The organism is Kocuria sp. CH-021 (assembly GCF_049716185.1).
In the GTDB taxonomy this organism is placed as follows: domain Bacteria; phylum Actinomycetota; class Actinomycetes; order Actinomycetales; family Micrococcaceae; genus Kocuria; species Kocuria cellulosilytica.
Genome location: NZ_JBNAFK010000023.1, coordinates 1 through 56,580, shown reverse-complemented (window position 1 = coordinate 56,580; position 56,580 = coordinate 1). Strand labels below are relative to the sequence as shown.

The following is a 56,580-nucleotide window of genomic DNA, read 5'->3' as shown; positions in this document are numbered from 1 at the left end:
CTGACCGGGGTGGACGCTCTCGGTGTCGACGAGCACGTCTGGCGCCACGTGGGCCCGCCCGGCACCGGGCTGGTCACCGGGATCGTGGACCACTCCCGCGGTAAGGACGGCCGCCCCCGGGCAAGGCTGCTGGACCTGGTCAAGGGCCGCACCGGGGCCGCCTACGGCGACTGGCTCACCGAGCAGGGGCCGACCTTCACGGCCGGGATCCGCACCGCGACCCTGGACCCGTTCCACGGCTACGCCAACGCCATCCGCGACGAGCTCCCGGAGGCCATCACGGTGCTCGACGCCTTCCACGTCGTCAAGCCCGGCGGACAGGTCGTCGACGAGGTGCGCCGCCGCGTGCAGCAGGACACCCTGAGCTACCGCGGGCGGGCTGGAGACCCGCTCTACGGCATCCGCCGCACCCTGCAGATCGGCGCCGAACACCTCACCACCAAGCAAGTCACCCGCCTGAACGCGAAGCTCGAAGCCGGGGACCCGCACCACGAGGTCACCCTGGCCTGGCACTGCTACCAGAAGCTGCGCGCCGTCTACCACGCCCGCCCCGAGCAAGGACGCCGGCTCGTCGCCGAAATCCTCGCATCCTTCCCGTCATGCCCGATCGCGGAGATCGCCCGGCTCGGCAGGACCCTGCGGCGGTGGCGGTCGGCGATCCTGGCCTACTTCGACACCGCCGGCGCCTCGAACGGCCCTACGGAGGCGATCAACGGCGTGATCGAGACGATGCGCAGGGTCGCCCGGGGCTTCCGCAACTTCGACAACTACCGCCTACGAGCCCTGCTCGCCGCCGGCGGTCACCGGCCGTGGAGAAAGACGCCTACCCATGCTCATCTGTGAAGGGCCCTTTTAAAGGGGGCCGGTCCTCGATCCGAGGTCGCCCACCCGGTCCTCTGGACGGTAGCTGAGGAAAAATCAGCGGGGGTGATCAGCTCCCACAGATGGTCATCGACCATTCACGACTGCGTCCGCGTCTTCATGCAGGCACTGTGAAGCACCCAGAAGAGAACCGGCAACGAGAAATCACGCTTTGAGACCAAGTTCTCGTCCACGCAATGCCGTTTTCGGTCACGAACAGGATCCCCTCCGACACCTCCCGGTCGTCGACCCGTGCTTGTCCTGTCGGCCCGTTTCTATCCACCCTCGTGATAGGAGTAGCGCTTCCAAGAACTCCCACAACTGCTCGCTGACCATCCGCTGGGGTACTCTTTGCCTCATCGTGGCAGCCATGAACGCCACCGACCTGCGGGTCCTCTCTCCCCGCGCCGCGACCACTACAGCCACGTCTGAGTCGACTCGGAGCCGGCATTGGTAGGCGATCGGCCGATTGCGCGCCGACAGACGTTGGCCGCCTCGTCCATGTAGTCCGGGTTCCCATACGCTAGCGCCGACCCATCAAACACTGATCTGACGGATGCGCTCCTGCCTCGCGAGTTTGAAGCCAGGAACGCCGATGGACGAAAGCAAAGCTACAATCAGTGCGCTGATCAGTCCAGGAAATGCTCCAATTCTCGAGCCAAGGGTTCCCGTAGTGTTTCGCTAAATGTGGCTGTTAGGTGATGCGCGTCCCTATAGACCAGCTCGTTGCCGATGATTGGCGGACATGCATGCCGATTGCAGAGGTAGGGCGATAAATCCCAGTACCGGCCGCCGACAGCCTCAACAGCCGCCTTCTCACTTGCCAGCAGCTTTATGTTGAGCGCAGCCGCCAGTGGTCGAGAGCATCGCTGAGCGTCCTCGAGATGGGCGGAAAGGCAGATCGAGGGGCTCTGCCCCATGTCGGGGACGTCGGCGATGACAGCAACATTCGACTCCTCCGACAAGGTTTTAATCGTCTCGGTCAACCCATTCGCCCAAGCACTTTCAGAGTCGACCATGCCAGAGCGCAGATAATGGTTTCCGTAGTTGGTGAGCAACACAACTTCCGGTTCCGTGCTGCGGAGCCGGTCCAAAACACCGCTTCGCCATTCCATGCATGCGCCATACGGGGCACCGTTAAGTTGTGTGGGGAGGCTTGCTGAATGGCAAGCGCTTTTTGTGTAGATCTCAAGCTGGAGAAACCCCTCCTCCGCCATAGCGTGCAGGCTTGGAAACCATGACGCCGCGTGCGAGTCGCCAAAGAGGGCCACCACTGGCGCGTTGGTATTAGCTCCATAATGGCAGGGGTCAGTATCGGTAGATCCATAGTCCTTATGACACCCATCGCCGTAAATTTTCGGTATATCTTCCGAGGCCGTTCGTAGCGTCGGGGTCAAGTTGGCCGGTACAAAGTTCGTGCCCTCAGGGCCCTCTGACTGTGAGGCTGGAGCTGCTTCCCGATTCGTATGGAGCGGCATACGGTCCGCGACGACCATGGACATTCCAACTATCACCACAATTAGTCCGCTTGTCCCAGCAACTCCCAGCAGGGATTTGTGCGGGCCAGTGCCAATTAGTGACTTCGCCTTACGAGCGGGGTCCTCCACAAGTCGATAGAGGAGGTAGGCCAGCGGAACGCTCAAAGTGGCCAGTCCGAGCGTGGCAGAGAGAGGCAGCGGGTTGTTCGTGCCTACGGCGGCTTGAGGAACCACGAGGAGCGGCCAGTGCACCAGGTAGAGCGAGTAGGAGATCAGGCCGATGAATTGCATAGGTCGAGCGCTGAGCAACCGAGCGGGGCCAATACGCCCCACGCCACCAACGATGACGAGTGCAGTAGCCAGTACGGGGGCCGCAGCGAAGTAACTGGGAAACGGGGTGGTCGAGTCGTAGGTAACCGCCACAACCACCAGTCCGGCGAGGCCGAGCCAGGCAAATACGCCCGAGAAGGAGGATGCCAACTGATCAGTGTGGGAGCGCATGACGAAAGCTACGAGTGCCCCTACGCCGAGTTCCCATGCACGGGTCGGAAGCGAAAAAAAGGCCCAGGGTTGTGACACGGACATGGACACCAGACATAACAAAAACGACGCAACGACAAATCCTCCAACTGCCCAGAAGATGCGCCGTTCGGACTTAAGGACCCGGAATAACAGTAGGAGGACAAGTGGCCAGATCAGGTAGAACTGTTCTTCGATGCCAAGGGACCAATAGTGCTGGAACACAGACGGCGTAGTTTCGGCGAGGTAGTTGGTGCCCTCCTGGGCAAAAAGCATATTGGGCACGTATAAAGCGGTCGCGATAGCGCCCTTGAAAACCGCATCAAGCTGCAATGGAGGCATCCATATTACGGCTGCGGCGACGGTCAGGATGAGCACAGTAAAAGCGGCTGGCAAGATGCGCCGCGCACGTTTCGCGTAAAACGCACCCAGCTGGATGCTGCCGTGCTTATCCAGCGACTCCAATAAGTGGGTGGTGATCAAAAATCCGGAAATTACAAAGAATACGTCCACACCAACGTATCCACCCGAGAACGTTGTGACACCCGCGTGATAGATGACGACGAGAAGCACGGCCACTGCACGAAGGCCTTGAATGTCGGTGCGGAAACCGCTTTTGTGAAGTCCTGCGGAGGCAGGCGCTGATGGCGTGAGGGTGACCATGGGAGTCCTCAGTGTGGGGGGAGGGTATTACAAACCATGGACTACGATACCTGGGCGAGCCTCGCTCAGGTCTGCGTGACTAGGTGTTGTGGGGCATGAAGTTCTTGCCACGGGTGTGCCGTCGAGATGAGGAACGGACGGTGGCCGGAGCGTAGTTGAACCACTGCAATTACTATCGAGTCCATACCGCCTGTGGCGTTCAGTCCCCAGCCTCACCGACCCTCGCCCCCGTCAACATCGTCATGACCTCTTGCTAGGGCATGTCTCCCAATAGTTCCTTGAGCCAGATGGTGATGGCGCGCAGCACGGCTCCGCCGCGGTAGGTGATGGCCAGCTTGTCGTAGCGCGTGGCGAGGCCTCGCCACTGCTTGAAGACGTTGAAGGAACGCTCGACGACGTTGCGGGCCTTGTGGTCCTCGGCGTCGACGGACGGCGGCCGCCCACCGCGGGAACCACGGCGGGCCCGGTGGGCGGCCTGGTCGTCCTTCTGGCGGGATTACCGCGGTGATGCCACGGGACCGCAGATGCGCCCGGATCGCTTTCGAGGAGTACGCCTTGTCCGCCCGCAGCCGTTCCGGTCGGGTCCGAGGGCGGCCCGGTCCGTGGCGGGCCACCCGCAGATGGTTCATCAGGTGGCCGACCATCGGGGCGTCGCCGGCCTGGCCGGGCCCGGCCAGCACCACCAGGGGGCGCCCGGCCCCGTCGACCAGGAAATGGATCTTCGTGGCGAGCCCGCCACGGCAACGCCCCACGGCGTGGTCAGCCGGCTCCTCGAGCAGATTCGTGTAGTTCGATCCCGCCCCCTGTGTCGCGGGCGAAGTTCGTGGCGTGCTGATGAGCCCGGTTGATCGTGGAGTCCACCGACACCGCCCAGTCGACCAGCTGGACCTTCTGCGCGTCGATCAGCAGCGCGGCCAGGATCTTGTCCCAGGTCCCGTCACCGCTGTAGCGGCGGTGCCGCTTCCACACCGTCTGCCACGGGCCGAACTGCTCCGGGACATCACGCCAGGCGATCCCGCACCGATAGCGGTCGAGAATGCCCTCCACCACGGGGCGGTCATCGCGGAACGGCCGGCCCCTCTTGCCCTCGGAGGACGGCAAGAGAGGGTGGATCCGTTCCCACTGGTCATCGGTCAGCACAGCCGTACGGGACATGCTCCCGGCGTCGCAGAACCATTCACGCGATTAAAGAGACATGCCTTAGTAGCTGCATGCAGGGGTGCGGAGTTGCCGTTCAAAGCACTGCTCCTGGTCGGTGGGGCATAAGGCCTCCAAAAAGAAGGGCCACCGCCGTAGGGTGACTCATAGTCGTGTCACGTGGGTCGATCAGGGGACATCTGCCGGTAGCCTTGCGATATGCAAAGCACCCCCCGCTGGCGCCATCTCGACGCTGCCTTCGTCTACTACGCACTAGCGGCCGGTTTGGTGATATGGCTTACGCTTACCTTCCCGGCAACAGCACTGGTCGTTACATCATGGGGCGCGCTGGTCGTGGCTGCGCGGGTGCTAGGGCCCACGGCAATCTCGCCAGCCTTGATCGTCAGCGTAGGGTTGGCCGTCGTTGCGGTCACTGGGTGGGTTTTTTACCCTCTGGTCGTGGACGCCCCGTATGCCTCGGGCATCCTGCTCCCCGCTGACCCAGACCTGATTTGGACTGGATTTAAAGGCCTGACCATTGCAAGCCTTGGAGCCAGCATGGGAGCCATCGCGGCTGGACTGGGCGCGAAGAATCCTCCGCGGTTGACCCACCTGCGGCCGTTGCAGATGTCTCGTCGGCTTCAGTCGTTTCTTGTCCTGGCCACTATCGTCCCCACTCTTTTGCTGGTGATGCTGCGCGGAGTTGGATCCCTTCTAAACCGGTCGACGTACCTGTCCGAACAGAGTTCTGGTGGACTTGGGGGAGTGCTGGCCCTCGCTGGTGTCGTGTCCATGGTGGTCTGCGGCTATCTTCTGCGAACCCAACGGCGGTTCGGGCAGTTTTTGGTCCTGAGCAACGTGGTGGTATTTACCCTGTTCATCGCCTCCACCGGCTCCAGGCGCTTAGCAGCAATCCCTGTCCTGTTAGCAATCGGTTACTACGTGGCTCGGCCCAGTAAGAGCGCCCGGCGGTTGCTAGTGTTGAGCATTGTCGTTTCCCTACTCTTGCTCCCCTTGCCGCTGTACTGGCGCACTCTGGGCGCACACGGGCTTATCCCCTACTGGCACTCCCTTGGCGGGTACCTCGGCTCTGACCTGGGTCTCGGTACCGCGTTGAAGACCATCCTGATTAGCGTGCCGATCATCGGAGCTACCGTGCGAGCAAGGCTCCCCGAGGGAGCATTGACAACGGCGGTCGATCCTCGAGGTGGCCAAGTGTCTGGCTGGTACGAAATCGCTGGGCAGATGCGCCTTAACCCTTATGCCCCCACAGCCGGGGTCGGAGAACTCCTTTACCAAGGAGCGCTCACCCTCTCTGTGTTTTTCCTCGTGGTTGGCCTTTACCTGGGCCTCCTAGACCGTCATGTGCGCAGCCTCATCGCCTGCGGTCATCAGATAGTGGCCTTTGCCCACGTAGGCTTAGCATCCTTGTTCCTCGTGTATGTCATCCAATACAACCTCCGCTCGAGCATGCGGATGCTCTATTACTCCCTTGCACTCTGGATCGCCTACGCGATGTGGCAATGGGCGTTCCGGCCTAAGTTAGCAGTAGCTCGATCAAGCCATGGCCAGGTTTATCCGTCTTATTCAATTAAGGCGTGAGTCGTGGATTATTTCCGGTCGACTATAGAAACTTTTCCATTAGGCGAATGAAACACAGTCTTCGGCCTAGCCATACTGAAACTGCCCCGGGTTTCCTTGGCACGTTGACCTGCCCTGTGGCTTAATATATGGCCTTTCAGATTTGAGCATGGGCGGGGGCCTGTCGCCATGGCTGGTATCTTTTTGCGACGAGCAGAGCGCGTAGCCGGTAGTCTGCGGAGTTTCGGAGACCGTGGAGGATGCGGCGCATCGTCTGGATGACGCCGATAGTCGCTTCCGGGGGGCCGTTCGAGGTGTCGGCGGTGTCGAAGTAGGCCAGGAGCGCGGATTCCCAGCGGCGCAGGGTACGTCCGAGCCCTGATGGCGCTCAGGTGAAACTCCCCAGACCTGCTCACTGAAATTCCCCACCCGTGTGGCTCCGCCAATGACGGCGGTGCCCCCTCGATGATGGCGGTCTCTGACCACCAGCCATCCATTCGAGGGAGCCCCGCTGACCATGCTCACACGGGAGGAAGACATCGACGCGCACGCCTTGGCCCGTCAGGGCTGGACGATCTCCGCGATCGCCCGGCACCTGGGCCGTGACCGCAAGACCATCCGCGCCTACCTGGCCGGGAACCGCGCCCCCGGGGCCCGCCAACGCAGCACCCCGGATCCGTTTGCCCCGTTCGCCGACTACTGCCGGGCCCGCCTGGGCGAGGACCCGCACCTGTGGGCCACCACGCTCTACGACGAGGTCACCGGTCTCGGGTACCCCGGGGCGTACCAGACCTTCACCCGCCAGCTGCGGCAACGCCAGCTGCGCCCGGTGTGCCAGGACTGCCGGCCCACCGCCGGGCGGGCCGTGGCGGTGATCGAGCACCCGCCCGGGCAGCTCGACCCAGTGGGACTGGGTCGAGCTGCCCGACCCACCGGCGGCCTGGGGCGCTGGCGCGAATGCGCACCTGCTCGTCGGGGCGCTGGCGCACTCGGGGGCCTGGCGCGGGCTCCTGTGCGAGTCCGAGGACCAGGCGCACCTGATCGCCGGCATCGACCACATCACCCGCGCCCTGGGCGGGGTCACCAAGGTGTGGCGCTTCGACCGGATGGCCACCGTCTGCCACCCGCCCACCGGCAAGGTCACCGCGACCTTCGCCGCGGTGGCCAAGCACTACGGGGTGCAGGTGGCGATCTGCCCACCGCGACGCGGTAACCGCAAGGGCGTGGTGGAGAAGGCCGTGCACTCGGCCGCCCAACGCGTCTGGCGCACCTTGCCCGATGACGCCACGGTCGAATCCGCACAAGCCGCACTGGATCGGTGGTGCGCCACCCGCGGCGACGCCCGCCGCCGCACCACGAGCGAGGGCACCACGACGGTGGGCGCCCTGGCCTGCACCGAGCCGCTGGGGGCGCTGCCCCCGGTCCCGTTCCCGGCGGTCACCACGGTGACCCGGAAGGTCTTGGCCCAGGCGCTGGTGGCCTACCGCGGCAACTCCTACTCCGTGGCCCCGGAACTGGCCCACGCCACGGTCACCGTGATCGCCCGCCTGGGCGAGCCCCACCTCGACATCGCCACCAGCAGCGGCGCCGTCATCGCCCGGCACCGGGCCGCCGCCCCCGGTGCCGGGGTGATGGTCCGCGACCACGGCCACGTCACCGCGCTGAACACCGAGGCGATGAAGGCCGCCACCTCGGCGGTGCCGCACCGCAACAAGGTCCGCATCCCACCGGGGCCTGACGCCTTGGCTGCAGCCGCGGCCCTGCGCGGCAACAGCGATCCCGCCACCGTGACTGGCGCGGTCGAGGACCGCGCCGTGGTCATCGACTTGTCTCGCTACGCGGCCGCTGCCGCTGGAAGGAACACCCTCACATGAGCACCCCCACCACCGAGCCGATGAGCGCCTCCCAGGCCAGCCAGTACCAGCAACTGCGCTCCCACCTGGCCGAGCTCAAGCTCACCACCGCCGCCGAGCACCTGCCGGGCGTGCTCGAGCAGGCCGCCGCCGAGGGCCTGTCGACGACCGCCACCCTGGAAAGACTGCTGGGACTGGAAGTCGAGGCCACCGAGGCCCGCCGGTTGGCCGGGCGGCTGCGGTTCGCCTCGCTGCCCTCCCCGGCGACCCTGGAGGGCTTCGACCTCGAGGCCGCCCCGGGACTGGACCCAGCCCTGGTCAACGAGCTGGCGTCCTGCCGCTACCTCGAGACTGCGACCAACGTGCTGCTGATCGGCCCGCCCGGCGTCGGCAAGACCCACATGGCCGTCGGGTTGGCGCGCAAGGCCGCCGAGGCCGGCTACCGCACCTACTTCACCACCGCCGTCGACCTGGCCGCCCGCTGCCACAAGGCCGCGATCGAGGGCCGCTGGGCCACCACCATGCGCTTCTACGCCGGGCCCACTCTGCTGGTCATCGACGAGCTCGGCTACCTGCCGCTGCCGGCCGAGGCCGCCTCGGCACTGTTCCAGGTCGTCTCCCAGCGCTACCTCAAGACCTCGATCATCCTCACCACCAACCGTGGGGTCGGCTCCTGGGGCGAGGTTCTCGGCGACACCACCGTCGCCGCAGCCCTGCTCGACCGGCTCCTGCACCGCTCCGTGGTCCTCAACCTCGACGGCGACTCCTACCGGCTGCGCGTTCACCAGGCCCGCGCCGACACGCTGCGTCGGACGACCACCGGGACCCCACGACCGCTACAGTGACCACAAACACCGGGTGGGGAAAATCGACGAGCATCCCCGGGGACTTTCACAGAGCGCCATCAGCCCGGCGATCTCCGGGAACGGGCAGGCTGGGAAGGCGGCGAGGACCTTGCTGACGAGCCAACGGTCGGCCTCAGGACGGACGTGGTAAACCGCTGGGCGGCGGAGGGTGCCAGCGTGCAGATCTCCCTAAATGCTGAACACGTTAGCTGCAATTTTGAGCCGTTTGCGCTTTTAAAGCCCGACCTCGAACTCACCGAACGGATCAAACCGTGTACACCGAGAATCTGAGGTTCTGCGGGGCGCAAAGTCCACGCAACGCATAAATGCGGGTATTTGCCGAAACGCGGTGCACCGTGGAGCGGCTAATGTCTGCGGGTGATATGCGCGGTCTTCCCGACGAGAAGACTCACGAGACCGCTGACGGTCAAGGGTGATGGAAGTTCTTGCCCGGGTGATCCAGTGGAGCGGTAATTTGTAGCCCAGGGTCCGAACTAGGCGTTCGCTATGAAGATCTACGTTAACTTGCGGGTGAGGCTGCTGGCTCGCACTCGTCATGGACCGTTATAGCGCTTAGTAGGCCCCCTCTTTCGCGATGACGGCCTTGAAGGTCCGGCCAAGGATCAGCGTGTCCAGCAACGGCGACCAGTTCTCCACGTAGTACAGGTCCAGGCGGACCGACTGCTCCACGTCGAGGTTGTTCCGGCCGGAGACCTGCCACAGGCCGGTGATGCCGGGCTTCACGCGCAGCCGGCGGTGCATGTACTTGTCGTACTCGTCCACCTCGGCCTGGATCTGGGGGCGGGGACCCACCAGGGACATGTCGCCCCGGAGGACGTTCACGAACTGGGGGAGCTCGTCGAGGCTGAAGCGGCGCAGCCAGTGGCCCGGCTTGGTAATGCGGGGGTCGTTCTTCACCTTGAACAGCAGGGCCTTGCCGCCGGATTCTGCGAGGAGCTGCGGCAGCATCTGCGCGGCGTCGGTGCGCATGGTGCGGAACTTCAGCACCTTGAAGCGCTTGCCGTCCACGCCGATGCGCTCGTGGGAGTAGAAGACCGGTCCGCCGTCGTGCTTTTTGATGATGAGGGCAAGAACGGCGATCACGGGAGAAAGGACCGCCAGGGCCGCGGCGGAGCCGAGGACGTCCATGGAGCGCTTGATCAGGGCCGCGCCTCGGCTCATCCGCGGGGTCGCCACGTGGATGAGGGGCAGGCCGGCCACCTGCTGCATGTGGATGCGGGGGCCGGCGATGTCGGTGAGGCCGGTGTCCATGACCAGGCGGATGCGCTCGTCGGTGAGCAGCCAGCTCAACTGGCGGATCTCCCGCGTGCTGAGGGGGACGTTGGAGGACAGCACGACCGTCTGGACGCCGTGCTCGCGGCAGGCGTCGATGATGCCCTCCACGGAGGGCCGCTCGCCCCGGGGCAGCGCGTTGGGGGGCAGCTGCACGCGCTGCACCTCGGCCGGCAGGGGCTTGAGGGTCGACGGCGTGTAGACCACCGCGGTGTCGAAGCCGCTGGCCGGGTTCTTCCGCAGGGACGTCACGAGCTCGGACACGCTGACGATGCGGCCGACCACCATGGTCCGGGAGACGGACTCGCCGCGCACCCGGTCCTTGATGAGGCGGTCCCGGACGATGAAGCGGCCCAGGATGAGGAGGCCGATGCCCAAGGGCAGAGCGATCAGGACGTAGCTGCGGGCGGTGGGGATGTTGAAGGCGAAGGAGACGATGGCCACGGCGCTGAACAGCACCAGGGTGGTGTTGACGACCTGGCGGGTCTCCTCGAGGCCGTAGCCGATGAGCCGGACGTCGCGGGCGCCGCGCAGGCCCAGGTGGATCCACCAGACCACGGCGAGGAGCCCGCCGACGATCCAGTAGGGGACCGAGTAGCCGTCGGCGAGCGGCAGGCCGGCGTTCTCCAGCTGGAAGCGGACCAGTTGCGTGCCGCCCACGGCGATCAGCAGTGCGAGCGCGTCCGACCACCGCATGCGGACGAGGTACTTCCCGCGCCAGTCGTCGCGGGATGCCAGCGTGCGGGTGGTGTCCGGGCGCGGTCGCTGCGCGACGTCCGCCCGGTTCATCTCATCGACTTTGAGCACAGTTGTTCCCTCCCCGATCGTCGCGGCGCCACCTGGGGTGTCCGCTCCCAGCCCGTGGGAGGAACGGTGGTCGTCGCGGTACAACACACTTGGGGACAAGTTTAGGGCCGCAAATGGATGTAAGTGCCTATATGACTTCGGATGTTTGCGTCTGCACCTGCCGTCCCGGCTTTCCGCGGAACGGCGTCGTGCCTAGTGGTGGGCTGCATCACACTGCGGCTGGCGCGTGGTGTGGCGTCCGGACGGAGTCCCCGCTCGCGTCCTCTGGTCGGGGGACGAGGGCCATGTGCTCGGCTTCGCTCAGGCCGCCCGTGCCTCCGGCGCGGTCAGCCCGGCGGTGCGCAGGTGCTCGGCCTTGAGGCGGCGGAGGCTCAGCGCCAGGCAGTCCGGGGTGTAGGCCGGGCGGAACACGACGGGCGTGCCGTCGTAGCCGTGGGTGGCGAGGATCTGCCCGAGAGCGGCCTCGTGGCGCTCCAGGAGGAGGTGGCCGAAGTAGTGCTCGTTGAAGAGGTACGCCAGTTCCAGGGCGTAGGCCCAGGTGGGGGTGCCGGCCTCCATGGACGCCTTCGGGCAGTCCCAGTCGTTCGGGGCGCCGGTGATGCGCAGCTGGTTGCGCAGCACCTGGTCGAGGGTCTCGGGGGTGAAGGCCAGGGTGAGCTCGGCGACGTCCTCGACGATGGCGAGGTCCAGGAGGGTGAGGCCTGCGGGGGAGCAGGACTCGAGGTAGCGCTGGACGTCGGTGGCAAGGGGGGTGGTGTGCATCGGATTCTCGCTTGTCCGTCGAGGGGTACGGATTCTTGGGGTGCTCCGAGCGTATCCGGGCGACGGCCCTAGTGGGGGCGGTTTTCTGTCCCCACATGGTCCCCATCGGACCGGACAAAAGTCTATTGTCAGTGCCTTGCTCCTATGCCGGAAGTGCTTTCCTGTGCACCATTGTCCAAATCCTGTTGCAGGCATGTGTCGGGGAGCACACGGTCGACGCACGGCACAGTGTTTCACCGCCCCAGGTTGATGACGGCGGACACCGTGGAGCCCTGTCCCGGCTCGAGCACGGCCCCGGCGCGTCGAAGTGCGGCCAGCGCGGGCAGGTTGCCTGCCGCCATGAGCTGGTCGCCGCCCTCCGCGCCGGGCGGCACCGTTGGTGGAAGTCGCGCAACCAGGCGACTCGGGCCGGACCCCAGCCTTCTTTCAGGGGTGGGGTCACGTCGTCCGGGTCGGCGTCGGCGATCGCGACGGCGACCAGGGCCTCCAGGATGTCCTCGTCGACGGGCACGAGCTCGATCCGCGGGGCAGCCGGATCGCCGGATGGATTCATGATCGGAGATCGTACCTCCGGCCCGGCGCGGAAGCGTGTGACGGAAAGGCAGTGGGGGACTGGCACGCAGAAGTCGTGCTGAGCCATGTCCCGGCTCCTGCGGACGCCGCCACTGCCTGTGAGGCGCCGTGCCGGGGCCGAGAGGCCGGCTCGTCAGTGCGCGCCCTCCTTGGCGACCACGGCCTTGACCGTGCGCAGCAGGATCACGAAGTCCTGGACCGGGGACCAGTTCTCCACGTAGTAGAGGTCCAGGCGCACGGCCTGCTCCCAGTCCAGGTCGTCGCGACCCGAGACCTGCCACAGCCCCGTGATGCCGGGCTTGACCCGCAGCCGGCGGTGGACGTGCTCCTCATATTGGGCGACCTCGGAGGGCAGCGGCGGGCGCGGGCCCACCAGGGACATCTCGCCCTTGAGGACGTTGAGGAACTGCGGGAGCTCGTCGAGGCTGTACTTGCGCATCCAGCGGCCCGGGGTGGTGACCCGCGGGTCGTCGGCCATGAAGAACAGCACCCCGCCCTTGGCGTCGTTGGCGGCCATCAGCTCGGCCTTGCGCTCCTCGGCGTCGGTGTACATCGAGCGGAACTTCAGCATCTTGAAGCTGGAGCCGTCCAGGCCGGTCCGCTCCTGGGCGAAGAGCACAGGCCCGCCGTCGTGCGCCTTGACGATCGCCGCGAGCACGAGCATCACGGGGGAGAGGACCACCAGGGCGGTGAGTGCGCCGGCGAGGTCGACCAGGCGCTTGAGCAGCAGCCGTGACCGACTCATCCGCGGCGTGGAGACGTGGATCAGCGGCAGCCCGGCCAGCTGCTGGGTGTGGATGCGGGGGCCGGCGATGTCGGTGAGCCCGGTGTCGAGGACCAGGCGGATGCGCTCGTCGGCCAGGTACCAGGACAGGTGCCGGACCTCCTCCGAGCTCAGCGGCGCGGACGCGGCCATCACCAGGGTCTCGATCCGGTGGGCGCGGCACGCGGCCACGATCCCCTCCACGGACGGCGCCTCCCCGGCCGGGAGCATGTTCTCGGGCATCGGCACCCGGGCCAGGTGGTGGGGCAGGGCCCTCGACGACGACGGGGCGTAGACCGCCACCGGGTCGAAGCCCGCCGCAGGGTGTTGCTGCAGCGACTTGAGCATCTCCACGACCCCCGGCACACGCCCGACCACCAGGGTCCGGGACATCGCCTCGCCGGTCAGCCGGCGGCGGGTCAGCCCCCGCCGGACCAGGCCGCGCCCGGCCAGCAGCAGGAGCGTGCCCAGCGGCAGGGCGATCACCACGTAGCTGCGAGCCATCGGCACGTTGAGCACGTAGGACAGGATCGCCAGGGCGCCGAAGAGCACCAGCGTGGCGGAGACCACCTGCCGGTTCTCCTCCACGCCGTAGCCGATCAGGCGCACGTCGCGGGCGCCCCGCAGTTCCAGCCAGCCCCACCAGGCCGCACCCAGCAGGGCGCCCACCAGCCAATACGGCATGGTCAGCTCACCCAGCCTGAGCGCCTCCTGCTCGAAGCCGAAGCGCAGCAGCTGCGTCAGGATCAGCGTGGCGGCCAGTGCGGCCGCGTCCACGCGCCGCAGGCTGCTGATGTGGGTGTCCCGCCAAGCGGCAGGCCGCACGGACATGTTCTTCTTGAGCACGTTGGTCACTCCCCCCGAGTGTGATGGGGGCCGGAACACTCCTCCTACGCCCCCCGGCGTGGTTCCGGCCCCCATCGATGACTTTACAAGTGCACATCTATGCAAACAGGCCCTTAACTGGGGACAGTTCTGCCAGCGTGATGCGGCCATTGCTTTGCTAGCGTAAATGCAGGCGCATGATCCCGGACACCAGGGCTGGTGGACACGGGACCTGCGCTCCAGGGGGTGCCGGTGTGCTGGCGGAGATCCGGGGGGATCCCGCCGCGCCACGGACGGTGCTCCCTGCCGAAGCCGCCAGCCCGGTCACCGGGTACCGGCGGGGGAGCAAGGCGCCGCCGAGGCGCAGCACAGGGGGAGTTCGCATGTTGAAGCACCAGAGCCGTGCCCAGAGCACGGGCCCGATCGAGATCCCGGTCAGCGGTGTCCGGGTGACGCCCATGGACGCCGAGGAGCTGCACCGCTGGATCTCGGCGACGTGGCAGGAGCGGCGCAAGGCCGCCGTCCTCGCCCACAACCTGCACAGTCTGTACACGTGGGAGGTCAACGCCACGTTCCGTGCGTTCTACGAGAAGGCCGACGTGGTGCTGACCGACGGGTTCCCCGTCCTGAAGCTGGCCAAGTGGCGGTCCGGGCGCGACCTCAGCGCCAAGCGGCACCGTCTCGGCACCCTGGACTGGCTGCCCGGCCTGATGGGACGCACCCCGGTGCGGCGCGTCGCCGTCGTCGGCGCGACCGCCGCGGGCAACGCCCGCACGGTGGACATGCTCCGGCGGGACGCAGCCGGCGGTCAGGTCGAGGGCTGGCCGGGGGAGGGCTGGAACCCCGTGCTCGAGGACCACATCGTCCGCGAGCTCCAGGAGTTCCGGCCGGACTTCGTCATCGTGGGCCTGGGCATGCCGCTGCAGGAGGAGTTCCTCAGCCGGCGCTGGGAGGAGCTGCCCACGGCGATCTACGCGGCCGTCGGCGGCGGGATCGACGAGTACGCGGGCATTCAGAAGCCGCCGCCGCGGTGGCTCGGGCCCATCGGGCTGGAGTGGGCCTACCGGCTGGTCACGCAACCGCGGCGGCTGGGCCACCGGTACGTCGTCGAGCCCTGGATCCTCGCCTATCTGCTGGTGACCAAGACCCTTCGGCGGGATGCAGGTACCGCTGCGGGCAGCTGAGCTGACCCAGCACGGTGGGCCCGGAGAGCGCGTACCGGGAAGCCGTCAGCCGGGAGCGTGGGAGATGCCCCTGGCCAATAATAAATGGATATGTGCTTCGTTCGGTCTCGGCGCATCCCGCACGGTCAGTACGCGCCGTCACGGGCGAGCACGGCCTTGACGGTGCGCAGGAGGATGACCAGGTCTTGAACCGGGGACCAGTTCTCCACGTAGTAGAGGTCGAGGCGCACGGCCTGATCCCAGTCCAGGTTGGATCGGCCGGACACCTGCCACAGGCCCGTGATCCCCGGCTTGACGCGCAGGCGCCGGTGGACATGGTCCTCGTACTTCTCGACCTCGCTTGCCAGTGGCGGTCGCGGACCCACGAGCGACATCTGCCCGGCCAGCACGTTTACCAACTGCGGCAGCTCATCGAGGCTGTACTTGCGCATCCAGCGGCCGGGGGTGGTGACTCGCGGATCGTTCTTCATCTTGAAGAGCACCCCGCCTGCTCCTTCGTTCGCCGCAAGAAGGGCGTTTCTGCGCTCTTCCGCGTCCACGTACATGGATCGAAACTTGAGCATCCGGAACCGGGAGCCATCCAGTCCGATGCGCTCCTGGGTGAAGAAGGCTGGCCCGCCGTCATGGGCCTTGACGATGAGAGCCAGAGCCAACATGACGGGAGAAAGGGCCAATAGTGCTCCACCAGCGCCGACGACATCGACTGTTCGTTTGAGCAGCAGCCGGGCGCTATTCATCTTCGGTGTGGATACGTGGATCAGCGGCAAGCCGGCCATGAGTTGCGTGTGTATCCGCGGCCCCGCGATGTCTGTCAGGCCGGTGTCGAGAACAAGGCGGATCCTTTCGTCGGCCAGGTACCAGCTCAGGTGCCGGATCTCCTCGGGACTGAACGGTGCGCTGGCGCACAGCACGAGCACCTCGATCTGCCGGTCACGGCAGGCTTCCAGCAAGCCCGGCACTTCCGGAAAGTGGCCGTCAGGCAGGAGGTTCGGTGGCTGGTCCATTGAGGCCAATGAAGGGTCCAATGGCCTCAAAGACATTGGTGCGTAGACGGCCACGGGGTCGAAGCCGGCCCCAGGGTGCTTCCGCAGCGATCTGACGGTTTCGAGGACACCTGGCGGGCAGCCCACGACCATCGCTCGAGACGTCCCGACGCCGGCCTGCCGCCGATAGACCAGTTGCCGTCGGATCCTGCCCCGGCCGAGGAGCAACAGACCCATGCCCAGAGGCAACGCCACAATGACGTAACCCCGGGCCGTGGGGATGTCCATTGCATAGGAGACGATGGCGATGGCGCCGAACAGCACCAGCGTGGCATTGACCAGTTCCTTGGATTCTTCGATGCCCTGACCGACCAGCCGGATATCGCGGGTACCGCGCAGTTCCAACCATGCCCACCAGGCCAGGCCGAGAAGGACGCCAACGCCCCAGTACGGCAACCGGAAACCTTGCACGAGCAGGGTCCCGCTGTCGAAGCCGAAGCGGATGAGCTGGGCTGCGGCGACAGTCACTGCCATCATTGCGGCGTCCGTCGTTCGCACTGTCCGAACGTAGTTGTCCTGCCATGAAGCGGACCGCGAGATGCCGGTCTGTTTGAGCACAGCAGTAGTCCTTTCGCCTGTAGCGGTGGACGGAACCATGCCTCGCTGAACGAGTGAGCGGTGGACAGCACGGCATGGCCCCTTGGAGGGAATGCTGTTGCTGTGGATGCTGAGTCGTTCAGCGGACTGACCGTGCCAACCAGCCGACCCCCATCGACTGGCACCTCCTTCCCGGATCGGATCGTTCCGCCTGGTGGAGGTTGCCGCGGTACCGACTCTAAAGCGAACGTCCTGCCGATGCTTACTTTTGGCCAATAATGGCTGAATGTGAATTCACTATCGCGATGACCTGGGCCGATGTCCGCAGCAGCCTCCCGTGCTAGCCTTATGCGGTTGCCAAGGCGAGGGGACCCTTGTGGTCCCGTGATCGACGACGGCTGGTTGAACGTTCCCGCCCCCACTGGCGCGGCGCCCCTCGGGGTGCCCCGCGAAGCGTCCAGAACGCGGGGGAGGGTCTGCGGCCGGTATCGCCTGGCCATTCCGACGACAGACCCGCTATCGAGGAGTTCCCATGGTTGACACCATCCGCATCCCCGCCACCACGCGCAGCGACTTCGGCAAGGGCTACGCCCGCCGCATCCGCAACAACGACCAGATCCCCGCGGTGGTCTACGGCCACGGCGCCGAGCCCAAGCACGTGATCATCCCCGGTCACGAGACCATGCTGGCCGTGCGCCACTCCAACGCCGTGCTCGAGCTCCAGCTCGACGGCGGCACCGAGCTGGTCATGGTCAAGGACATCCAGCGCCACGCCACCCGCCCCGAGATCCTGCACGTCGACCTGCTGGCCGTGCGCCGCGGCGAGAAGGTCGAGGTCGAGATCCCCGTGCACGTCATCGGTGAGGTCGAGCCCAACGCCGTGCACAATGTGGAGGAGAACACCCTCACGGTCGAGGCCGACGCCCTGAACGTGCCCGAGGACGTCGTCATCAACCTCGACGGCCACGGCGTGGGCGACCACGTCTACGCCGCCGACGTCCGCCTGCCCCAGGGCGTGACCATGGTCTCCGACCCGGAGCTGCTGGTCATCAACGTCTCCGAGCCCCAGGCCCAGGACCTCGGCGAGTCCGAGTCCGCGGGCGAGACCGAGGCCCCCGAGGGCGACGTCGTTCCCGAGAACGAGGCCTGAGCCTCACCGCTCGACTGATCCTCCGGAGTGCGGGGCGGCTTCCGGGCCGCCCCGCACTTCGCATGACCGCACTCGTCACCTTTTCGATGGAGGCACCGATGTCCGACGCATGGCTGGTCGTGGGGCTGGGCAACCCCGGCCCCGAGTACGCAAGGACCCGCCACAACGTGGGGCAGATGGTCCTCGACGAGCTCGCCTCCCGCCTGGGCGGGAGCTTTAAGGTGCACAAGGCCCGCGCCCAGGTCCTCGAGTCCCGGCTGCGCCCGGGCGGGCCGCGGATGGTGCTGGCCAAGCCCATGACCTACATGAACACCTCCGGCGGCCCGGTGGCCGGCCTCGCCAAGTTCTACGGCATCCCTGCCGAGCGGGTCGTCGCCGTGCACGACGAGATCGACATCCCCTTCGCGGCGCTCAAGCTCAAGATCGGCGGGGGGGAGGGCGGGCACAACGGCCTGCGGGACATGTCCAAGGCCCTGTCCACCAAGGACTACTACCGGGTGCGCGTGGGTGTGGGCCGGCCACCGGGCCGGATGGACGCCGCCTCCTACGTGCTCAAGCCGTTCTCCTCCGCCGAGGGCAAGGAGCTGCCCTTCCTGCTCGACGAAGCGGCCGACGCGGTGGAAAACCTGGTTGAGAACGGACTGCTCAAGGCGCAGCAGAAATACCATGCTCCGTGAGAGCTCTCGCGGTCCCCACCGGCACGGTCACTGCGCCAGACGATCCAAGGCCGGCAAGGCATTCCCGTGCCAGTCGAACAGCGTGAGAGCTGCATACCTGTTGCAGACGTTGCCCGCCAGCCTGACGTCCGGCAACCAGGCCGGTTCCCAGACCACGAAGCCGAGCCCATGGCCATCGGGGACACTTTGCAGGACCGCCCGCAGATCCTCGAAGTACGCGGACTGGCCCTTTGGCGTCGGTGGGTGCGAACGAGGAGTCGGCAGGTCTTCGGCCTCGTCGACGACATTGGAGCAGTGGGCGGGGTCGTCGAGAGTCCATGGATAACCAGTCTCCACGACAAGAACATCACGGTCGTACCGTTCGGCCACGAAGTGCAGGAAACGCCCGAGCTGGTCCAGAGAACCGTTCCAGAACGGGTAGTAGGTGACTCCTACGACATCGAACGTCATGCCGTGATCCTGCGCTTTTTCGAGGAAGCGCCCTACGCTCCGGCTGTCCCCTCCACCGTGTAGATGGATCATGATGCGCGGCGGTGAGGCGGGACTGGCCGCAATTGCTCCCGCAACCCCCGCCTCGTGCAGCTCGGCGAATCCCTCCCAGTACTCTCCCCACGGCTGGTCGATCTTGCCCCAGGACCAGAGGATGCCATTGGTCACCTCGTTGCCGAGCTGCACCATCGACACGGGTGTGCCCTGTTCGGCGAAGGCCCTGACGACGTCCTCCGTGTACGAGCGCACCGCGGCGACCATCTCCTTCTGGTCGAACGTCGCCCATGCAGCCGGCGCCTCTTGGTTGGATTTGTCGGCCCAAGTGTCCGAGAAGTGGAGGTCAAGGAGAATCTGCATGCCAGCACCAGCGGAGCGCTCGGCCAGAGTTAGGGCAGTGGCCAGATCGTTCGAGCCCGGCTCAGGATCAACCCACAGGCGGATTCTCGAGTAGTTGACACCGTGGGCGCCCAAAATGGTCTCAAGTGGAGCTTCGGCCTCGTGATCCAGGAATTTCTGATTGTTGGCTTCCTGCTGCAACAACGAGGAGAAGTCGGCGCCGACGATGCTGATCTCGGAGGTCACGGGGAGGCTGGAGTCGTGAATGTCAACTGTTGCTCCTCCGCTGATGAACACCGACAGGACGAGCACAGCGAGGTGCCGTAGCCGGGAGCGCGCACTCTGCTGCAATGAATCAGTCCTGAATGGTCTGGAGTCTCATGACCATGCCATGAGATAGGCGGGGAAGCCGAGGATGGCGACGACGGTCATGGCCGATGTGGCACAGGCCAGGGTGACCGCATCTCGAGCTGTCTCCTGGATCGCCATCCACCTTCCCACCATGCTGGTTCTGGCGGCTTCGGCGGCGTGGAGAAGCGGTACTGCGACGGCAACGATCGAGTAGCAAGTCGCCGCGAGCAAACACAGGAAGACGTAACCGACAGCGTCGGTCGTCGCTTGGCCGATCAGGGCAGCGACATCCAGAACCAAGGCGATGATGCAGTACGGGGCGACGAGACGCCCGGCGATGGGATTCAGCCCGAGAACAGACTTCGGGGTCACTCGGAACACGATCTGCTTCGGCCGTACCTTGTGGAGCACAGCCGCGAGGACGCCCCAGGAAACGAACGGCCAGCGAACGAAGGCGTAGATCCAGCTTTCCCAGCTGACGAGCGGGACAGATGCGGGCCGGAGCAGTCCTCGATGGCGAAGAAAGTACACGAGGGCCAGCAGACAAAGATCCATCGACAACCAGTGGACCAGGAACCGCCCGTAGTCGACTTCGACCCACGGTGTCCCGTCGACGGCGGCAACGGCCGGCAACGCCAAACCCCCGAGCGTCGCCAAGCTCACGAGCGGATAGTACGTCAATGCAAACAGGAAACGCGCTTTGAGCGGCCAAGGGAGTCGCCGTAGGTGGTGAGGCACGAGGTCGAGGAGCAGTGTCATCAAGCTTCGAGCCCATTGGAACTCCTGCGTAACCATGGAGGCAAAGCAGACGGGTCCTTCACCATGGGCTTCTGCAGTGTGCGCGAATGCAGAACGCCATCCTGCTGACGTCAGTAGGAATGAGGTGGAAAAATCCTCAGCCAGCTCAGGACCGATTCCGCCGATGTCCTGCAGAGCCTCGGTTCGCACTGCATAGTGCGAACCGATGCAGGACGGAGCCAGGTTCATGGCGTGGCCGAGCTGTACCGGTCCGTGGAACACGGCCTCTCGGTGTAGCCGGCCGCGGGCCGTCCAAGAGATGGACGCATTAGCATCGTTGACGCTGGGTGCTGCTACGTAGCCGATTGCCGGATCCGAGAAGGGACGCAATATCTCACGCAGGTAAGTCCTCGTCGGGACGTGGTCACAGTCAAGCTGTACCACGACGTCATAATCCTCGTACCCCCAGTGGTCGTAGAAGAAAGCAACATTCCCCTCCTTGCATTTTGTCCGCCTCGGCCATTCCGTGCGGTGGTAGTCGGCGCGGCCTTGGCGGCACGACAACTTCACGCCGTGGGCACGGCACCAAACGCGAACCATGTCGTTCGGGGACTCGTCGCACAACCAGACGTCATATGCATGCGGCAGGTCCTGGTCGAGCATTGCTCTCAAAGTTCGTTGTGCCACGTCCCAAGGCTCGGAAGGAGCCTTGGTCACCAGAAGGGCCGTGCGAACTAGGGGGATCTCCAGTTCTGGATTGATGCGTCGAAGCCGGTTCGCCGTCGCCAGGAAGTACATGGGCAAGTAGGAGAAATAGAACAGGAGGAGCGAATTGACGATCAGACCCTTCCAGCCGATTCGATGCTCGGGCTGGAACCACCAAATCCAGAAGTAGGCGAATGCCATGACCCACATTACGGTGAGAACTCTCACAAATGCGGTGTCCTGCGCGTTGAGGGCGGGCACGAACGTCCCAAGAGCGGTTGTCCGCATCTGGGCCGTCTCGCCAGGGAGAACGGGGCCTGCAGGCGTCAGCACCAAAGGCTGCGCAGACTGCTCCTCCGCGTTGCCGGACGTTCGCCGGACGACCCACTGAAATGCCGATGCTGCTCTGCTTCTAGCTCTTCCCTTCCGGTGCAGATCGGTCATGTCCGCAGCCTGCACACGGTCCGTGAACCTGCGCGAAAGGGGGTGCACCGCCCGGGCTGCGCTGGAGCGTGTGCTCTTCGGGCCGGAGCGGCGAGGCCGAAATCCGGTGACGCGACGAACCGCAGTACGTCTCCGGTTTCGGGTCCTCCGGCGATGATGTACCTGGTGACGAGTGTGGTTCGGTTCAAAATGTCGGCTCTCATTCGGTCACAGTGCGCCCGGCGTGCGGATGTGAGACGCCGGACCGGCGGGTCGTATGGGCATCGAGCCGTCTGTTCCGCCGCCGGAAGTCTGTTGCGGAAACGGTGACATGGCGGAGTGCAGTGACGATTCGTCCGGAAGTCCTCCGAACTGTGCGCCTGCCAGGGGCTCCGAAGCGCGAGCGACGTCGTAGGGCCGGGCTTGGAAGTGCGCCACCGTACGGCGTACCCCCTCTACCGTGGAGATAGTCGGCGCCCACGAGAGTCGCTCTACCGCCAGAGTGATGTCGGGGCACCGGCGCCGGGGATCGTCGACGGGCCGGGGATGGTGTTCGATGTCGGAGCTGGACCCAGTGGCTGCCAGGACCATCCGGACGATGTCGAGGACCGAGTGTTCCTCCGGATTGCCCAGATTGATAGGGCCCCGTTCGCGTGAATCAATCATTGACACGATCCCCCGCACGAGGTCATCGACGTAACAGAACGAGCGGGTCTGACTGCCGTCACCGTAAATGGTCAGCACATCCCCATTGAGAGCCTGGGCAATGAAGCTCGAGATGACCCGCCCGTCGTCGGCGCGCATGCGCGGCCCGAAAGTGTTGAAGATCCGCACGACGCCGACATCGACGGCATGGACTCTCGCATAGGCCATGGCGATGGCCTCGCTGAATCTCTTGGCTTCGTCATAGACACTGCGCGGTCCCACTGAACTGACGTTCCCGCAGTAACTCTCCCGTTGCGGATGTTCGAGCGGATCTCCATACACCTCGCTGGTGGACGCCAACAAGAAACGTGCGTTCTTGCTTCTGGCGACCCGGAGGGCATTCTCGGTGCCTCTGCTTCCGGCGGCCAGTGTGTGGAGAGGAAGACGATGGTAGTCCGGAGGAGACGCGGGGCTCGCCAGGTGGGCCACAACGTGGACGGTCCCGTGGACCTCGATCCCGTCACTGACATCGCACTCCACGAAGGAGAAACGAGGATGCCGCTGGAGGAGCGTGACGTTGACGAGGCGGCCCGTGGAAAGATCATCGAGGCACACCACTGTGTCGCCCCGACGCAACAGCGCCTCGCACAGGTGAGATCCGAGAAAGCCGGCTCCACCCGTCACCACTACACGCATGTTCACCCCCATGGTCATGCGCCTCCGGTCGTGCCCCCATGACCGGATAACCTCATAATGTAGGACCCGGCGACCGACTTCCCAATCATGACAATGGGTGTCTCTCATGGGCTCAAGCCGTCCAACAACCCCCGAACGACGGTTCCCCGCGGGACGGCCGCGCGCGAGGACACCTAGGGCATGTCTCCCAATAGGTCTTTGAGCCAGATGGTGATGGCGCGCAGTACGGCCCCGCCGCGGTAGGTCAGCGCGAGCTTGTCGTATCGGGTCGCGAGGCCTCGCCACTGCTTGAAAAGGTTGAAGGACCGCTCGACGACGTTGCGGCCCTTGTAGTCCTGGGCGTCGAAGGTCGGGGGTCGACCACCTTGGGAGCCCCGGCGTTTCCGGTGGCCGACCTGGTCAGCGGGCTCGGGGATCACTGCGGTGATCCCTCGGGATCGCAGATGCGTGCGGATTGCTCTCGAGGAGTAGGCCTTGTCCGCCCGCAGCCGCCCGGGCCGGGTCCGGGGCCGCCCTGGTCCGTGGCGGGCCACCTGCAGGTGGGCCATCAAATGCGGGAACATCGGGGCGTCCCCGGGCTGACCCGGTCCCACGAGCACCACCAGAGGACGTCCGGCGCCGTCGACCAGGGTGTGGATCTTGCTCGACAGCCCGCCGCGGGAGCGGCCTACCGCGTGATCAGCCGGCTCGTCGGACAGATTCGTGTAGTTCGATCCCGCCCCCTGTGTCGCGGGAGAAGTTCGTGGCGTGCTGATGGGCCCGGTTGATGGTGGAGTCCACCGACACCGCCCAGTCGATCAGTTGAAGCTTCTGCGCCTCGGTCAGCAGCGCGGCCAGGACCCGGTCCCAGGTTCCGTCGGCGCTGTAGCGGCGGTGCCGTTTCCACACGGTCTGCCAGGGCCCGAACTGCTCGGGAACATCACGCCAGGCAATCCCGCACCGGTACCGGTAGAGAATGCCTTCCACCACGGGGCGGTCGTCGCGGAACGGCCGGCCTCTCTTGCCATCGGAGGACGGCAGGAGAGGGCGGATCCGTTCCCACTGATCATCGGTCAGCACAGCCGTACGGGACATGCCCCCAGCCTCGCAGAACCACTCACACGATTAAAGAGACATGCCCTAGGGCGTTCGATCCCGGCCCTTCATGGGAGCGGGGTTGTCCGATGGCGAATTGTGGGCGGCGGTGGCCACGCGTTGGGCCTCATCAACTGCTGCCCGGCGCCGGTCGAGGTCCCTGCGGATCCACCAGACGTTGGCCAGAACCTGGCACAGGCCGACGGCCAGCGCGGTGCTCCAGACGGTGCCCGCCGCACCGAGGACGGGGATGAGAAGGAGGGACAATCCGATCTTGAGCGGCACCATGGCGATGATGGGCCCGATCTGGAAGCGCAGTCCGCGCACATCGGTCATGTACATGCCCAAGGGGTACTTGGCGGCCTGCACGATGACATAGGCGCTGAAGGCCAGCAACAGAGGTGGATGCAGGTTGATCTTGCCGTCCGATACGAATGCTACGACCCATGGGGAGACCAGGCACAGGCCAGCGGCCAGAATGAGGCCGCCCAGTCCGAACAGCAGGCACAATTGCCAAGGGCTCTGGACGGTGCTGGTCGCCCGGTTCTTGGCGAACACCGGCCATAGAGCGACGCCTGCTGCCGCGATCGTCTGGAGAATGATGCCGAACAACTGAGCTGCGAGGTTGTACTCGACGAGCTCTGGGCTTCCGGACAGATGCGAGAGCATGAGGCGGTCGCTCCCCATGGCGAACGGAAGCACGACGAGCTGGACCAGCATCGGCCACGCCACGTCCATGACCTTTAGACCGGGGTATTCGTGGGGGCGCAACAATTGGCGCGCCACTCTGCGCAGTTGTGGCCGGACAAGTCTCGCAGCCTGCCACAAGCACAGGGCTCCCGCCAGGCCGTTCGCGGCGTAGGAATAGACGGCGAGCCAGCTGCCGGCGGGCACAGCGAGGGCAACCGACAGGGTCACTAGCAGGAACATCGTCGGGGAGACCACGAACTGATTGGCGATCTGCCTGGTCGTCCTGCCGAGACCGACCAGGATGCACTGGCCTATGCCGAAGGGCACACCGATCGCGAACACGATCATCACCACCATGGCCGGCCACTCGCCGTCCGCGGTCATGGCGTCGCCCAGAAGGGGCCGCCACAGTCCCAGTGCCGTCAGTGTCACCGCACCGAGGCTGATGACCACGGTGGAGAGGAGAACGATGCGGAAGGCGGTGAGCACAGTACGACGTACGACGTCGTCCTCGGCCGGATTTCTCGACGCCGCGACGGCAGTGATGACGGCGGTGCCCACTCCCAGGTCAGCGAAGGGGAGCAAGCTCCCCAGCGAGACGAGCAAGCCGTACTGGGCGTAGGCCTCGGTGCCGAAATTACTGATGATCATCCGGGTCGTGAGGATGCCGATGAACCCGGAGATCCCCATCACGGCGACCTTCATCATCGCGGTGGAGCCCACCGCGCGGAACTGTTGTTTCTTCGCAGCCGAACTGACGCTCATGCCCTGGCCCCCCGGACAGGCGGCGTATCCCCCGAGAGGGGTCCACGGATCCCCAGGAACGAAGGTTTTCCGTGTGGGATTAGGATGAGCCCGAGGGAAAAGACGAGGAAGGGACCGAGTGAGTAAAGCGGACCGAAGAACACGTTCCACAGCGCAAGGAGCGAGACGATAATCTGCAACGGGGTCACGGAGCGTGTCGAAAAGGCGTGGGCCAGGGAGTTTAGGAGGGCCCAGACGACGACGACCACCAGCACGAGACCGGGCAGCCCGAAAAGCGCCCAGAGGTCACCGATACCGGAGTGCAGTTCGATGCTCCTGCCGAACATGTAGTTGTATACATAACCGTTGTCTGCGTCATAGTTGATCTGACCCATCGCTTCCTGCGCCACGGCGATCCCGGACGGATTCAGGACGGTGCCCGAACCGAATCCTGCGGGCTCATGCCTGAACAGACCCGCTGTGGCAGCAATCTCCGGCCGTGCCCCCAGGATGAGGGACCCCGCACGGAGCACTTGCTCCTCGGACCGCAGCTGTGTGTGTGCGCCGAAAGCGCCGTTGAGGGCCAGACGGGTGAATATCCAGTAGATGACGTAGCCCAGGGCGCTCGCGAACAGCAGGGCACGCCCGGTCCCGATGCGCATGAACCGGTCCGGCAACGGCAGGAGCTGGATGCTCAGAATCACTGCCGTCATCAGTAGCATGCCCGCCAGGGACCGGGAGTCGTTGACGGCCGATATTGCCGAAAGCGTCACCAAAGCCAGAATGCCCAGGACCCGGGAGCGCGCCGCCTGGGTCACAGCCAGGACGAGAACGATGACGGGAACGGCCCACTCGGACTTCCACGGGTTGGACGCCGCCGGCGCGGCTGCGGCTCGTAGGAGCAGGCCCGCACCCAGCAACATCCCGATCTGCCACTCTGCCAGGACGGGCCGCGTCCAGAGGATGACGCCCGCAGCCAGTACGCTTCCTCCGAGCAGCGCCGAATTGGCGACAGCTCGGGACCACAGGACCTCGTGCGTCACGGAACTCGCCAGTGTCAGGAACAGGCCCGTCGCGACCGACACCACCGCCAGGACGAGGACGGTCGGGTAGTACCTGTAACGGGCCGCCGTCGCCAACCACAGAGGCATGGTCACGATCGCCAGTGCATACCCCGTGGTCACTCCGGCTGTGATCTGGAAGCGCATCGCGACATTCATCACCGCCAGTGCCGCCACGAGCAAGGCCAGCCCGAGGAGCACGGGATTCCAGTCGTGGCGCCTCCAGCGGGCCGTGCCGGAGGGCCGGTAGCGTCGCAGCGTCTCCAACTGGTCGGTGGTCCATCCGTCGGACCATCCGTCCCCGCGGGGCAGAGCCCCGGTGCCTGACTTCGGCGACTCAGCCATGACGAGCTCCCGCCGATCTTCGTCCGACGAGCAGCAGGAGCCCGTCGACGGTGGCCCGTGCGGCCGTGCGTATCGGTCGTAGCGAGCGCAGGAATTGTCGCTTGCCGCCTTGGAGCAGGACCTCCCGGGCGAGCATTGGAGACATCAGCGCCCAGCGCAGGCGATCGCGCGGTGCCAAGTGCTTGCGGGCGAACAAGAGGCGATTGCGAATGTTGTAATAGTAGAAGGTGTCCGAACGTGCGCGGTTGGACACCTTCTCCGCGCGACTCGTGCCGCCCTCGTCGTGCAGCGCACGCACCTCCTCCAGGACGACCAGCTCACCGCCCACCGCCTCGACCCGGTAGGAGAGATCCACGTCCTCCCAGTAGAGGAAGTAGTCTTCGTCGAATCCACCGCACGCTGACCACAGGCCCACATCGAGCGCCAGGCACGCTCCCGAGAGCCAGTGCTGCACCCGCAAGGGATCCCGGTGCGCGCCGGGGACCGTGTCCCGGTGCCGTGCGCCCATGCGCCCGGTGGAGAGCTCCAGCGCACTTCCCCGGGAGAAGACGGAGCCGTCCGGCCGCACGACGACCGGGGAGATCAGGGCACGTGGCCTCCGTACGACCTCGCGGCGGAGCATCGAGAGCGCTTGCGGTTCCAGGGAGGCATCCGGGTTGAGCAACAGGAGGTGCTGGGCGCCCAGCGTCTGTGCACGTGCTACCGCCAGGTTAACGCCGGCTCCGAAGCCCAGATTCGTGTCGGGGGCCTCGAGATGCCAACCGTGTTCGGCGGCCAGGCCCCGGACGGCTTGCCGCTCCTCGTCCGTGGTCCAGTTGTCGACGATGACCGCGAACGCGTTCGGCGCCGCAGCAACGAGAGGCGCCAGGTGCTCCCGCAATAACGCATGAGAACCGTAGTTGACGACGAGCACTCCGAGCAGGGGTAACGTCCTCGAATTCATCGGAGCACTCCCGGGTTCGACCTGTCCCGTGGTGACGATCCGGCGCGAACTCGGTCCACGTCATCGAGCGCGCGCCGGTAAGCCGCGACATGAGCGGATCCGGTCTCAGCCCATTCACGGGCGCTCAGGTCTGGCGGGGTGCGGCGCAGGAGCCCGCCGTCCGAACGGATGGTGTCGAGTGCCCGTTGCAGGTCCAGGGCGTCGAGGTCCCCCTCGAACAGGTGCACCCAGCCCGGCCCGACCTCCGCGGACAGCCTGCGATTGACCTCGTTGTCGGGTACCAGGACGGGACGGTCCAAGGACAGTGTCATCAGGGCCGCACCGGAGTTGTGCATGTGCGGGTAGGGCAGCACGACCATCTCAGCCTGGGTAGTCGTGGCGGCCAGGTCTGCGTCGTCGAGGAACTCGAAACGGAGGGTGATCCGAGGATCCGCCTCCGCCAGCTCACGCAGCGTGACCACGAGCGCATCGCTGGACGGCGTGCCGGAGATCGACAAGGACAGGTCTGGGCCGGACAGGGCGCGGAAGGCCCTGACCAGGGACTCGGTGCCCTTGTACCGGCGGATCCGGCCCACGAACACGAAGCGGCCTGGAATCGGTGGCTGCTTCGGCCACCGGGCGAACCAGTCACGGTAGTGCCCGTGCAGGATCAGGCTGTGCGGTTGATCATCGGGCAACTGGGTGGACGTGTTGATGACCACCCGGTGGGTTGTGCGACGGTCGAACCACCGGAGCAGAACGCGTTCCGCGGGGGAGATGTCCGCGGGAAGATGAAGATTGTGCACGGTTCGGACAATGGCGGTGCCGAGAATCCGGAACCGCAGCATCAAGAGGACGAACAGAATCTGCCGCGCAAGTTTCTTGGGGCCCGGGCGGCCGCCCACCAGGATCTCCGGCCAGTGCGCATGGAACACCTCGTAGCGACGCGTCATGGCCGCCCGCCACGTGAACGTGAGCACCTCGACACCCTCGGTCTCTCGCAGAGCGTGGAGAAGTTGCACGGTGTAGGGGTTGGTGGTGGGCCGTGGCTCGGGGGAGGAGGTCAACACGGTGATCACGCGCTCAGCACCTTGTTCTCGTTCTCGTCCTCGGTGCGGCGCAGCGAGACGGCGTGACGGGCGACGGCGACCAAGATGCCGACAAGCAGGCCTGCCGCCGTTCCGACGGCGAGCCGCAGGCGCTTGTTGGGTGAGTCCGGCTGCTCCGGCGGGGCGGCAGCCCCGACGGTCTCCAGTTCCACCGTCGGCGCGCCGGCGTCACCGACCGGTGCTACTTCACCGACCGCGTCCGTGAGGTGACGGGCAACGGAGTTCGCGAGGTTCGCAGCCTCCGCGGGGTCGGAGGCGGACGTGTGGATCTCGACCACCAGGGTGTCGACCGGCACCTCCGCACTCACCCGCTTCGCGAGGTCTCGGTGACTGACCGAGAGACCGGTCTCCGTGAGGACAGGGTCCAGGACCATGGGGCTGTCGGTCAGCGCTGCGTATGAGTGGATCTGGCTGTTCATGAATGAATTGACCGAACCGAGGTCGTCTTTGCCCACGGTCGCACTGGGAACGAGCAGCACCGACGTCGTCGCCCGGTAACTGGGCGCCTCCAGAAGGGCGGCGAGCAAGCCCGCTGCAATCCCCAGGATGGTGCAGATCGCGACGATCCGCCAGCTGCGCTGAAGCGCGATGAGATGTTCGACCGGTTCCATGACGTCCCCTCCCGCGCGGAGCGAACTCCGCGACAGAAACCACTCCTGCTCTGCCCCCTACCCGGCGTCCCCCGACGCGAGCGGGTGCGTCTATCCTCCGAACCTACACAGGGCCCCCGCTCTACACAGCTTTCGTTACCGATTTCGGTAGGGGCCGCCGTCGGGATGCCGAAGTCGACGCGGGTTTCCTCGTGCTACAGCCCTTCTCCGGTGCGGGCGGACAGCCGCACCCAGACTGCACCCAGCCCGACGTGGGCCGGTCTGGAAGGCACCACTGGGCCTCACGGTCCGGCGTCGGATAAGGTGACGCTCCTGGCCGTGTCCGGTGACGACGCGCCTCATAGCTCCGGCCGGGACACACAGGTTCGCCGGGTTCGGCGGCACATGACGCACTGCGAGGACACAAGCGAATGGTGACACCACGCCGGAGAACCGCCAAGTATTATCCCGTCGCCAGGACGGCGCATCTGGAGAGGCTCCACGACTTCTCGCCCGCCGTGTTCTTCTACACCGCCAGCAGGCTGGATTTCGATATGGACCGCGCTCCCGTGGGCACGGCCATCGTCCAGTGCTCGGTCTTCGACATGTTGCGCCGCGTGTATCGGGACAGGATCGAGACGTTGGAAGTCCCGGAACCCATGGTCATGACGCAGTGGCCACAGCTCATCACGGTGCATGCGACAGTGGCCCTGTGGAAGATGTTTGGCCTCCGGAGAGTGTCGCTTGTCTCATACTGCATCGAGAACTATCCCGTGCACCTCAAAGTGGCGATCAAACTGCGAACGACTGAGCGTGTGGCGCGAATCCTGGCGCGAGGAGTCGTGTACTTCCTGCTGAGCACGACCGAGAGGGTTGCCTTCGGGACGGAGGACTCCAGGAGAACATACGAAGACCTGGTTTCGGGGCCATTGGAACGAATCGTCGAGAACGAACTCGTCTGGGCGCTCCCACGCGCGCGGAGTGTCGCTCGAGAGCAGGGTGAGGGCGTCGTGTTCCTCGGAACCTTCGAGGACAGAAAGGGCATCGGGTGCCTGATGGAGGCATGGCCGCATGTGGTGCGGGAGGCGCCCTCCGCGCGGCTGACCATCCTGGGAATGGGGGGACGGCTCGAGGCGGTCCGTCGCTTCGCAGCCAGCACCCCGTCCGTCGAGCTTCTCGTTTGTCCGCCGCGGACGCGCATATTCGAGGAACTGGACCGGGCGAAGGCCTTGGTGCTCTTCTCCCAGCCGACCAGTCGATGGAAGGAACAAGTAGGTCTTCCGCTGCTGGAGGGACTGTCGTTCGGGTGCGAGATCGTGGCGTCGGACGAAACGGGCGTCTCATGCTGGCTGGCAAGCCACGGCCACCAGGTCCTCGAGCACACTGCGCAGGCCACGGCGCTGGCCCGCGGCATTCGTCAAGCTCTCGTTTCAACACGATCAAAGAAGACGATACTGTCGTCCCTGCCTGCAGAGGACGGACGGATCGTTGCGGATCACTACCTGTTCCAGTGTGAGGACGTCTGAAACCCGTACGGCCGCACACGAACCGGGTCCGCAGGGCGAAGCACACTCACAGGCCGGCACGGGCGGGTCCTCCGAGCCGGACCGGCCTGTCAGGCCGGGTCCAGCTTGTCCACCACCACGCCCCGCTCGCGCAGCTTCTTGTAGTGGGCATTGCGCACAGCCAGCAGCGAGCCGCCGATGAGGGCCGCGATCGCCGAGCCGGTGAGAATCCCGACCTTCGCGTGCTCGTTGTGCGGGTTGTCGATGCCGAAGCTGAGCTCCGCCACCAGCAGCGCGACCGTGAACCCGATGCCGGCCACCATGGCCAGGCCGCCCAGGTCCAGCCAGGTGTAGTCGTCGTCCTTCGTGGCCGGGGTGAAGCGGTCCATCAGCCAGGCGGCGCCGAAGATGCCGATCAGCTTCCCGCCCACCAGGCCCAGGACGATGCCGATCGCCACGGGGTCGGTCAGGGACGTCACCACGCCGTTGGCCCCGCCCACGGCCACTCCGGCGGCGAAGAACGCGAACACCGGGATGGCCAGCCCGTTGGACAGCGGCCGGAAGCGGTGCTCGAGCGTGGGGGCCAGGCCCAGCTCGGGGACGTCGCCGCGGATCACGCGGGGCTTCACGTGCAGCACCGGGACCATGAAGCCCAGCAGCACGCCGGCGATGGTGGCGTGCACGCCGGCCTCGAGCACGAAGAGCCAGGTGAGCACGCCGATGGGCATGAGGATCACCCACGCGGCCCAGGGCCGGGTGAGGAAGAAGATCATGAAGCGCTGCGTGAGGACGTAGAACAGCGCCAGGGGGACCAGGGCCAGCAGCAGGAACTCGACGTTCACGCCGTCGGTGTAGACGAAGGCGATGATGACAATCGCGATGAGGTCGTCCACCACCGCGAGGGTGAGCAGGAAGGTGCGCATGGCCACGGGCAGCGAGGCCCCGACCACGGCGAGCACCGAGACCGCGAAGGCGATGTCGGTGGCCGTGGGGATCGCCCAGCCGTCGATGGTGGTCGGGTCCGCGTTGCTGATCCGGTTGACGGTCACGTAGATCAGCGCCGGGACGATCACCCCGCCGAAGGCGGCCACGATGGGCAGCATCGCCTTTTTCAGGTTGCGCAGCTCGCCGTCCACGAACTCGGTCTTGAGCTCCAGGCCCACCAGGAAGAAGAAGATCGCCAGCAGGCCTTCCGAGGCCCACTCGCCCACGGTGTGGTCCAGGCCCGGGAAGTCGATGCCGATGTGCGTGTCCCGCAGGCCGAAGTAGCCCTCAGCCAGCGGGGAGTTGGCGATCACGAGCGCCGAGAGCATCGCGATCAGCAGCAGCACACCGCCCACCAGGTCCTTGCGGAGGAAGTTGCCCAGCCCGGGCCCGTGCTCGTCCGTCTCAACTGCGCTCACAGCCGGACTCCTGTTCGTCGTCGGAGGAAGATCAGGGGTCAGTCTACGACCGCCCTGTGAGCGGGGTTACCGTCCGGCCGCGAGCAGTGCGCGGGAGCGGAACGGTGCCGGGACTCAGCGGTTCGCGAGCCAGGCCTCGGCCTCCTGGGACTGCAGGGACAGGGCTTTGCCGATGAACGGCTCGGCGGCCTCGGCGACCATCTTGCCCACGAACGGGATGTTGGCCTTCACCACGCAGTGCACGTGCACGTCGGTGGCTGCGCCCTGCGGGGTGAGAGTTTGGGTTGCGGAGCCGGAGACCGGCAGGGCGGCCACGGAGATCTCGGTGCGCACCACACGGATCCCGTCCGCGTCGGGCATGTGGTAGGTGTCCACCTGGGTGAGCTGCACCGAGGAGCCCACGAACTTCCGGGCCATCTCGGGCAGCCGGTCCGCGGCCATGGTCCGCACCGTGGTCACGGCGAACTGGGTCTCGACGTCCCCGGCGACCTCCACCGACTCCAGGGTGGCCCCGGCACGGTGGGTCACGTGCCGGATGAACTCCTCGTCGGAGAAGGTCACCACGACCTGGTCGACGGGCGCGGGAACGGTGGTGGAGGCGGTGACGGCCATGGGTGCATTCCTTCGGTGAGAGGAAGAAAGATCTTCCATTCTATGGCATGACGTCTCGCGATCGGCTGTCGTTGAGTGTGCGTTCCGCCCTTTAATTCATCGCACCGCCGGTCTCGCCCGACTTGCAACCGCCGAAGGGCGCCGCCCGTGCCGGTGGCCCAGCAAGACACCGCAGGGCCTACCCATGCACGTTCGTTTGGTGGTTCCGTAAGTCCACCCGGCGACGATGGTGATAAGCCATGGAAGGGCATTACGCTGTCGATCGGGGAGAGCGGCTGACGGCTTTATTTGCCCATCAGGGACCCAGGAGCACTCGAGCATGAGGGACTCCGGGGCCCGATACTACGGACGGCGAGAGTCGTCCGCCCGGTTCGTTGGGTAACGTGGGGTGTGGTGATGAGATGAGGATTCTGTTCGATGCGTATTGGTTGCCTCACGGTGTCATATCGGGTCGTCGTGTCGTCGAAGAAGTGATCAGTGCCTGGAGCGCTGCCTTTCCGCGAGATGAATTGTTCGTGGCTTCTCCGGCTGCTGGTGAACTCAGCGGCGTCCCGGATGGTGTGCGGCAGGTGAAAACTCACCTGCGGCTTCACCCGGCAATCAACGCAGTGGAACTCCCTTTTCTGGCCAAGCGGCACGGAGTCGACTGGATCCTTGCACAAAATTTCTCTCCACTCGCGGGGCCGAGCGCCGTCTTTCTGCACGATGTTCTGTTCCAATCCAACCCCGAGTGGTTCTCGACCATCGAAAAAGCCTATTTTCGGGCCATGATCTGGACCCTTCCGTGCGCGGACAAGGTCTTTACTTCCTCCGAGAACGAATCACGTCGGATCGCATCTTTCAATCCAAGGGTGCGAACGCCGATTGCAGTCGGACTCGGCGTGTCCTCCAAGCTCTCGGAATCGGTCCCGATGCAGCCGGAGATCGATATCGAACCCGCGCAGTTCGTATTGGCGGTTGGTAGGCTCAACGTCCGAAAGAATCTCGGTCGGCTGGTCGTCGGTGCATTGCGCAGCCAGTGCCTCAACCGCCGTCTGCCGATGGTCGTGGTGGGCGAGAGCTCAGGGGTGGGCGAATCCATGTCGGAAGAGGTTCGGAAAGCAGCCTCAGATGGGAGTGTTGTCTTCACTGGCAGAGTTTCCGAGGCGGAGTTGCGCTGGCTCTACGAGAACTGCAAACTGATGTGTTATGTCGCCCTCGATGAGGGCTTCGGATTGCCCCCGGTGGAGGCTATGCACTTCGGGGCTCCTGTTCTGGTTTCTGACATTCCAGTGATGCACGAGAATCTCGGAGCATATGCCACATACGTGAACCCGCGATCCGTCGAAGACATTTCTTCCGCATTCAAGGAGTGCCTTGGAACCATGGGACCCGCGCCGGGAGTTCGTGCCGTCGACCATGACTGGTCTTCCATGGTTCGAAAACTCCGGCACGGACTGGACATGACTGCCACCGGGTAAGCAGTTGAGAGGTATTAGACGCGAAAGTACGGACGAACGGTGAGGAGAGCGTCGTTCGCCGCTGAACCCTTTCGATGCCCTGGAGGCAGAACCATGGGCTCGCAGTCGGCTCGGGCAGGACCCCGTCGGCCTGGTGCAACCTTCCGACAGCGGCCTGTCGTATCGCGCGGCGCGCCCCACCTGCGATTTGCTGGTAGAGGCAGAGGCTTCCGCCTCGGTGCACTGAAACGGCAAGAGCCATGACTTTCCGTCTGTGAGGGGGCCCGGAAGCGGTACTGAAACGAAAACTAAATCGAAAGCGCCGGCCACGATCTCCACACCGGGGGCTCTGTGTCAGCCGCCGACCCGCGGGAGCCGGTGCATGAGTTCTCTCCGCACCTTTCTCGGCACCGACAACACCTTGCCCGGCAGATCTCTTCTGGTTTGGGCCCGGATTTGCGATTCGTGCTGTGCGCGGAACTCGGCCACGAACGACTCAGCCTCCTCCGCAGATGGGAACAACTCCCGGCCTGCCCAGAAATCAGCCAGCATTCGGACGGCCTCGTCCGGTAGGTTAACCAGCGCTCTGCGGTGCACGGCAAAAATTGGCAGGTCATGATCTTCGGCGGTCGCGATGGCCGCTGCCACGCCGCATTCGTCCGCCGATTTCGGCCACACGATCGGACAGGTTGGTAGCTGATTGAGGTCGTACACATCCTCAATATCGCGTCCTTGAGAGATTATCCAACCTGCGTACAGAAAGAACTCAGTAAGGTCATTCTTCACAAACTCTTCGGCGAAGGTCCGGCGGCTGCGTCGTTCGATGTCCGTCATCATCGACGTGACGATCTCCGTACGAAGGGCGAAGGGCGTCACCGTAGCCGTGAACCACGGCACGTATCGAGACGGGTCAAGTTGCAAGTACCGCAGTACCCGCTCCAGATTGCGGCGCAGTGGGTGCTTCGCGTAACTGTGCCACGACGCCTTCAACCTGCCGTCGGGCCCCTCGAAGAAGTCCGGAGGCAAGGGAGCGATGAAGTGGTTCTTGGCGTCGAGGAGGACGAAGGTCCTGGTCTTCACTCTCGTAGCAACGGCCAGCTTCAGTTGCTGCTGGGAGCTCCATCCCACTGCGCGGGGCGACTGGGAGATTTCGTGCGCTCGTAGGACCGTGACCGAAGGCGCTAGCGGGCCGTACTGCGCCATCAACTGCCTTTGCACGATGAGCGGCATCCCCTTGGTCGAGTTGTCGATGACGATGATCTCCCGGAACTGGCCCTCTCGGAGATACCTGGCCATGGAGCGTGCCTGGAGAAGGAGCAAGGGATACTCCAACTCATAGACGACGCTCACTACGGTCGAATCAGCGTCAGCCATGTCGTGGGGCCTCCTGAGTCTGCCTCATGGGATGGTGCGGGTCCTGCTGTGGCTACGAGCGACCGCGCCCGGCATAGCACAAGACTACCGAGGAATGTCGTCGTCAGGTGCTTCGTCAAAAAGAGCCTTACTCGCCCCGAACGTCATGGTGTGCGTGAACTCGTGAGAATCTGTGCGGACAGCCGATCGCTCCCTTGAACGCTGATAGCAACGGGAGTCGACCGGACGGTCTGGCACGCTCTGCCTCGGGGAAAGGGATGTAGATGCCAGTCGATGACACAGCACCTCGGCCTGGACGCCGCAACGGCTTGACCCGGACGACTTCCCTGGGTCGGAACTCGGGCCCTGTGTCCGCGGGGCAACCAGGGTGGGAACGCCCGCACTTCCTCCGTTCTTTCGTGTGGGCGATGCTGCCGGTGGTATTCGTTACCCTTGTGAACGGTGTCCTGTTCACTGCCATCGTGTTCTCGACGGATGCCACATATGACACTCTGCACTCATGGTTTCGCTTGGTGGACGCGCATGCCGAGGGAAACGTGTCGACCTGGCTCAACACCGTTCTCTGGTTGGTAGCGGGTCTGCTTGCGGGCTACACCGCGCGGCATGCGCGCGACTACCGCAAGTCCTGGACTTCGGTCGCTGTCCTGGGGGTGTACTTTTCCATCGACGAGGCCGTGATGCTTCATGAACGCCTCAATGACATCTTCGCGGACTTCGGCCAGTCGCTCCCGATCGCCACTTATGCCTGGATCATCCCCGGGGCGATCATTGCCCTCGGGGTGGCCGGACTCCTGCTGCGCATGGTCATGTCCCTGCCTCACGTCTCCCGCAACGCCTTCCTGGCCGGTGGAACCGTGTTCGTTTTCGGCAGTGTCGGGCTGGACGGACTCGGCGGGTTCCTGTTTTTCCAGGACGGCTACAACGGGATATTCGTCGTGCTGGCGACCGTCGAGGAAGCGTGCGAGATGACCGGGGTTGCACTGTGCATCGCTGCGATGCTGTGTCTCGTGGAGAGGCGACGGATGGACAACGCTGTGGCTTACCGGGTCACCGTATGACGAGGCTTCGAGTTTGACGTGCTTCGTTCGGATCCCTTGGGAGCGGGCCGGTCTGGGTGCGTCCGTCGGTCGACGGCACGCTGAGCGGCGTCGACCTAATCGTCGCTGTGGAGTCCACGGGTGACGTTGTCGAACCGCTCCAGCCAACGGCGCCAATTGAGACGGCTCGCGTAGGTCTCAAACGCGCCTTCACTCAGTTGACCCAGCTCATTCGAGGAGATGACCTCGGAGATCTTCCGGGCGAAATCCACGCCCGTGCTGCCTGGAGGTAGTCGATATCCGTTGACGCCATTGCGGACATAGTCGGATATGCCGCCGGTGTCAATAGTGAAGGACGGCAAGCCGTAGGCGGAGGCCTCGCAGAACACGATGCCAGTGCATTCCGCCTGCGTGGGGAGAATCAGGAGGTGGGCTGTGGCCATGAGCTCGTTAAGACACTTGACATCGACCGGATCATTTTTGTCCAGGAAGCCGTGGGTCACGAGGTTGTCGTCGCGGTGGTGTAGAGGAACCTCGGTTCCGACCACGTGCAGACGGGACGCGATCCCGTGGTCGTTGAGAGCCCGGCAACACTCCACTGCGATGTCGCCGCCCTTTCTTGCCCAGTCGACCCCCACGAAGAGAAGAGTCAGGGGCCTGCGTTCGTCATGATCGTCCCCTCGGACGGAGTCGCAGAATGTCCTGATGGTTGTCGGGTCGTCGTCCAGCAGGTTGGCGCCGAACTCGATGACATGGACTTTGCCGGGATGCTGTCCGTAGTCAGCGACAGCGGAGGCCTGGGCCCAGCCAGCACCGACGATCACCGTGGTCGCATGATCCAGTGCCTTCCGCTGCACGGCATTGCCCTGCTGGTAGTTGAACTTCATGAAGTTACTGTGGGAGGGATAGTAGTCGTAGAGAGATTCGAAGGTTGCGTCACTCAGGTAAACGGTCGGCTTGTCAGTTTGCAGGCCTGCGAGGCAGGACGTGGTGAGCGGAAAGAACAGAAGATCGACCTTTTCGACGAGATGCTTGTCGAGACTTCTTGCCAGCCTTCGGGACGCGAGGCGGGTGAAGTTCACCGAGAAGTTCTTGCCGCGGAGCCGTGCCAACCATTCCAGGCCGTGACTGTACGCCCTCAGGACGGCGTCGGGTCGGTAGGGAATGTGAACCACGGAGTGTCGCTGGGAGAGTGCTTCGAACAGCTTGAAATTGGTGCCTGAGGCCGCTCGGCGGTCGTCCAGGGGCCAACGTGATACGAACCCGATCTGCATCTGCGTCCTCTCGCCGGGGCTCGACCCGGAACACCGGCTCGTGTCTCACCCTCAATGTCCTCCGCGAGGAGGGTAAGGCTGACGTGCCCGGACAGGACAGGGAACGAAAGCCATGACGACCAGACTATGTGGAGACCTCCGTCCCGACGCAACGACGTCCGTGCGGACAGCTGGTGTTACGGCCTTAGAAGTGGTTTCAATAGTTATGGGTGAGGCATTGAGCGGTGCCTGGCTGGCCGGTGATCATGGCTGCCATGACGAGTTCGAAGATCTCCCGCCGGCTGGTCAGCGACCAGTTGTGGGAGTTGCTGGAACCCTTGATCCCGTCACCCCCACCGGCGAAGAACGGCGCACCCGGCGACCGCGCGTGGATGACCGAGCGGTCCTCAACGGCATCCTGTTCGTGGCCGAGAACGGCATCGCGTGGAAGAAGCTGCCCGTGGAGCTGGGCTTCGGCTCCGGGATCACCTGCTGGCGCCGGCTACGGGCCTGGCAGGAAGCCGGGGTGTGGGAGAAGCTGCACCACGCCGTGCTCGAGCAGCTTGGCCAGGACGGTCAGCTCGACTGGGCGCGGGCGTGCCTGGACTCGGTCAGCGTCCGGGCGAAAAACGGGGCGAGTTGACCGGACCCAACCCCACCGACCGCGGCAAGGCAGACACCAAGTATCACCTGCTGGTTTCGGCCGATGGGTTGCCCCTGGTGGTGTCGATCACCGGGGCCAACAGGCACGGCTCCATGCTGGTCGAGCCGATCCTGGACGGACTGGCGCCGGTCAAAGGACCGGGGCCCGGGCGTCCACGGCGCCGACCGGGCAAGCTGCACGCGGACGAGGCCTACGACGACAATAGAGTGCGCCGCTACCTGCGCCGACGCGGAACCACCGCCCGCATTGTACGGATGGGGAGATGCCGAGATCAGCCGCGGTCTGCTTGACCTGGCGGCCCTCGGGCACGAGAGCGATCGCTCGCGCACGGAACTCCGGTGGACAAGGGCGAGGCATAGCGGTGAGCCTTCCATGAAGGTCTTCGGCTAGCGACCGTCACTGGAAACCAAACCGTAGGTCAGGTCACCCGATCTGGCTTGGCCGTAGGGCGGCCTGGAAGGGTGATGCTGAGCCCGCTCCCTACCCTGGAACGCACGATTTCCTGGGTGCTGCGCTTCAAGCCTCCCGGGCTCCGCTACGACCGCACCGAAGCCACCATGTTCCCGCTGCTGGCCCGCACCATCATCAGCCTGCGCCGACTGCGCCAGGTGACCAAGCTAGGAGATCATGTGTATAGGCATTGGGGACCACGCCGCCACTATTTGCTCCTTCCAGCGTGCGGTACGCCCTCACTCCGACTGGTGATCACCACAGAAATCAACAGAATGGCTGACATCCCAAGTAGTTCGCCCCCGGTTTCGACAAGTATGAGTTTGCCGATGAAGTCCTGTGCCACGGGAACCGAGCCTAGCGCGATCGTTAGTACGTCGAGGATCACGGCGAAGGTTGCTACGAAGGCTATGGCCAGCACAAGCGCCCATGAATCCCGCTTGGCTCGGTGGTCAGCAGCCCTGTGCTTGATTAACCACCACACGCCGAGCGGTATGGCCACACATCCCCAAAAGAGGAGTTCTCCGATGTCCTGAGTCCTTAAACCGGGGCCGATGGACGTCTGGGGAGCCATTACTGCTTCAACTGCATGGCCTGTCGTTTCATGGAGTCGAAGAGAATCGTCGAGAACCAGCGCTGTGAGGATGGCGGCCCATGCCAGGTATACGGGTTGCCGAGTGCGACGCCACGTGAGACAGAGCAGCACGGCCGCCATCCCCAGTTGCACATATCCGCTGACCTCTATGGCCGACCTGTCCTCATCCCCGTCCCATCCAGGCCAACGGAGGAAGCGGACGCCGAAGTCATTTTCCGACCGGTCGCTGACCATGTGGTAAGCAACATTGGCGCCAAGAACAAGACCATCTAATATCAGTACCCCGATCGCTGTCAGTACAACTATTTCGGGAAATCGAATACGTTTTGTCATCGACCCATACGACCGACGATTCGTCCTTAAAGGTCCCCCCATGAGCTCATCGTATTGATCTGTCGCTAGGACTCCTACTGTTGGAGGGCTAGATGACGTGGGTCTGTCGCCCTGCGGGAGTCTGCGGCTCGGTGCGGCTCGAAGATTCGGCTGTGTCAACGACGCATCTGCACAGTATTTGTCCGGCGTCGACAGGCCGTCATGGGTGTCCGCGGCCCGGGCCAGCACGTACAGGGGCGCGTCGTTGCGATCGGTGAGCAGACGGCACTTCGTCCCCAATTTGCCGCGCTCGGTCGGGGTGGGACCGATCAGCTCGCCCGCCCCTTGCGCACATCGACATCGAGTCGATGCTGGGCCGGGATCAGCCGAACATCTGCTCCTCGGAGAGCTCCTCGAGCACGGCCCAGCGGAGCTTCTCCCAGACTCCGGCCTCCTGCCAGCGGCGCAGCCACCGCCATGCGGTGTGTCCGGACCCGCAGCCCAGTTCCCCGGGCAGGTCCCGCCACCGGCATCCAGTGTGTAGTACGAACGGTCCCCCCAGAGCCGCCAGGTCATCGATCCGAGGCCGCCCACCTGGACCTCGCGCCTGAGCTGGAGGCGGGATGAACGGGGCGATCAGCTCCTACAGCTGATCATCGACCATCCACTGTTGCTTCTTCATGGCTATGCAGGCATGGTCAGCCCACTCGATGAGAGCGAGCCACAACCGATCAGGTTTCGAGACCATGTGTAAGCTGAGGTCCGCGATCATTGGCCATGATGGTCCCGTCCCTCAGCATCCCAGGAGACTGCTTCCTCATGACCTTGTCCGGACTGCTCGCCGCCCTCGGGGCGGAGCGCTCCTTCGCCAATCTCCGCACCCAGGCCGGCCTGCCGCCGGGGGAGCGCAGCGCCGAGACCGTGATCAGCGCCCCGGACGGGATGCGCGCGGTGCTCACCGCCCAGCTGCGGACCGCGCTCGACGACGCCCCGGCGCCGGACGACGACCGCGCCCCGGTGCTGCTGGCCGTGACCGCGACCGGCCGCGAGTCCGAGGACCTCGCCGCGGCCCTGGGCGCGTACCTGCCGGGGGAGGAGGTCGCGGAGTTCCCCGCCTGGGAGACCCTGCCGCACGAGCGGCTCTCGCCGCGCTCCGACACCGTGGGCCGCCGCCTCGACGTGCTGCGCCGGCTGGCCGGCCGGGACACCGAGCGCCCGCTGCGGGTGCTGACGGCCCCGGTCCGCTCCGTGCTGCAGCCCGTCGTCGAAGGCCTGGGGGACATGGACCCGGTGCGCTTCGCCCGCGGGGAGGAGCTCGACTTCGACGCCGCCGTGAGCGCGCTCGCCGAGGCCGCCTACGCCCGGGTGGACATGGTCACCCGGCGCGGGGAGTTCGCCGTGCGCGGCGGGATCATCGACGTGTTCTCCCCGGTGGAGGACCATCCGGTGCGCATCGAGTTCTTCGGCGACGAGGTCGACGAGCTGCGCTGGTTCGCCGTCGCCGACCAGCGCACCCTGACCACCGGGGACCACCCGGACCGGCTCGTGGCCCCGCCATGCCGCGAGGTGCTCATCACCCCGTCCGTGATGTCCCGGGCCGCGAAGCTCAGGGACTCCCTGCCCGGGGCCGAGTCGATGCTCGAGCGGATCGCCGGCGGCATCTACGTGGAGGGCATGGAGTCCCTCGCACCGCTGCTCGTGGACGGCATGGTGCCGATGCTGTCCCTGCTCCCGCCCGGCTCGCTCGTGGTGGTCATGGAGCCCGAGAAGGTCCGCACCCGCGCCCACGACCTCGTGGCCACCAACGAGGAGTTCCTCCTCGCCGCCTGGGACTCCGCCTCGGACGGGCAGTCCGCGCCCATCGACATCAGCTCCGCCGAGCAGGCGGTCCAGGCCGACGACGGCGAAGGGCGCACCCTGGCCTCCGGGTCCTTCCAGACCCTCGCCGAGGCCCGGGCCACCGCGCTGGGGACCGGTCTCGGCTGGTGGGCCGTCACCGCGCTCAACGTCAACGCCGTGGCCGGCCAGGACGTGGACGCCGACACCGCCGCGGAGGACATCGCCCTCATCGACTCGGACGCGGACACCCTCACCGTGGCCGCCCGGGACCCGCTGGGCTTCCACGGGGACGTCGAGGCGATGCTCGAGTTCCTGCAGGGACGGGTGGCCGACGGCTGGCGCGTCGTCGCCGTCACGGAGGGCCCTGGACCCTTGGCCCGGATCGCGGAGCTGCTGCACGAGGCCGGGATCCCGGCCGCCCGCCGCGAGTCCCTCGCCGAGGAGCCGCAGCCCGGGATCGTGGAGCTCACCACCGCAGTGGCAGGCAAGGGCTTCGCCCTGGACGGCCCGCGGATCGTGCTGCTCACCGAGGCGGACCTGCTCGGCAAGGCCAGCCCGTACACCACCAAGGACATGCGCAAGCTCCCCGTGCGGCGCAAGCGCAACGCCGTGGACCCCCTGACGCTGAGCCCGGGCGACTTCGTGGTGCACGAGCAGCACGGCATCGGCCAGTTCGTGGAGCTCATCCAACGGCCCATCGCAGGGGCGATGATCAAGCCCGGGCAGCCGAAGCCCGTGCGCGAGTACCTGGTGCTCGAGTACGCCCCGTCCAAGCGCAACGGCCCGCGGGACCGGCTGTTCGTGCCCACCGACCAGCTCGACCAGGTCACCAACTACGTGGGCGGCGAGACCCCGAGCCTGTCCAAGATGGGCGGGGCCGACTGGAACAAGACCAAGCGTGCCGCCAAGAAGGCCGTCAAGGACATCGCCAACGAGCTCATCCGGCTGTACTCGGCGCGGATGGCCTCCCGAGGCCACGCCTTCGGGGAGGACACCCCGTGGCAGCGCGAGCTCGAGGAGGCGTTCCCCTACATCGAGACCCCGGACCAGCTGACCACCATCGACGAGGTCAAGGCGGACATGGAGCGGGAGGTCCCCATGGACCGGCTGATCTCCGGGGACGTGGGCTACGGCAAGACCGAGGTGGCCGTGCGGGCGGCGTTCAAGGCCGTGCAGGACGGCAAGCAGGTCGCCGTGCTCGTGCCCACCACCCTGCTGGCCCAGCAGCACGCCGAGACGTTCACCGAGCGGTTCTCCGGCTTCCCCGTGCGCCTGGCCGCGCTCTCCCGGTTCCAGACCGCCAAGGAGACCAAGGAGACGCTCGCCGGGCTCCAGGACGGGTCGATCGACGTGGTGATCGGCACGCACCGGCTACTGTCCAAGGAGGTCCGGTTCAAGGACCTGGGCCTCGTGGTCATCGACGAGGAGCAGCGCTTCGGCGTGGAGCACAAGGAGAAGCTCAAGGCGATGCGCACCGACGTGGACGTCCTGGCGATGTCCGCGACGCCCATCCCGCGCACGCTCGAGATGTCGCTGACCGGCATCCGCGAGACCTCCACCCTGGCCACCCCGCCGGAGGAGCGCCACCCCGTGCTCACCTACGTGGGTGCCTACACCGACAAGCAGGTCTCCGCCGGGATCCGGCGCGAGCTCATGCGCGAGGGCCAGGTGTTCTACATCCACAACCGGGTGTCCTCGATCGAGCGCAAGGCCAAGGAGATCGCCGAGCTCGTGCCCGAGGCGCGGATCGCCGTGGCGCACGGGCAGATGTCCGAGTCCCGGCTCGAGCAGATCATCGTGGACTTCTGGGAGAAGAAGTTCGACGTCCTGGTGTGCACCACCATCGTGGAGACCGGCCTGGACATCGCCAACGCCAACACCCTGATCGTCGACGGCGCGGACCGCTACGGGCTCTCGCAGCTCCACCAGCTGCGCGGGCGCGTGGGCCGCGGCCGGGAGCGGGCCTACGCCTACTTCCTGTACCAGGCCGAGAAGCCGCTCTCCGAGACGGCGCTGGAGCGGCTCAAGGCCGTCGCCGCCCACAACGAGCTCGGCGCCGGCATGCAGCTGGCCGTCAAGGACCTCGAGATCCGCGGCGCCGGCAACCTGCTGGGCGGGGAGCAGTCCGGTCACATCGCCGGGGTGGGCTTCGACATGTACCTGCGCCTGGTGGGGGAGGCCGTCGCCGAGTACCGCGGCGAGGAGGACGAGCGGCCCACGGAGATGAAGATCGAGCTGCCGGTCAACGCCTACCTGCCGCACGACTACGTCCCGGGGGAGCGGCTGCGCCTGGAGGCCTACCGCAACCTCGCCAACGCCGCCACGGAGGAGGCGATCCAGGAGGTCGCCGCCGAGCTCGTGGACCGCTACGGCGAGGTGCCCGAGCCCGTGCAGAACCTGCTCGAGGTTGCCCGCTTCCGCGTGGCCGCCCGCGCCGCCGGCCTCACCGACGTCGCGGCCCAGGGCAACATGGTCCGCTTCGCCCCGGCGGACCTGCCCGAGTCCCGGCAGATGCGGCTCACCCGCCTCTACCCGGGGGCGCAGATCAAGACGGTGCCCGGCACCGACACCTCCCAGGTGCTGATCCCCAAGCCCAAGACCGAGCGCATCGGCGGCAAGGACCTCGTGGACGGCGCGGTGCTGGCGTGGGCGCGCGAGGTCGTCGAGGCGGTCTTCGCCCGCTCGGAGACGTTATCCGGCCGATGACCGAACGCTCCGGGAGGCACAAGCCCCGAACCTGGATACGACATCAATAAACTTACTTCGTTGCTGATGTGAATCCCCACATCCTGCTGGGGCTGCGGTGCTAATTTTGTCCCACGTCACCGCGATCGACAGTCGTTCTCCGTTCACCTGATGTCCCCGCAGTGACGACATCGACGAAAAGCGGCTGCAGAAGCGTTGATGCCGTGCGCCGGTTCCCCGGCGTGACGGCGGCAGACCTCCTCGAACAGTCGCACTCACGGGAGGGCTGTCGGCATGCAACCACACCATCGGAGATCCCGCCGCTCAGCAACCGGTGAGTCCCTGTCAGGCCGAGCAGGCGTGCGAGCGCTCGCAGTTGCTTCCGCCGGGGTCATGGTCGTCGTCGGCGGCTTCGGCGTGGTCCAAGCCACAACGCACGAGCCGGAGAATCCCAGTGCCGTCAGGAGGACCGCCGTTGTGCCCGCGCCCCCGGCCAACGACACCGGCAACGGCCGCGAGTCTCGCCGAACGCTGCCCCCCGTAGCACGGGCCAAGACGGTGGAGCCCGCTGCGGGTCTGACCGTGGCGGTGGAGGAAATCCGTGCGACAGCGTCGAACGCCCTGGGCCCCGGCATGATGAGCGGACCGGCCGTCACGGTCACAGTAACCGTTCGCAATGAGACGGGACGTCCGGTACGTGCCCCGGGTGGCGGCACCATGACGCTCACCTACGGTCCGGAGGACACTCCCGCCGACATCTCGCCGCAGCAGGACGACCAAGCAGTGCCGGCTGTCATCGCAGCGGGGAGCGAGGTCAGTGGCTCGTACACATTCCTCGTGCCCGAGGACAAGCGGAGCGAGCTCACCATCACCTTCGACTACAGGCAGTCGGACCCCGCTGCCGTCTTCACCGGGGTCGTCGACAACGGGGGGGCCGGACAATGACACGCGAACCAACAACGACCGCCGCCGCCGGACGCCCCGGACGGCGAGCACATCGTCGTGGGTTCCTGGCCACCTGCCTGGCATTTCTGCTGTCGGTGGGCGCGGGACTGGCGGACACCGAAGTCACAACGGCGGCCGCCGCGACCGATACGAATGCGACCGTCTCAGCGGACGCACTGCCCACGGTCCAGATCGACGGCGTGGTGTGGGAACAAGCCGTCATCGGGGACATCGTCTATGCCGTGGGGGATTTCAGCACGGCACGGCCCGCAGGCGCGCCGGCCGGGCAACAAACGGTCCGGCGGACCCACATCCTCGCCTACAACATGACGACGGGTCTGCTGGTCGACTCGTTCGCCCCCACGCCCAATGCGAAGGTGATGACCGTGGCGGCCAGCCCGGACGGCTCCCGACTCTACATCGGTGGAAACTTCACGCAGATCGATGGTGTCAGTGCCACGCGCCTCGCGGCCATCGACCCAGCGACCGGGGCCGTCGACACCGCCTTCCGTCCAGTTGTGAACGGCCGGGTCGATACCGTCGTCGCCAACAGTTCAACGGTCTACTTCGGCGGGTGGTTCAACGCAGTCGGTAACCAGTCCCGAAGTCGGATCGCATCCGTGGACGCGAGATCCGGAGCACTGCGAAACTGGGCTCCTGTTGCGGACAACGCAGTGGAAGCACTTGCCCTGTCCCCGGACGGCAGCCGGATCGCAGTGGGCGGACGCTTCGCCACCCTCAACGGCTCTTCGAACCCCGGGCTGGGCATGGGGCTCCTCAGTACGGCGGACGGCTCTTCGATGCCGTGGGCCGTGGGGTCCGTCGTGCGCAACTACAAGACCGGTGGGATCTCTTCCCTGTCCACGGACGGTACAGCGGTCTACGGCAGCGGCTGGGACGCAGGAGCCGAGTCGAACTTTGAGGGCGCTTTCTCCGCGTCGTGGAACGACGGCTCGATCAACTGGCTCGAAGACTGCCACGGGGACTCACACTCCGCCCTTCCACACATGGGTGTCGTCTACGTGGCGGGCCACCCGCACTCCTGCTCCGGCGTGCGCGGGTTCCCGGAGACCAATCCGCGAACCCATCACCACAGCCTGGCCTTCTCCACCGAGACGACGGGGGTGCTCGCCGCGGAACCATCATCCAGCGGCTACACCAACTTCGGAGGCCGACCCGCGCCCAGCCTGCTCAACTGGTTCCCCGATTGGTCGATCGGCAGCTACACGGGGCAGAACCAAGGTCCGTGGACGATCGCAGCGAACGGCAAGTACCTGCTCTACGGTGGCGAGTTCACCCGGGTCAATGGAGTGGGGCAACAGGGGCTCGTGAGATTCGCCATGCGCGACACCGCGCCCAACAAACGAGGACCGCGGTTGTCGGGCCAGAACTTCCCGGTGACGGCCACCTCGCCGGAAGCCGGCAAAGTCAACCTGACGTGGCGGGCCAACTGGGACCAAGATCACGACACCCTTCAGTACAAAGTGATTCGGGATGGGAACACCACCACACCTGTCGGGACGGTGGAGGGCAAGAGCCGTTTCTACACCCAGCCGAACATGGCCTATCAGGATGGGTCCGTGACGGAGGGTGAGCACACGTACCAGGTCGTCGCCACCGATGCCGCAGGGAACACGGCTGCGTCGGCACCGGTCACGGTGGACGTGGTTGGCGGCACGCCCCCCGAGGAACCCGAGGAACCCACGGATGGATCGATCCTCATCGATGATACCTTCGACCGCACCGGTACCGGTTGGGCTTCCCCGGGAACGGGACTGACATGGAGCACTTCCGGGGGAACAGGTATCACGTTCGCCACTGAGAACGGCCACGGCGTGGTGTCCTGGACCACCGCCGGGAAGTCCGGCACGGCGACCGTGACAGGTCTGGACGCTCAGACGGACACGGACATGACGGGGATCGCTGCGCTGGATCCGGCTCCCACAGGCAACGGCGGGTACTGGACCCTGCGCAGTCGGCTGGGCGCGGGCGACGAATACAGGGCTACTGCCAGAGTCTTGAACTCGGGGAGTGTCTACGCCTCATTGGGTGTGTCCATCGATGGCAACGAGCAGACAGTGGCTTCGGTCAAGGTTCCGAATCTGACGTACGCGGCGAACGACAAGATCTCGCTCCGTTTCTCCACAACGGGGACGAATCCCACAACGCTACGGATGAAGATCTGGAAGACGGGAACGACAGAACCCACGGACTGGACGTTGTCCACGACCAACTCCACGGCTGAACTCCAACGTGCGGGCGGCGTCGGCGTGCGGTACTACATCTCGGGCAGTAGTACCAACGGTCCGGGGAAACTGTTCTTGGACCGCTTCACGGTACGCAAGCCTCAGACGTGAACATGGAGGTTGGTGCATAGTACTCACGACAGGACCGTTCTGGGGGGAACGGATCCGACGGAGGGGTGGTCTTGCCCGAACGAATGGGTTCGAAGGCATGGAGGAGCAGGGCGGGCTCAGAGAGCCCGCCCTGCTCGGCAGGAGCGTGCCGCGCAACGAAGAGGCACGCCGAGCCCCGCCCTAGCCACTCGCGAAAACGAGGACGACAAGGGGGGAATGTACGTGGTGAACGGTTCGAGAGAGGGATCAGGAAAAGTATGGCGGCCATTGCACGTGGGGATGGTCGGGACCCGGGGCGTCCCCGCAGCCTATGGAGGGTTCGAGACAGCCGTCGAGGAGATCGGAGCTCGACTGGTGGAACGGGGACATCAGGTCACCGTGTACTGTCGGCGTGGCAACGCAGCGCAGTCGGTGGGGGCAGGCGCGACCGGCGGACTGGGATCGTATCGCGGCATGGAGCTGATTCATCTTCCGGCTCTGCGTCTCAAGAGCTTCGAGACGCTCAGCCACACTGCCGTGTCCTCAGTACACCACCTGTGGCACCGGAAAACGGACGTCAACTTTGTTTTCAACGCCGCCAATTCGCCCTTGCTCAGGGTGCTGCGGGCCGGGGGAACTCCGGTGGCGGTCCACGTCGATGGCCTTGAGTGGAAACGCGGAAAATGGGGACGCCATGGCAGGGCCTACTACCGAATGGCGGAACTGCTCGCCGTCCGTGGGGCGGACGCGCTCATCGCCGACGCCGAGGGCATCCAAGACTACTACCGGCACGAGTTCGGCGCGGACACCACTTTGCTGACCTATGGAGCACCTGTGCTGAACGACGTGCGCGGGTCCGTCGTCGAAGCCGTAGGGCTTTCTCCCTTCGGCTACCATCTCGTCGTCGCCCGCATGGAGCCCGAGAACCACGTTCATCTCATCGTCAACGCCTATACCCGCAGCCGATCGACACGTCCGCTCGTGATCGTCGGCACTGCTCCCTACGCTGCGGAGTACATCGATGCCATCCGCCGGACGGCTACCGCCGACCCTCGGATCCGGCTGGTGGGCGGCATCTGGAACCAGGAGCTGCTGGATCAGCTCTACGGGAACGCTCTGAGCTACGTTCACGGGCATTCGGTAGGGGGGACGAATCCATCGTTGTTGCGGGCAATGGGAGCAGGAACTCCCACCCTGGCGTTCGACGTCGTGTTCAACCGAGGGGTGCTCGACCACCTCGGTCGGTACTTCAAGACCGAGGACGAACTCACGCAGCTCTTCGAGGAGATGGAGGCGACTGCGCCCGGCGAACTTCAACGGATCGGCGCCGGTCTCCGGCAACGGGCGTCCGTCCAGTACGACTGGAACACGGTCACGGATGGCTACGAGCGGTTGGCCGCTGATCTTGCCGCAGGATGGTCGACGCGGGGCCGGTCGAATGGCAGACGACGCTCGGACGGAATTGCGTGGAGCGGCGAACGTAGTGCCACCGAAGTGGCGCCCGAATCCGGAGCACCGAGTCATCAGTTCGGTCTGCGTAACGGGGAGGTGCGGCAGCAGTGACGGACACTCGCCGTTCCCCCAGGATGGAAAGCTATCGGGAGACGGTCGCCCGGCTGAGCTCGGCCCAAAAGGGCCGTGCTGCCGGCGCCCCCGCGTATTCGCTACTCGTCAACCGCCCCGCAGGACGTTATCTGGCGGCTTGGGCGCATCGGACGGGTCTGTCCCCCAATCACGTGACCTTGATCAGCGCCTGTTTCACCTTCTCCGGACTGGCCGTGGTCGGTCTCGTCCCTCCCGAGTGGTGGACGGGCCCCGTGGTGTGGTTCCTGCTCTTCCTCGGGTATGCCCTCGATTCCGCCGACGGACAGGTGGCCAGACTGCGTGGGGGAGGGTCAGCGGTAGGGGAATGGTTGGACCATGTCGTGGACTGCATAAAGACGTCCATCCTGCACATCGTTGTGACGATAGCCGCTGTTCGGTTCTTCGCCCTGGACAGTCTCGTGTGGTGTCTGGTCCCCCTGGGTTACCTGGTCGTGGCCAACGCCTCCTTCTTCGCCATGATTCTCAACGACTCGCTCAAGCAAATTGCGGGCGTCCGCCTGCGCCAACCGGGGCAGTTCCGCTGGTCACGCTCACTCCTGGTTCTGCCGACCGACTACGGCGTCCTATGCCTGGCATTCCTGACGTTGGGTTGGCCGGAACTCTTCATGGCGGTCTACACCGTCCTGTTCGTGGCGACTGCCGGGCACACGGCGTTGGCCCTGCCGAAGTGGTTCCGCGACATGGGACGGCTTCCCCGATGAGATCGATGAGCGCAGAGACCAGGAACAGGCCGGTCCACACCGCGGGGGTCGCCGCAGACCCTGGCACGCCCGCAGGGGCCGGCGACCTCGAGCGGACACCAAGCCGACAGGACGTGGAGATGGCCGCGCCCGAACATGCAATGTCGAGCCATGGACCAGTGGTGGGATACGCAGCCGGGGCCTTCGATCTGTTTCATGTCGGGCACTTGAACATTCTCAAACAGGCCAAGCGACGGTGCGACCATTTGATTGCCGGCGTAGTGTCCGATGAGATGCTGGTGCGGTCGAAGGGTCGCCTGCCGGTCGTCCCCGCCGAGGAGCGGGCCGAGATCGTGAGGCACATCGATTGCGTGGACCAGGTGCACGTCGAGACCGTACCCGACAAACTCGAGACGTGGCGTGAGCTCCGGTTCAACATCTTCTTCAAGGGAGACGACTGGAGGGGGACGCCGCGGGGACTATCGCTCGAGGAACGGTTCGCCGGGGTCGGCGTGCAGGTCGTGTACTTTCCATATACCGTTCACACCTCGTCAACCACGCTCAGAGCAGCCCTGGCAATGCTGGGCACCCCGCCCCTGGACCAGCTGAGGAACAGTCGACCGTGATCGTCGAGAGTGGACATGCGGTCGACGCTTGCCGTTACAGGACCCCAGGGAATCTGGGGTTTACAGGATGACCGAGTTCGCGGGCACCGTCGGGATGGTGGTCGTTGCAGTTCTGACGTACCGGCGCCAACGGGATCTGGAAGCACTCCTTCCGCTGCTGGTGGACCAGGTGTCGCGCGCCTGCTATCCATCCCAGGTCCTGGTGGTGGACAACGACCCGGACGGGCAGGCTCGTGCCACAGTCACAGCCGTGGACGGGCCGGTCCGTTACATCCACGAGCCGGAGCCCGGCATCGCGGCAGCTCGCAACCGCGCGCTCGACGAGTCGCGTGGCGCGCGGGCGGTGGTCTTCATCGACGATGACGAACGACCCGGACCGGACTGGCTGGACACCCTGGTGAGCCACTGGCGGAGGTCCGGTGCCACTGCTGTGGTGGGGCCTGTGGTCTCCAGCTTCGACATGCCATTGCCCATTTGGGTGGCCTCCGGTGACTTCTTCCGACGTCGCCGACTTCCGACGGGCACGCGTGTGGACGTGGCCGCCACCAACAACCTCCTCCTGGATCTGAACTGGGTGGACCGCCAGGGCCTGCGTTTCGACGTTGCCTTCGGTCTCTCGGGGGGCGAGGACACGCTGTTCACCCGGCAACTCGCTCGATTGGGCGGAACGATGGAGTGGAACGATCAAGCGCTCGTCACCGATGTGGTGCCTGTGGCCCGCTCCACTCGTGGGTGGGTCCTCCAGCGCGCACTGAGCAGCGGGAACACCTGGAGTCGGGTCTCGTTGGAGCTTGCGGAGAGCGGCGGCGAGCGTCTTCGGCACCGGGTTGTCCTCGTCGGCCGAGGTACGCTGCGCCTTGTCGTCGGAACCGCCAGGGCGGGGTGGGGAACAGCCGTCGGCCGTATGGATCACCAAGCCAAGGGTGCCCGGACCGTGGCAAGAGGACTCGGGCTAGTCCTGGGCGCTTGCGGCTACGTGCACAGTGAGTACAAGCGGCTCACGCCGGGTCAGCGGATGACCTGCAGGGAGTTCCGTTCGTCAATGAGACCCAGGAGATACCGTCCGTAGCCGCTCTTGACCAGACCCGCTGCGCGTTCTTCCAGTTCACCGTCCGTCAGCAGGCCCATGCGCCAGGCCACCTCTTCGGGGCAGCCGATCGACATGCCTTGACGCGCTTGTACGGTGCGGATAAAAGCCGAGGCATCGGCCAGGGAGTCGAACGTTCCGGTATCGAGCCAAGCTGTGCCTCGGTCGAGAATTTCTACGTGCAGCTCCCCGCGCTCCAGGTAGATCCGATTGAGGTCGGAGATTTCCAGTTCGCCCCGGGCAGAGGGACTGAGCCCTCGCGCTAACTCCACCACCTGGTTGTCGTAGAAGTAGAGGCCTGGAACCGCATATGGACTGCGCGGGTGAAGCGGCTTCTCTTCGATCGAGACGACGCGGCGATCGTCATCGAACTCGACCACTCCGTAGGCGGTCGGATCGGCGACCCGATATCCGAAGATGGCAGCTCCGGAGACATCGGTGTAGCGCCGGAGCTGGGTGCCGAGACCGGGACCGTAGAAGATGTTGTCGCCCAGTACCAGGCAAACCGGATCGTCTCCGATGTGCTGGGCCCCCAGCGTGAATGCCTGTGCCAGCCCGTCCGGACTGCGCTGAACGGCATAGCTGAGCGAGATGCCGAACCGCGACCCGTCGCCGAGCAGCCGTTTGAACTGAGGCTCGTCATCCGGGGTGGTGATGACCAGTACGTCGCGGATGCCCGCGAGCAGCAGCGTGGACAACGGATAGTAGACCATCGGCTTGTCGTAGACCGGAACGAGCTGCTTGCTGATGCCCTGTGTGATCGGATGGAGGCGGCTCCCTGTGCCCCCCGCAAGAATGATTCCCTTCATGGTCCCTATCTCAGCATCGGAGACATCATTCGGCAGGTGGAATTGCCCAAGTCGTACGATTGTGACCATGGGGAGACTTCTCGTGACCGGGGGAGCCGGTTTCATCGGATGCAATTTCGTGCGGACCGCGTTGTCGGCGACCGACCACCGTGTGACCGTCCTGGACAAGATGACGTATGCGGCCAACGCTGCCTCGCTCGCAGGACTCGATCCTCGTCGATGCGAACTCGTCGTCGGAGACATCACGGATGCTGTGCTGGTCGAGGGGCTGGTGGCCGAGGCGGACATCGTCGTCCACTTCGCAGCGGAGTCCCATAACGACAACTCGCTCGAGGATCCGTGGCCCTTCGTGCACACCAACCTCATCGGGACCTACACGCTTCTGGAAGCCGTGCGCAAGCACGGGGTGCGCTTCCACCACGTCTCGACCGACGAGGTGTTCGGAGACCTTCCGCTCGATGATGCAGTGAAGTTCACCGAGACTACTCCCTACAACCCTTCGAGCCCTTACTCTGCGACGAAGGCCGGCTCGGATCTTCTGGTGCGGGCCTGGGTGCGCTCCTTCGGGGTCGAAGCCACACTGAGCAACTGCTCCAACAACTATGGCCCATACCAGCACGTGGAGAAGTTCATCCCGCGGCAGATCACCAACATACTTGATGGAGTCCGCCCTAAGCTCTACGGCGAGGGCGCGAACGTCCGGGACTGGATCCACGTCCAAGACCATTCACGTGCAGTCCTTCGAATTCTGGAGGCCGGCGTCTCGGGTCGTACGTACCTGATCGGTGCGAACGGAGAGCAGGACAATATGACGGTGCTTCGGATGATTCTCCGGCTGATGGGGCAGGACGAGGACGACTTCGAGCAGGTCCGTGACCGCGCCGGTCACGACCTGCGTTATGCCATCGATGGGCGCCGCATGCGTGACGAGCTGGACTGGGTCCCCCGGTTCACGGATTTCCGCGCAGGACTGAAGCAGACGATCACGTGGTACACCGAGAACCGAGACTGGTGGGAACCGGTCAAGGCCAGCACGGAGGCCAAGTACGCGAAGGCAGAGCAGTGAGCGGTTCTGACCCACAGGTGGAAACCACCGCCATCCCGGGTCTACTGGTGGTTCACCTCCCGGTACATGCGGACAACCGAGGGTGGTTCAAGGAGAACTGGCAGCGCAGGAAGGCGGTAGCGGCTGGGGTGCCGGACTTCGAGCCGGTGCAGAACAACATTTCCTTCAACGGCAGCAGGGGCACCACCCGGGGCATTCATGCCGAGCCTTGGGACAAATACGTGTCCGTTGCCCAGGGGCGGGTCTTTGGGGCATGGGTCGATCTCCGGCAGGGAGCTACCTTCGGTCGTGTCGTCACTCGCGAGGTCGGACCGGACACCGCGATCTACGTTCCCCGCGGTGTCGGCAATGCCTTCCAGACATTGGCAGATGGAACCGCGTACACCTACCTCGTGGACGACCATTGGTCGGTCGACAACCAAGGCGATTACCGTTTCCTCAACCTTGCCGACGAAACAGTGGCCATCGGCTGGCCGATTCCCCTGGTCGACGTGGAACTGTCCGACAAGGATTTGAACCACCCGCGTCTGGGGTCGGTAGAACCTTTCGTTCCGGCGCCAATTCTCGTAGTGGGCTCTACCGGCCAGCTCGGTCGAGCCCTTGTCGATCTGCTCGAGGCCAAGGCGATGCCGTATCAGGCCGTCGGCAGGGACGTGCTGGACCTTTCGAACCCGCCCGCATGGGGCGAAGACATCCGAAGTGGGAACGGTCTGCGCCGTTATCGCGCGGTGGTCAACGCGGCAGCGTATACGGCGGTCGACGAAGCAGAGGCGCCGACCGGCCGATCGGCGGCCTGGGCGGTGAACTCCACCGGCGTGTCCGCATTGGCCGCCGCTTGCGGAGCGGCGAACGTTCCGTTTCTGCACGTGTCCACGGACTACGTCTTCGATGGCGGGTTGCCTCTGGAACGGGCTTATTCCGTTGACTCCCCGGTCGCTCCGTTGTCCGTATACGGCCAGTCGAAGGCCGCAGGGGAGGCCGCCGCGACGTCCGTGCGCCGGCACTGGCTGGTGCGCACCAGCTGGGTGATTGGCCGCGGCCCCAATTTCGTGATGACCATGGAACGACTCGCCGCACAGGATGTCGATCCAAGGGTCGTCAATGACCAGGTCGGTCGTCTGACGTTTGCTGAGGACCTGGCCGAAGGCATACTGCATCTCGTGGACACAGCCGCTCCTTTTGGAACGTATCACCTGACCGGCGCGGGGACCCCGGCGTCGTGGGCGACCATCGCACGATGGGTCTTCGAGGCCGTCGGTGCGGACCCTGACCGGGTCATTCCGGTGTCCACGACCGATTATGTTGGGAGCCGCACCGGAGTGGCGCCCCGTCCCGCGAACAGCTCTCTGGACCTGTCGAAGATCCGGGCGACCGGCTTCACGCCGCGTGACCACAAGGTATCCGTGATGGAGAGGGGCTGGCGGCGGTCCGCGGAGTGAAGGAACGGCCGCTCCCGCGCGGAAGAGGATGTTCGTCGTCGGCCTGTGAGCTGTCCGCGAGCTGGCGGACGAAGCGCTACTCGGTGGCCTTGCCGTACTTGTCGTGGTGGTGGACGGCGGCGGTGCGGGCGTCACGCTCGCGGGCGTCCCGCGGGCCGTCGTCGAACGCGGCGGCGGTGCGGTCCACACCGGGCACCTCGGTGGTCGAGGGGACGTCCATGGCGACGGTGCGCCCGCCCTCGGCCCGCTTCGCGGTGCTGGACTGCAGGATCCCCACCGGCACCAGCAGGGCCAGGGCGTAGAGGCCCAGGCCGATGATCCAGACCAGGGGGCTGTTCGGGTAGCTGGCGAAGGCGATGAAGCTGCCGATCATGATGGCCATGCAGACCACGAGGAAGACGAGGTTGTTGACCGTGCGTCCCTGACCGGAGTGCGAGCGGACGGCGGCGCCGCTGCCGCCGCTCCGGCCGGTCGACGCTCCGGTCGCGGACGTGCTGGTGGACGACGGAGCTCTGTTGGCCATGGTTCCCATCCTTCTGGCGATCTGGGGGCGGCCGGCCACGGGCGGGCCGCGATGCATTCGCGTCCAGTCTAGTCGTTCGGGCCGACACCCCGGACCCTCCCCGTGAGCACGGACGGCTCCTGCCGGGAACGCGCACGGCCCCCTCCCGCAGGTCGCGGAAGGGGGCCGTGCGTCGTCGTGCGGGCAGGGCTACTGGGTGGCCTTGCCCAGGGTGTCGTCCTTGTGCTCCGAGCGGACCTCGGCGTCCCGGGCGCCGATGTCCCGGGGCCGGTCCGGGAAGCTCTCGGCGGTGGTGGGGGTGCCGGCGACCTCCGTGGTCGGGGGGACGTCCATGGCCAGGGTGCGCCCACCCTCGGCCCTCTTGGCGGTGCTCGTCTGCAGGATGCCCACCGGCACGAGCAGGGCGAGGGCGTAGAGGCCCAGGCCGATGATCCAGACCAGGGGGCTGTTGGGGTAGCTGGCGAAGGCGATGAAACTGCCGATCATGATGGCCATGCACAGCACGAGGAAGACGAGGTTGTTGACCGTGCGGCCCTGGCCCGAGTGGGAGCGGACGGCGGCGCCGCCGCTGCGAGCGCGGGGCGAGGCGTCCTCCGAGACGCTGGTGGACGACTGGGCTCGGTTGGCCATGGTTCCAATCCTTCTGGCGGTGGGAGGCGGCCGGTCACGGGCGGCCGCGGAGGCGTTCGCGGTCAGTCTAGTCGTTCGGGCACGGTCCGCCGGGGTGCGGCCCGCGAAGGGCGCGGCGGTCTCAGACGCTATGGGGGTAGGCGGTGCCTGGGTCTTGTGACCGGGGCCCCGCTTATGCAGAGTACGTGGATCGCCCT

General features: G+C 65.5%; 44 protein-coding genes and 4 pseudogenes. 20 read left to right on the top strand and 28 right to left on the bottom strand.

Features of this window, described 5'->3' with window-relative positions; translation table 11 throughout:
• On the top strand, positions 1-843 hold an 843-nt coding region (locus ACPYN7_RS15545), incomplete at its 5' end, for an ISL3 family transposase (protein ID WP_424348241.1).
• Between the two features lie 647 nt (positions 844-1,490).
• On the opposite strand, the gene ACPYN7_RS15540 is transcribed toward ACPYN7_RS15545, so the two are convergent.
• From ACPYN7_RS15540 to ACPYN7_RS15525, 4 genes and pseudogenes are all read right to left on the bottom strand, one after another.
• Complete coding sequence (locus ACPYN7_RS15540; protein WP_424348240.1) at positions 1,491-3,521, bottom strand: acyltransferase family protein; 2,031 nt, start codon at positions 3,519-3,521, stop codon at positions 1,491-1,493.
• Positions 3,522-3,774: 253 nt separating this feature from the next.
• Positions 3,775-3,903: pseudogene (locus tag ACPYN7_RS15535) on the bottom strand (hypothetical protein); the annotation flags it as partial.
• Positions 3,881-4,201, bottom strand: a pseudogene (locus ACPYN7_RS15530) (transposase); the annotation flags it as partial. The pseudogenes ACPYN7_RS15535 and ACPYN7_RS15530, both read right to left, overlap by 23 nt.
• A gap of 79 nt (positions 4,202-4,280) precedes the next feature.
• The gene (locus ACPYN7_RS15525) at positions 4,281-4,676 is read right to left on the bottom strand and encodes an IS5 family transposase (RefSeq protein ID WP_424348239.1); all 396 of its coding nucleotides are present in this window, start codon (positions 4,674-4,676) and stop codon (positions 4,281-4,283) included.
• Between the two features lie 201 nt (positions 4,677-4,877).
• On the opposite strand from ACPYN7_RS15525, the gene ACPYN7_RS15520 reads away from it, so the two are divergent.
• The gene (locus ACPYN7_RS15520) at positions 4,878-6,260 is read left to right on the top strand and encodes a hypothetical protein (RefSeq protein ID WP_424348238.1); all 1,383 of its coding nucleotides are present in this window, start codon (positions 4,878-4,880) and stop codon (positions 6,258-6,260) included.
• A 136-nt stretch (positions 6,261-6,396) separates the two neighbouring features.
• Here ACPYN7_RS15520 and ACPYN7_RS15515 read toward each other — a convergent pair whose 3' ends face one another.
• Positions 6,397-6,603, bottom strand: a complete 207-nt coding sequence (locus ACPYN7_RS15515; protein WP_424348245.1) for a transposase — start codon at positions 6,601-6,603, stop codon at positions 6,397-6,399.
• A 742-nt stretch (positions 6,604-7,345) separates the two neighbouring features.
• Between ACPYN7_RS15515 and ACPYN7_RS15510 the strand changes: the two genes are divergently transcribed.
• Both ACPYN7_RS15510 and istB read left to right on the top strand, forming a co-directional pair.
• Positions 7,346-8,113 carry a Mu transposase domain-containing protein gene (locus ACPYN7_RS15510; protein WP_424348237.1) on the top strand — a complete coding sequence of 256 codons (768 nt, stop codon included), beginning with the start codon at positions 7,346-7,348 and terminating at the stop codon, positions 8,111-8,113.
• Positions 8,110-8,937 carry an IS21-like element helper ATPase IstB gene (gene istB / locus ACPYN7_RS15505; RefSeq protein WP_424348236.1) on the top strand — a complete coding sequence of 276 codons (828 nt, stop codon included), beginning with the start codon at positions 8,110-8,112 and terminating at the stop codon, positions 8,935-8,937. Before ACPYN7_RS15510 ends, istB begins: the two co-directional genes overlap by 4 nt.
• A gap of 573 nt (positions 8,938-9,510) precedes the next feature.
• Here the strand turns inward: istB and ACPYN7_RS15500 are convergent.
• From ACPYN7_RS15500 to ACPYN7_RS15490, 3 genes are all read right to left on the bottom strand, one after another.
• Positions 9,511-11,037, bottom strand: a complete 1,527-nt coding sequence (locus tag ACPYN7_RS15500) for a sugar transferase (RefSeq protein ID WP_424348235.1) — start codon at positions 11,035-11,037, stop codon at positions 9,511-9,513.
• Between the two features lie 300 nt (positions 11,038-11,337).
• Positions 11,338-11,799, bottom strand: a complete 462-nt coding sequence (locus ACPYN7_RS15495; protein ID WP_424348234.1) for a hypothetical protein — start codon at positions 11,797-11,799, stop codon at positions 11,338-11,340.
• A gap of 706 nt (positions 11,800-12,505) precedes the next feature.
• On the bottom strand, positions 12,506-13,990 hold the full coding sequence (locus ACPYN7_RS15490) for a sugar transferase (RefSeq protein WP_424348233.1): 1,485 nt from the start codon (positions 13,988-13,990) through the stop codon (positions 12,506-12,508).
• Between the two features lie 353 nt (positions 13,991-14,343).
• Between ACPYN7_RS15490 and ACPYN7_RS15485 the strand changes: the two genes are divergently transcribed.
• Positions 14,344-15,144 (top strand): WecB/TagA/CpsF family glycosyltransferase, encoded by an 801-nt coding sequence (locus ACPYN7_RS15485; protein WP_424348232.1) that lies wholly within the window; start codon positions 14,344-14,346, stop codon positions 15,142-15,144.
• A gap of 125 nt (positions 15,145-15,269) precedes the next feature.
• Here ACPYN7_RS15485 and ACPYN7_RS15480 read toward each other — a convergent pair whose 3' ends face one another.
• The gene (locus ACPYN7_RS15480; protein ID WP_424348231.1) at positions 15,270-16,745 is read right to left on the bottom strand and encodes a sugar transferase; all 1,476 of its coding nucleotides are present in this window, start codon (positions 16,743-16,745) and stop codon (positions 15,270-15,272) included.
• A gap of 511 nt (positions 16,746-17,256) precedes the next feature.
• Here ACPYN7_RS15480 and ACPYN7_RS15475 point away from each other — a divergent pair.
• The gene (locus ACPYN7_RS15475) at positions 17,257-17,874 is read left to right on the top strand and encodes a 50S ribosomal protein L25/general stress protein Ctc (protein WP_424348230.1); all 618 of its coding nucleotides are present in this window, start codon (positions 17,257-17,259) and stop codon (positions 17,872-17,874) included.
• A 98-nt stretch (positions 17,875-17,972) separates the two neighbouring features.
• Entirely contained in the window at positions 17,973-18,551 is a 579-nt protein-coding gene (gene pth / locus ACPYN7_RS15470) for an aminoacyl-tRNA hydrolase (RefSeq protein WP_424348229.1), read from the top strand.
• Positions 18,552-18,578: 27 nt separating this feature from the next.
• Here the strand turns inward: pth and ACPYN7_RS15465 are convergent, their stop codons facing one another.
• The 9 genes from ACPYN7_RS15465 to ACPYN7_RS15425 form a co-directional block, all read right to left on the bottom strand.
• Entirely contained in the window at positions 18,579-19,622 is a 1,044-nt protein-coding gene (locus ACPYN7_RS15465) for a glycoside hydrolase family 53 protein (protein WP_424348228.1), read from the bottom strand.
• A 132-nt stretch (positions 19,623-19,754) separates the two neighbouring features.
• Positions 19,755-21,614 carry a glycosyltransferase family 2 protein gene (locus ACPYN7_RS15460; protein WP_424348227.1) on the bottom strand — a complete coding sequence of 620 codons (1,860 nt, stop codon included), beginning with the start codon at positions 21,612-21,614 and terminating at the stop codon, positions 19,755-19,757.
• Positions 21,615-21,821: 207 nt separating this feature from the next.
• Positions 21,822-22,952 carry a UDP-glucuronic acid decarboxylase family protein gene (locus ACPYN7_RS15455; protein WP_424348226.1) on the bottom strand — a complete coding sequence of 377 codons (1,131 nt, stop codon included), beginning with the start codon at positions 22,950-22,952 and terminating at the stop codon, positions 21,822-21,824.
• Positions 22,953-23,107: 155 nt separating this feature from the next.
• A protein-coding gene (locus ACPYN7_RS15450) for an IS5 family transposase (protein ID WP_424348225.1) occupies positions 23,108-24,008 on the bottom strand; the annotation gives its coding sequence in 2 pieces (ribosomal slippage) (positions 23,108-23,656 and positions 23,658-24,008; 900 coding nt in all).
• Between the two features lie 45 nt (positions 24,009-24,053).
• The gene (locus ACPYN7_RS15445; RefSeq protein ID WP_424348224.1) at positions 24,054-25,463 is read right to left on the bottom strand and encodes a lipopolysaccharide biosynthesis protein; all 1,410 of its coding nucleotides are present in this window, start codon (positions 25,461-25,463) and stop codon (positions 24,054-24,056) included.
• Positions 25,460-26,848 carry a hypothetical protein gene (locus ACPYN7_RS15440; RefSeq protein ID WP_424348223.1) on the bottom strand — a complete coding sequence of 463 codons (1,389 nt, stop codon included), beginning with the start codon at positions 26,846-26,848 and terminating at the stop codon, positions 25,460-25,462. The genes ACPYN7_RS15445 and ACPYN7_RS15440 overlap by 4 nt, the downstream gene beginning before the upstream one ends.
• A complete protein-coding gene (locus tag ACPYN7_RS15435) occupies positions 26,841-27,761 on the bottom strand; it encodes a glycosyltransferase (RefSeq protein WP_424348222.1) in 921 nt (306 codons plus the stop codon). The genes ACPYN7_RS15440 and ACPYN7_RS15435 overlap by 8 nt, the downstream gene beginning before the upstream one ends.
• Before the next feature lie 26 nt (positions 27,762-27,787).
• Positions 27,788-28,849 carry a glycosyl transferase gene (locus ACPYN7_RS15430; RefSeq protein ID WP_424348221.1) on the bottom strand — a complete coding sequence of 354 codons (1,062 nt, stop codon included), beginning with the start codon at positions 28,847-28,849 and terminating at the stop codon, positions 27,788-27,790.
• Positions 28,846-29,490 (bottom strand): YveK family protein, encoded by a 645-nt coding sequence (locus tag ACPYN7_RS15425; RefSeq protein WP_424348220.1) that lies wholly within the window; start codon positions 29,488-29,490, stop codon positions 28,846-28,848. The genes ACPYN7_RS15430 and ACPYN7_RS15425 overlap by 4 nt, the downstream gene beginning before the upstream one ends.
• Positions 29,491-29,900: 410 nt before the next feature.
• Between ACPYN7_RS15425 and ACPYN7_RS15420 the strand changes: the two genes are divergently transcribed.
• On the top strand, positions 29,901-30,995 hold the full coding sequence (locus tag ACPYN7_RS15420) for a glycosyltransferase (protein ID WP_424348219.1): 1,095 nt from the start codon (positions 29,901-29,903) through the stop codon (positions 30,993-30,995).
• Positions 30,996-31,084: 89 nt separating this feature from the next.
• Here the strand turns inward: ACPYN7_RS15420 and nhaA are convergent, their stop codons facing one another.
• Positions 31,085-32,377: a Na+/H+ antiporter NhaA gene (nhaA, locus tag ACPYN7_RS15415; protein ID WP_424348218.1), complete on the bottom strand. Its 1,293-nt coding sequence runs from the start codon at positions 32,375-32,377 to the stop codon at positions 31,085-31,087.
• 114 nt (positions 32,378-32,491) lie between these two features.
• On the bottom strand, positions 32,492-32,989 hold the full coding sequence (locus ACPYN7_RS15410) for a DUF2505 domain-containing protein (protein WP_424348217.1): 498 nt from the start codon (positions 32,987-32,989) through the stop codon (positions 32,492-32,494).
• Between the two features lie 401 nt (positions 32,990-33,390).
• On the opposite strand from ACPYN7_RS15410, the gene ACPYN7_RS15405 reads away from it, so the two are divergent.
• Positions 33,391-34,449 (top strand): glycosyltransferase family 4 protein, encoded by a 1,059-nt coding sequence (locus ACPYN7_RS15405; protein ID WP_424348216.1) that lies wholly within the window; start codon positions 33,391-33,393, stop codon positions 34,447-34,449.
• 333 nt (positions 34,450-34,782) lie between these two features.
• Here ACPYN7_RS15405 and ACPYN7_RS15400 read toward each other — a convergent pair whose 3' ends face one another.
• Positions 34,783-35,802, bottom strand: coding sequence for a DUF6492 family protein (locus tag ACPYN7_RS15400; protein WP_424348215.1), 1,020 nt, complete (start codon positions 35,800-35,802; stop codon positions 34,783-34,785).
• A 398-nt stretch (positions 35,803-36,200) separates the two neighbouring features.
• Between ACPYN7_RS15400 and ACPYN7_RS15395 the strand changes: the two genes are divergently transcribed.
• The gene (locus tag ACPYN7_RS15395) at positions 36,201-36,860 is read left to right on the top strand and encodes a hypothetical protein (RefSeq protein ID WP_424348214.1); all 660 of its coding nucleotides are present in this window, start codon (positions 36,201-36,203) and stop codon (positions 36,858-36,860) included.
• Positions 36,861-36,955: 95 nt separating this feature from the next.
• On the opposite strand, the gene ACPYN7_RS15390 is transcribed toward ACPYN7_RS15395, so the two are convergent.
• A complete protein-coding gene (locus tag ACPYN7_RS15390; protein WP_424348213.1) occupies positions 36,956-38,113 on the bottom strand; it encodes a glycosyltransferase family 4 protein in 1,158 nt (385 codons plus the stop codon).
• 254 nt (positions 38,114-38,367) lie between these two features.
• Between ACPYN7_RS15390 and ACPYN7_RS15385 the strand changes: the two are divergent.
• Positions 38,368-39,019: pseudogene (locus tag ACPYN7_RS15385) on the top strand (IS5 family transposase); the annotation flags it as partial.
• Here the strand turns inward: ACPYN7_RS15385 and ACPYN7_RS15380 are convergent.
• From ACPYN7_RS15380 to ACPYN7_RS15370, 3 genes and pseudogenes are all read right to left on the bottom strand, one after another.
• Positions 38,985-39,113: pseudogene (locus tag ACPYN7_RS15380) on the bottom strand (IS3 family transposase); the annotation flags it as partial. The pseudogenes ACPYN7_RS15385 and ACPYN7_RS15380 sit on opposite strands and share 35 nt — an antisense overlap.
• Before the next feature lie 301 nt (positions 39,114-39,414).
• Positions 39,415-40,134 (bottom strand): hypothetical protein, encoded by a 720-nt coding sequence (locus tag ACPYN7_RS15375; RefSeq protein ID WP_424348212.1) that lies wholly within the window; start codon positions 40,132-40,134, stop codon positions 39,415-39,417.
• 361 nt (positions 40,135-40,495) lie between these two features.
• Entirely contained in the window at positions 40,496-40,750 is a 255-nt protein-coding gene (locus ACPYN7_RS15370) for a transposase (protein WP_424348244.1), read from the bottom strand.
• Positions 40,751-40,932: 182 nt separating this feature from the next.
• On the opposite strand from ACPYN7_RS15370, the gene mfd reads away from it, so the two are divergent.
• The 7 genes from mfd to ACPYN7_RS15335 all read left to right on the top strand — a co-directional run bounded on the left by mfd (position 40,933) and on the right by ACPYN7_RS15335 (position 51,898).
• On the top strand, positions 40,933-44,658 hold the full coding sequence (gene mfd / locus ACPYN7_RS15365; protein WP_424348211.1) for a transcription-repair coupling factor: 3,726 nt from the start codon (positions 40,933-40,935) through the stop codon (positions 44,656-44,658).
• Positions 44,659-45,030: 372 nt separating this feature from the next.
• Positions 45,031-45,582, top strand: a complete 552-nt coding sequence (locus tag ACPYN7_RS15360) for a hypothetical protein (protein WP_424348210.1) — start codon at positions 45,031-45,033, stop codon at positions 45,580-45,582.
• Positions 45,579-47,939, top strand: coding sequence for a PKD domain-containing protein (locus tag ACPYN7_RS15355; protein WP_424348209.1), 2,361 nt, complete (start codon positions 45,579-45,581; stop codon positions 47,937-47,939). Before ACPYN7_RS15360 ends, ACPYN7_RS15355 begins: the two co-directional genes overlap by 4 nt.
• 216 nt (positions 47,940-48,155) lie before the next feature.
• Entirely contained in the window at positions 48,156-49,481 is a 1,326-nt protein-coding gene (locus tag ACPYN7_RS15350) for a DUF1972 domain-containing protein (protein WP_424348208.1), read from the top strand.
• 173 nt (positions 49,482-49,654) lie between these two features.
• Complete coding sequence (locus ACPYN7_RS15345; protein WP_424348207.1) at positions 49,655-50,224, top strand: CDP-alcohol phosphatidyltransferase family protein; 570 nt, start codon at positions 49,655-49,657, stop codon at positions 50,222-50,224.
• 140 nt (positions 50,225-50,364) lie between these two features.
• Positions 50,365-50,829 carry an adenylyltransferase/cytidyltransferase family protein gene (locus tag ACPYN7_RS15340; RefSeq protein ID WP_424348243.1) on the top strand — a complete coding sequence of 155 codons (465 nt, stop codon included), beginning with the start codon at positions 50,365-50,367 and terminating at the stop codon, positions 50,827-50,829.
• Positions 50,830-50,896: 67 nt separating this feature from the next.
• Positions 50,897-51,898, top strand: a complete 1,002-nt coding sequence (locus tag ACPYN7_RS15335) for a glycosyltransferase family 2 protein (RefSeq protein WP_424348206.1) — start codon at positions 50,897-50,899, stop codon at positions 51,896-51,898.
• Here the strand turns inward: ACPYN7_RS15335 and rfbA are convergent.
• Positions 51,838-52,725, bottom strand: coding sequence for a glucose-1-phosphate thymidylyltransferase RfbA (gene rfbA / locus ACPYN7_RS15330; protein WP_424348242.1), 888 nt, complete (start codon positions 52,723-52,725; stop codon positions 51,838-51,840). The genes ACPYN7_RS15335 and rfbA overlap by 61 nt on opposite strands.
• A gap of 67 nt (positions 52,726-52,792) precedes the next feature.
• Here rfbA and rfbB point away from each other — a divergent pair, with 67 nt between their 5' ends.
• Both rfbB and ACPYN7_RS15320 read left to right on the top strand, forming a co-directional pair.
• On the top strand, positions 52,793-53,791 hold the full coding sequence (gene rfbB, locus ACPYN7_RS15325) for a dTDP-glucose 4,6-dehydratase (protein ID WP_424348205.1): 999 nt from the start codon (positions 52,793-52,795) through the stop codon (positions 53,789-53,791).
• A 17-nt stretch (positions 53,792-53,808) separates the two neighbouring features.
• A complete protein-coding gene (locus tag ACPYN7_RS15320; protein ID WP_424348204.1) occupies positions 53,809-55,230 on the top strand; it encodes a sugar nucleotide-binding protein in 1,422 nt (473 codons plus the stop codon).
• A 76-nt stretch (positions 55,231-55,306) separates the two neighbouring features.
• Here the strand turns inward: ACPYN7_RS15320 and ACPYN7_RS15315 are convergent, their stop codons facing one another.
• The gene (locus tag ACPYN7_RS15315; protein ID WP_424348203.1) at positions 55,307-55,753 is read right to left on the bottom strand and encodes a hypothetical protein; all 447 of its coding nucleotides are present in this window, start codon (positions 55,751-55,753) and stop codon (positions 55,307-55,309) included.
• Positions 55,754-55,942: 189 nt separating this feature from the next.
• Positions 55,943-56,383, bottom strand: a complete 441-nt coding sequence (locus tag ACPYN7_RS15310) for a hypothetical protein (protein ID WP_058873403.1) — start codon at positions 56,381-56,383, stop codon at positions 55,943-55,945.
• Between the last annotated feature and the right edge of the window lie 197 nt (positions 56,384-56,580).

What these genes read in the sequence shown, in the direction of transcription:
- ACPYN7_RS15540 (WP_424348240.1), bottom strand. Translation starts at nt 3,521, where the DNA reads ATGGTCACCCTCACGCCATCAGCGCCTGCCTCCGCAGGACTTCACAAA.
- ACPYN7_RS15525 (WP_424348239.1), bottom strand. Translation starts at nt 4,676, where the DNA reads ATGTCCCGTACGGCTGTGCTGACCGATGACCAGTGGGAACGGATCCAC.
- ACPYN7_RS15520 (WP_424348238.1), top strand. Translation starts at nt 4,878, where the DNA reads ATGCAAAGCACCCCCCGCTGGCGCCATCTCGACGCTGCCTTCGTCTAC.
- ACPYN7_RS15510 (WP_424348237.1), top strand. Translation starts at nt 7,346, where the DNA reads ATGGCCACCGTCTGCCACCCGCCCACCGGCAAGGTCACCGCGACCTTC.
- istB (WP_424348236.1), top strand. Translation starts at nt 8,110, where the DNA reads ATGAGCACCCCCACCACCGAGCCGATGAGCGCCTCCCAGGCCAGCCAG.
- ACPYN7_RS15495 (WP_424348234.1), bottom strand. Translation starts at nt 11,799, where the DNA reads ATGCACACCACCCCCCTTGCCACCGACGTCCAGCGCTACCTCGAGTCC.
- ACPYN7_RS15485 (WP_424348232.1), top strand. Translation starts at nt 14,344, where the DNA reads ATGTTGAAGCACCAGAGCCGTGCCCAGAGCACGGGCCCGATCGAGATC.
- ACPYN7_RS15475 (WP_424348230.1), top strand. Translation starts at nt 17,257, where the DNA reads ATGGTTGACACCATCCGCATCCCCGCCACCACGCGCAGCGACTTCGGC.
- pth (WP_424348229.1), top strand. Translation starts at nt 17,973, where the DNA reads ATGTCCGACGCATGGCTGGTCGTGGGGCTGGGCAACCCCGGCCCCGAG.
- ACPYN7_RS15460 (WP_424348227.1), bottom strand. Translation starts at nt 21,614, where the DNA reads ATGACCGATCTGCACCGGAAGGGAAGAGCTAGAAGCAGAGCAGCATCG.
- ACPYN7_RS15455 (WP_424348226.1), bottom strand. Translation starts at nt 22,952, where the DNA reads ATGACCATGGGGGTGAACATGCGTGTAGTGGTGACGGGTGGAGCCGGC.
- ACPYN7_RS15445 (WP_424348224.1), bottom strand. Translation starts at nt 25,463, where the DNA reads ATGAGCGTCAGTTCGGCTGCGAAGAAACAACAGTTCCGCGCGGTGGGC.
- ACPYN7_RS15440 (WP_424348223.1), bottom strand. Translation starts at nt 26,848, where the DNA reads ATGGCTGAGTCGCCGAAGTCAGGCACCGGGGCTCTGCCCCGCGGGGAC.
- ACPYN7_RS15425 (WP_424348220.1), bottom strand. Translation starts at nt 29,490, where the DNA reads ATGGAACCGGTCGAACATCTCATCGCGCTTCAGCGCAGCTGGCGGATC.
- ACPYN7_RS15420 (WP_424348219.1), top strand. Translation starts at nt 29,901, where the DNA reads ATGGTGACACCACGCCGGAGAACCGCCAAGTATTATCCCGTCGCCAGG.
- ACPYN7_RS15410 (WP_424348217.1), bottom strand. Translation starts at nt 32,989, where the DNA reads ATGGCCGTCACCGCCTCCACCACCGTTCCCGCGCCCGTCGACCAGGTC.
- ACPYN7_RS15405 (WP_424348216.1), top strand. Translation starts at nt 33,391, where the DNA reads ATGAGGATTCTGTTCGATGCGTATTGGTTGCCTCACGGTGTCATATCG.
- ACPYN7_RS15400 (WP_424348215.1), bottom strand. Translation starts at nt 35,802, where the DNA reads ATGGCTGACGCTGATTCGACCGTAGTGAGCGTCGTCTATGAGTTGGAG.
- ACPYN7_RS15390 (WP_424348213.1), bottom strand. Translation starts at nt 38,113, where the DNA reads ATGCAGATCGGGTTCGTATCACGTTGGCCCCTGGACGACCGCCGAGCG.
- ACPYN7_RS15375 (WP_424348212.1), bottom strand. Translation starts at nt 40,134, where the DNA reads ATGACAAAACGTATTCGATTTCCCGAAATAGTTGTACTGACAGCGATC.
- mfd (WP_424348211.1), top strand. Translation starts at nt 40,933, where the DNA reads ATGACCTTGTCCGGACTGCTCGCCGCCCTCGGGGCGGAGCGCTCCTTC.
- ACPYN7_RS15360 (WP_424348210.1), top strand. Translation starts at nt 45,031, where the DNA reads ATGGTCGTCGTCGGCGGCTTCGGCGTGGTCCAAGCCACAACGCACGAG.
- ACPYN7_RS15355 (WP_424348209.1), top strand. Translation starts at nt 45,579, where the DNA reads ATGACACGCGAACCAACAACGACCGCCGCCGCCGGACGCCCCGGACGG.
- ACPYN7_RS15350 (WP_424348208.1), top strand. Translation starts at nt 48,156, where the DNA reads ATGTACGTGGTGAACGGTTCGAGAGAGGGATCAGGAAAAGTATGGCGG.
- ACPYN7_RS15340 (WP_424348243.1), top strand. Translation starts at nt 50,365, where the DNA reads ATGTCGAGCCATGGACCAGTGGTGGGATACGCAGCCGGGGCCTTCGAT.
- ACPYN7_RS15335 (WP_424348206.1), top strand. Translation starts at nt 50,897, where the DNA reads ATGACCGAGTTCGCGGGCACCGTCGGGATGGTGGTCGTTGCAGTTCTG.
- rfbA (WP_424348242.1), bottom strand. Translation starts at nt 52,725, where the DNA reads ATGAAGGGAATCATTCTTGCGGGGGGCACAGGGAGCCGCCTCCATCCG.
- rfbB (WP_424348205.1), top strand. Translation starts at nt 52,793, where the DNA reads ATGGGGAGACTTCTCGTGACCGGGGGAGCCGGTTTCATCGGATGCAAT.
- ACPYN7_RS15315 (WP_424348203.1), bottom strand. Translation starts at nt 55,753, where the DNA reads ATGGCCAACAGAGCTCCGTCGTCCACCAGCACGTCCGCGACCGGAGCG.
- ACPYN7_RS15310 (WP_058873403.1), bottom strand. Translation starts at nt 56,383, where the DNA reads ATGGCCAACCGAGCCCAGTCGTCCACCAGCGTCTCGGAGGACGCCTCG.